Below are 57255 nucleotides of genomic sequence, written 5' to 3' on the forward strand. Positions count from 1 at the left end.
TGGCCCGGCACGGATTATCAGTGTTCGGACTGGGGCACGATCGAGCGGTTCGCCGCCATCCTGAATAAGGCCGGTTTCGCCAGCCCGATCCGCACGCCGCGTGGTCGCGACATCCTGGCCGCCTGTGGCCAGTTGAAGTCAGAAAGCGAAAAGGAGCGGGCGTCGGCGCTGCGCAAGGCGGAACAGGCGACGGTCGAGGCCGCCTGAACCCCTAGGTACGGGCTTCGGACGCAGGCTCCGGACACAGGGTGACATCTTTGTTGATGGACTGTGTCCCCGCAACGCTTGCGGAATGAGGCGAAAAGCGGGCAAGCGTCTGCAACTTCTGATCATCGGATCACCATGGACGCCTCGACCCTCCCTCCCGTGCTGGACAGCGCCGAGTTTCAGGCGTTCGCCTCCGGCTTTCCGACCATGATCGCGCATCTGGCGGTGACGCTGGGCCTCATGCTGGGCGGGGCGTTGGCCTATGTCTGGATGACGCCGTGGAAGGAGATCACCCTGATCCGCCAGGGCAATGCCGCCGCTGCTCTGGCCCTGGCCGGGGTGCTGGTCGGTCTGGCCATTCCCCTGGCGGTCAGCCTGAATGTTTCGACCTCGGTGCGTGATATTCTTATCTGGGGGGTGGCGACGGTGGCCTTGCAACTGCTGGCCTTCCGCCTGGTCGACATGCTGCTGACCGGCCTGCCCCAGCGTATCCAGCAGGGCGAGATATCCGCCGCCATCCTGCTGGTCGGGGCCAAGCTGTCGACCGCGCTGATCCTCGCGGCGGCGCTGACGGGTTGAGGCAGGACGATGCCGCGTCCTCCCGACTGGTTGATCTATCTGGGTGTCGCCGGAGCCTTGCTGCTGTTCTCGCTGAGCAAGCGGGAGAATGCGGATGCGCCGGTCTCGACAGCGCCGGAAGAGACCGAGGGCGCGCTTCTGGGCCCCGTCACGCCCTTTGATCCGGCCGTCACGGTCAATGCACCGGACATTCCCTTCCAGCCCTCCTCGGGCACGGCCTTCTCTGTTGCCCGCGCGGGACGCTGGATCACAGCCCGCCATGTGGTGGAAGGCTGCCGTCAGCCGGCCATTCTGGTCGGAGGTGGCCGTGCGGTGGCCGCCGACGTGCGCCTGGCCTCACGCGCCGATATCGCCGTCCTGATCACCGACGGCGGGACGGCGGCCATTCCGGTGACCACAGACCGCGATCTGAGGTCCGGCCAGCGCGGCTTTCATCCCGGCTATCCCCAGGCCCGGCCAGGCGAGGCGACATCGCGCCTGCTGGGGCGCGAGACCTTGCGCGTGCGCGGGCGGGGCCAGCGTGATGAGCCGGTCCTGGCCTGGGCCGAGGTTGGGCGCACCGACGGACTGGGCGGAACGCTGGCAGGCCTGTCGGGCGCACCCGTGCTGGATCGTCAGGGCCGGGCCGTAGGGGTCACCATCGCCGAGAGCCCGCGCCGGGGCCGCATCTATACCACCTCACCCGAGACGTTCGGTCCCGCGGTGCGCGGTATCCAGACCCCGACCGAACGCCTGCGCGGGCGGTCCATCGGCATCGACAACTACGGGGCCGTTGCCGACGACCTGCGCCGGGATCTGAAGGTGGCGCAGGTCGTCTGTCTGTCGGCCTGATCCCTACTTCAAGGCCGCTGCGTCGAGGTTCAGGTCTGTCAGCGGGATGACCTCGACATTGGGGTATTTCGCCCGCAGCGCCTCGATGAACTGGGCCGCGTCACCGACGATGACCAGGCTGGCCCGGTCGACAGGGAGATGCTCGGCGAAGGCCGCCTGCATGGCCGGTCCATCCACCGCCTCCACACTGGCGGCATAGGTGGCCAGTTCGCTCATGGGGATGTCGTAGAGCGCCAGGCCGGCAACGGCCCCGCCCAGACCATCGACCGTTTCCAGCGATTGGCCGAAGGCCCCGGTCAGGATGGCGCGGCGGGTGGTCAGTTCGCTCTCGGTCGGCTGGGTCGCGCCCAGACGGCGCACCTCTTCCAGGATCAGGTCCGCGACCTCGACAGCCGCATCGTTGCGCGTCTGGGCCGAGGCTGTGAACAGGCCATCGTCCCGGCGAACGCCGAGCGAAGATCGCGTGCCATAGCTCAGACCCCGCTTGATGCGGATTTCCTGGTTCAGCCTCGAGGTAAAGCTGCCGCCCAGCAGGGTGTTTCCAACCGTCAGCGGGAAATAGGCTTCGTCGGACCGGGGCACGCTGCGCAGGGCGACGGTGACGGCGGCCTGACCGGCTCCGGGCTGGTCGATGACCACGACGCGCGGGGCCAGCGGAGCCCCGGCCGGATCAACGGCGGGGCTGGCGGCCTGCGCCGGTTCGGCCCAGTCGCCGAAGGCCTGCTGGGCCAGGGCCCGGGCCGCATCGGGGGTGATGTCGCCCGAGAAGACCAGGGTCGCCTCTGACGGGCGATATCGGGCGGCATGGAAGGCGGCGATATCTGCGCGCGACAGGCCGGCGACGGTGGTCAGGGTGCCCCCGCCAGGTGCGCCATAGGCCGCATCGCCGTAGACGACCCGTCCTGCGGCCTGGCCGGCGACGGGACCGGGTGTGGACAGGGCGATCCTCAGCCCGTCCAGGGTCTGGGTGCGCTGGCGCTCCAGTTCCTCGTCGGCAAAGGTCGGATTGCGTACCAGATCGGCCATCAGGGCCACGGTCTGGGGGAAGACGTCCGAGGGGGCATTGGCAAAGACATTGGTGAAGTCGGGCCCGTCCCCGGCTCCGACCGATGCCCCCAGAGCTTCGATCTGGGTGGCGATCTCGGGAGCCGTGCGGCTGGCCGTGCCCTGGGTCAGCAAGGCGGCCGTCATGGACGCGAGCCCGGCCTTTCCAGCCTCATCATCCGCCGATCCGGCATCAAAGCTCAGACGCGCCGACACCAGCGGCAGGCCCGCTTTGGGGGCGACCAGCACGCGCAGGCCGTTATCCAGGCGGAAATCGGCGACCGTCGGCGTCGTCGGCGAGACCGCGGCGGTTACCTCAGGCATGGGGGCGCGCTCCGCCTCTGGCAGCAGGGTGAACAACCGGCCGACCGGGGCCAGATCCGCGACCTTGACCGGGGCGTCGACGTTCAGCGTCTGCTGGGAGGTCGGGTTGGCGTCATCTGCGGCCAGATAACGGATGGTGATCGACCGCTCCGGCGTCAGATAGCGGTTGGCGACCCTCTGGATGTCGGCGGCGGTCACGGCCTGGATGGCAGCGATCTCCCGGTCGGCGTAGGCGGCGTCATTGCCGTTGATCAGGGCGAAGCCCAGCACGACGGCACGGTCGTCGATGGTTTCGCGGCTGCGCAGGGCACTGGCGACCAGCTCGTTCTTGGCCTCGGCCAGTTCGGCGTCGGTGACCGGTGCGTCGCGGAAACGGGCGATCTCGGCGGTCAGGGCGGCAATGCCTTCGTCGGGCGTCTTGCCGCCGGCCAGGATGGAATAGGCGTACAGGGCCCCCGCCTGCTGCGAGAAGTCCGCGCTGGAGCCGATAGAGGCGGCGACCTGCTGATCGTAGACCAGTGACCGGTACAGGCGGCTGCTTTCGCCCGTCGACAGGATACCATCCAGCACCGTCAGCGCCGCCCGGTCCTCGCCGACATAGGGGATGGTCGGATAGGCCAGCACGACCGCAGGCAGAGGCACGTTCGGCGCATGGAAGGTCGCTTCGCGCGGGCCGGTCGGTTCCGGCTCCTTGACGTCATTGACCGGCAGCGGACGGTCCGGATTCTGGATCGGGGCCATGTACTGGTCGATCCAGCCGTTCAGCTGGCTCTCGTCGAAATTGCCCGCCACGATCAGGATGGCATTGTCGGGCCGGTAGTAGGTGGCGTGGAACCGGCGGACATCCTCGATCGTCGCCGCATCCAGGTCCTCGATCGAACCGATGGTGGTCCGGCGATAGGGATGCTCCTGATAGATGGTCTGCGGCAGGAAGACGCTGAACAGACGGCCATAGGGACTGGCCAGGACGCCCTGGCGGTACTCCTCCTTGACCACGTCGCGCTCGCTCTCGAACACGTCCTCGTTGACGACCAGCGAGCCAAGGCGGCTGGCCTCGGCGAAGATCAGCCGCTCCAGATGGTTGGCCGGAATGGTCTCGAAATAGGCGGTCACGTCGTCGCTGGTAAAGGCGTTGTTGTTGCCGCCGACGTCCTCGGTCAGGCGGTCAAACGTCTCGTCCGGGAAATCCTTGGTCGCCTTGAACATCAGATGTTCGAACAGGTGGGCAAAGCCGGAGCGGTTAGCCGGATCGTCCTTGGACCCGACCCGGTACCAGACCTGGACCGTGACGTTCGATGTCGAGGTGTCGCGCGCCGTATAGACCTCCATGCCGTTGGCCAGGGTCCGCTTGGCGAAGCCCAGCGGCGGCACGTTGATGCCTGCGGGGGCCGAGGCGGTGACCGCATCCTGCGCCATCGCTGGCGAGGCGGCGGGCAGGCCTATCAGCAGGGCGGCGGCGCAGGCGGTCAGGATCAGGCGGGACTTCATGGGGCGGCTCCGAGCGCCCGGACGGCGGGCGAGGCGGACCCTAACAGCGCCGGATGCGAGCGCACCTTACAGAGTTGTAATCTCAGTCCAGGGTGAGGGCCTCGGCCAGCAGCCGGGCCTCGGCGGCGCGGCTGGAGCCATGGCGCCAGGCGACCACGATTTCCCGCCTGGGGGCCTTGGCCGAAATCTGGCGCACGACCACGCCGGGCATGTCGGCCAGACCGGCCCGCACGGCCATTTCGGGCAGGAAGCTGACGCCCAGTCCCGAAGACACCATCTGCACCAGGGTGTGCAGGCTGGTGGCGGCAAAGACGTCGTCGCCCTTGGGCGGGTCGATGTCGAAGGCGGCCAGGGCCTGATCGCGCAGGCAGTGGCCATCCTCCAGCAGGATCAGGTCCTCGGCCTTGAGGGAGCCCGCTGGGATGGGACCCGTGCCGGCCAGGGCATGACCGACCGGCGCAGCGGCCAGGATCTCGTCATCGCCGATGCGGGCATGGTCGATGCCGGCTGCCGTATAAGGCAGGGCGATAACGGCGGCGTCCAGTTGGCCCGCCTTCAGCGCCGCGATCAGCCGGGGTGTGAGGTCTTCACGGATAAACAGACGCAGGGCCGGATAGGCGACTTTCAACCCCGGCAGCTTGGCGGGCAGCAGGAACGGCGCGACGGTCGGAATGACGCCCAGCCGGAACCGGCCAGACAGGGGCTTGCCCGCATTCTTCGCCGCCTCGACCAGATCTTCCGTGCGGGCTAGGACATCTTCGGCCCGGCGCACGGCCTCGACCCCGACGGCGGTCAGCTGGACATTGCCGCGTGTCCGCTCGACAACGGCGGCCCCCAGGATCTTCTCAAGCTCCTGCACCCCAGCCGACAGGGCCGGCTGGCTGACATGGGCCGCCTCCGCTGCCCGGCTGAACGAGGCGTGTTCGGCGAGGAGTTTCAGATACTGGAGCTGTCGCAGGGTCGGGAGCATGCGCGCGACATAGGCTGTCGCTATCGACATGGCAAAATCAATCGGAAGGGCTTGGCCCTCTTCGCTGCATAGCGAGGAGGGCCAGCATTACGGATCAGGCCGCGACCTTTTCCGCGTGGACCGCGCGCTTTCGGATGTCGTAGCGGTCGTTCTCCATGACCTGGACCCAGGCCTTGACGAAGTCGCGCACGAACTTCTCTCCCGCGTCGGCAGAAGCATAGACCTCGGCCAGCGCGCGCAGCTGGGAGTTGGCACCGAACACCAGATCGGTGCGGGTGGCGGTCCAGCGCTGCTCGCCCGTGTCGCGGTCCGTGCCGACGAAGGTTTCGTCGGAGTGGTCGTCGACCTGTTTCCAGGCCGTGCGCATGTCTAGCAGATTGACGAAGAAGTCGTTCGTCAGCTGGCCCGGACGATCGGTCAGGACGCCATTCTCGGATGCGCCATGGTTGGCCCCCAGGACCCGCAGACCCCCGACCAACACCAGCATCTGCGGTGCGGTCAGGCCCAGCAGTTGTGCCCGGTCGACCAGCAGTTCTTCCGTTGGAACGTTGAACTGCACCTGCAGATAGTTGCGGAAACCATCGGCGCGGGGCTCCAGCACCTTGAAGCTGTCGGCATCGGTCTGTTCGGCCGAGGCATCGGTGCGGCCCGGCGTGAAGGGCACGGCGATGTCGTGACCGGCAGCCTTGATCGCCTGTTCGACCCCGACGGAGCCGCCCAGAACGATCAGGTCGGCGATGGAGACGTTCAGGCCGGACGAGGCCTTGATGCCTTCATAGACCTGAAGAACCTTGGCCAGCTTGTGCGGCTCGTTGACATCCCAGCTGCGCTGCGGCTCCAGACGGATGCGCCCGCCATTGGCACCGCCGCGATGGTCGGAGCCGCGCCAGGTGGCGGCCGAGGCCCAGGCCGTGCGGACCAGATCGGCGATCGACAGGCCCGACGAGTCGATATGCCCCTTCAGCGTATCGATATCGGCGTCGGTCAGTTTCGGACCGGTGTGGGCCGGGATCGGATCCTGCCAGATCAGTTCCTCGGTCGGAACCTCGGGACCCTGATAGCGGATCTTCGGCCCCATGTCGCGGTGGCACAGCTTGAACCACGCGCGGGCGAACTGGTCGCCGAAATAGGCCGGGTCGGCGCGGAAGGCCTCCATGATCTTGCGGTATTCCGGATCGACCTTGAACGCCATGTCGGCCGTGGTCATCATCGTCGGCACCTTCTTGCCCGGCGTGTGGGCGGCAGGGGCGAGGGTCTCTTCCGGATTGCCGACCGGCTGCCACTGTTTGGCACCCGCAGGGCTGCGGACCAGCTCGTATTCATGGTCCAGCAGCATGTCGAAATAGGTCATATCCCAGGTGATCGGCGTGGGCGTCCAGGCCCCTTCGATGCCCGAGGTGATGGTGTGGTCGCCCATGCCGCTCTCGTGGCCGGAGACCCAGCCCAGACCCTGCTGGGCGATGTCGGCCCCCTCGGGGCTGATGCCGACCTTGGAGGCGTCGCCATTGCCGTGCGCCTTGCCGAAGGTGTGACCCCCGGCGGTCAGGGCCGCGGTCTCGACGTCGTTCATGCCCATGCGGGCAAAGGTCTCGCGGATGTCGCGGGCCGACTGCAGGGCTTCGGGCACACCGCCAGGACCTTCGGGGTTCACATAGATCAGGCCCATCTGGATAGCGGCCAGCGGGTCTTCCAGCGCCATTTCCTTGTCGGGCTGGATGCGGGTCTCATTGCCCTCTTCGCCGACCCATTTCTCTTCGGTACCCCAATAGACGTCCTTCTCGGGCTCCCAGACGTCAGCACGGCCACCGCCGAAGCCGAAGACTGGTCCGCCCATCGACTCGATGGCGACATTGCCGGCCAGGATGAACAGGTCGGCCCAGCTCAGCTTGGCCCCGTATTTCTGCTTGATCGGCCACAGCAGACGACGCGCCTTGTCCAGGTTGCCGTTGTCCGGCCAGGAGTTCAGCGGTGCGAAACGCTGCTGGCCCGCGCCCGCGCCGCCGCGCCCGTCGCCGGTCCGGTAGGTACCCGCCGAGTGCCAGGCCATGCGGATGAAGAAGGGACCATAGTGGCCATAGTCCGCCGGCCACCATGGCTGGCTGTCGGTCATCAGGGCCGTCAGGTCGCGCTTGACCGCGTCGTAATCCAGGGTGTTGAACGCCTCGGCATAGCTGAAGCCGTCGCCCATCGGGTCGCCGGTCTTGCCCTGCTGGTGCAGGATATCGACCGCCAGATGGTTGGGCCACCAGTCGCGGTTGGTGCGACCCAAAAGGCTGCGCATCGCGCCTTTTTCCTTCTTGGGGTCGCTCAGGGGCGAGGGTCCGCCAGCGTTTCCGTCCATGATTCAGCTCCCGTGGATTATGGTTGTAGAGCCAGCCTATGCCCACAATGACGACAGGCAAAATCAATAAGTTTTGAGTTTGGAAACAGCTGAAGTTATCAAGGTGCGGGGCAGGGATATTGACGGCGCATGATCTCGCGGATGCCGTCGGTAATGGTCATCCTGCGCCGCTGTGGTTCGGGGATGGCTTTCAGCCTGCGGAGCACATCTTCGGAGTCGAACGAGAAACCGTCCATCGGAATGCAGGTCTGGCTCGGTCGGTTCGCCTGCTGGGCGCGATACTGCTCGGTCAGGACGGCCGAAATGCCGGCCTCTCCTTCACGCTTCAACCGGCGATAGTCGGAACGCAGGAGTGCTGTGACGTTGCGTGGAATGCGGTCGGCCGTCGCGATGAATTCATTGAGCGGCATGGTCTGGGCGGACACGACCCCGGGCCACAATCCGAGCGCGATTGCCGCCATGCTCAGCATCAGAATGCGCCTCATCGACTCTCCGCCGGCCACAGTTCTTGAAAAGTCCCCGCCGAACTCTTGGATCAATCCACGCAGATTAATCCAGCCTCCAAACCTGATTCATGCCGCTTCCGCCATCCAGCGCATGCGGCAGGCCATGATGGCCGTTTCGCCCAGCCGCTCGACCAGCCGCCAGTTGACGACGGCCCCGATCGGCGCACCGACGACGGGGATCAGCTGGGCCATCTTGGCCAGGTCGATATGGTCGCGATACTCGATCTGGAAGGTGCGCCAGTCGTAGTCGGTGATGGCTTGGGGCTGCTCGACATCCGCGATCCAGCGCTCCAGATCGGCCAGAGCCTCGGGTCGCCGCCGGGCGCTGGCGAAGGCCAGGTGGAAGATGTGCAGCACGAACAGCCGCTCTCTCGGAGACCCGCCACCCCAGCCATAGGCGGCCACGATGTCAGCCAGCATCCGCACCTTGATCGCCATCAGGGCCGGAAAGTCCGCTGCGGCCAGGACGAAACCGCCCGCGCCCGCGACCCCGCCTTCGACACTGGCGGTGTTGCGATAGACCTTGATGGCGGCGCGGGCCTTCAGTTCGGACGCAGCCAGCGACTCGCGCGGACCGGGCTTGGCCTGCAGGACGTCGGAGCCGAACAATATGCCCTTGGTCATCGCCTCGACCCCGGCGGTGATGACCTGATGCACGCGCTCGGGGATGATGCGGTTGATCCGGTCCTGTGTGCCGCGCGTGGCCTTGTCCCACAGGCCGGGGCGTTTCAGGACGCGGGTCCGCCAGGCCGCGACCTCGGTCCGCACCGTGGTTTCGTCCACGACGGTGACCAGGCCGTCGGGGGTGTCCTCGGCGGCGATCATTTCCTGTCCAACGGTCATCAGGCTCTCCGGTAACGCGGGGTTACGGTTGCAGGCGAATGCGGCTGGGTCTAGACCGCCGCCCGACAGCGGTGCAGTCGCCGCCTCACCTTTTCCTCCCGGAGATACTCAATGGCTCGCGCGAAGATCGCCCTTATCGGCGCCGGAATGATCGGCGGAACCCTGGCTCACGTGGCCGCGCGCGAAGCGCTGGGCGACGTCATCCTGTTCGACATCGCCGAGGGTACGCCCCAGGGGAAGGCCCTGGATATCGCTGAGGCCACCGCCGTGATCGGCACCGACGTCGCCCTGAAGGGTGCCAATGACTATGCAGACATCGCCGGGGCCGACGTCTGCATCGTCACCGCCGGCGTGCCGCGCAAGCCGGGCATGAGCCGCGATGACCTGATCGGCATCAACCTGAAGGTCATGAAGGCCGTCGGCGAAGGCATCAAGGCCCACGCCCCCAACGCCTTCGTGATCTGCATCACCAACCCGCTTGATGCGATGGTCTGGGCCCTGCAGAAGTTCTCGGGCCTGCCCAAGGAGAAGGTCATCGGCATGGCCGGTGTGCTCGACTCGGCCCGCTTCGCCTATTTCCTGGCCGAGAAGACCGGCGTGTCGATCCAGGACATTCACGCCTGGACTCTGGGCGGTCACGGCGACGACATGGTGCCGATGGTGCGCCACTCGACTGTCGGCGGTCTGCCCCTGCCCGACGCCGTCGCGGCCGGCATGCTCAGCCAGGGCGACCTAGACGCCATCGTCGATCGCACCCGCAAGGGCGGCGGCGAGATCGTCGCCCTGCTCAAGACCGGCTCGGCCTTCTACGCCCCGGCCGAGAGCGCCATCGCCATGGCCCGCTCGTACCTGCTGGACCAGAAACGCGTCCTGCCCTGCGCCGTCTGGCTGTCGGGTGAATACGGCCTGTCCGACCTCTATGTCGGCGTGCCCGCCCTGATCGGTGCCGGCGGTGTCGAAAAGGTCATCGAGTTCAGCACGAACGACGACGAAAAGGCGATGTTCAAGAAGTCGGTCGAGTCGGTCCAGGGCCTGATCCAGGCCTGCAAGGACATCGATTCTTCGCTCTCCTAAGAGGCGAGCTGGGGCGCTATCGCTCACGACGCGGTCGCTCGCTGCTTGAGCGCGATCACAAGCGAATGCGCTCAAGAAGTGAGCCGCCGCGCGGCGAGCGGTAGCGCCACCACAATGAGGCTGCAGGTTCGCCTGCAGCCTTTTTTGCTGGCAACCAATGTTCACCCGGTAACCATCAGGCAAGGCTTTGCCAATCTCGCCTTAAACTTTTGGGTTCAGGGTCCGTAGGTGATCCCGAATCGTGCGCCCTCTCCGATCGACAAACTGGCGATCGCCGTCGTGCATCAGCCCGAGCGCGCGCAGCCTGCGCCCTCGGGTGCGCGCGAGGACGCCCTGCGTTTCCTGCTTCAGACCGCCGCCGATGCGAAGATCCAGAAGGTCGCCACCCGGCCCGAGGGCGACGGAGAGCGATGGCTGGGTCAGGCCTGGCCGTTTCCCTCGCCGTTTCAGGTCACCGTCCGCACCATGCCCATTTCCGACGGCGTGGACCGGATCGAGGCGCGGGCGCGTCGCTCGCTGGAGCGTCTGGGTCTGCCGCGCGGCGATGCCCTGCTGATTTCCAGCGCCGCCGACCTGGCCGGGGCCGAGGGTCGCGCCCTGTGGGATCGTCTAACGGCGCTCAAGGATCGCGGCCTGTTCAAGCGGATCGGCTTCTGCGCCACGGTCGAGGATGGCCCGGCCCTGCTGGCCCGGCGCTTCCAGCCCGACATCGTGCAACTGCCCGTGAACATGCTGGATCAGCGCGCGCACCGGACCGGCGTACTGAGCGAACTGGCTGCGCTGGGCATCGAGGTCCATGCCTCGTCCGTCTTCGCCGACGGCCTTCTGTTCATGAGCGGTGACGCCCTGCCGACCGATATGGCGCGGCACAGCCATGCCCTGTCGCGCATCCGCCGCCGCCTGGCCGAGGCGCGGGTCGATCCGATGCAGGCGACACTGGCCTATGCCTTGGGCCTGGAAGAGGTGTCTGCCGTGGTCGCCAGTGTGGCCTCGGCCGCCGAACTGCGCGCCACCATCGCCGCTGCCCATGCGCCCGCACCGGCCCTGGACTGGGAAGCCCTGCAGCTGGAGCCGGCGACCATCGCCACCGGCTCCGCCGCCCGGATCAGTAGCGCAGCCTGATCCCCACATAGCCGGAGCGCCCCGGCTCGCCATAACCCAGCACCTGCTGATACCGCACGTCCGCCAGGTTCTCGACCCGCGCGGTCAGGCTGACCGCATCCGTCAGGGCATAGGCCGCATTCAGATTGGCCGTGACGAAGCCCTCGCGGACGGCGGACGTGGCCGAGTTGGTGTCCGGCTCATCGTCCTCGGCCCGGATGGTCAAGGCACCCGACAGGCGATCACCGGTCCAGCCCAGCGTTACCGATCCAGCCTGCTCCGGCACCCGCGCCAGTGCGCGACCAGTGCTTTCGTCCGTCGCATGGGTCCAGGCATAGGCCAGGGTCAGGTCGAAGCCTCCGCCCAAGATCGCGCGACCCTCCAGCTCGACGCCGTCAGTCGCCGTTTCGGCAATGTTGACATAGTAGCTGTCGAAGGTGACCGGGTCGAAGATATAGGTGATCTGGTCCTCGACATTGAGACGATAGACGGTCGCGCGCCCCTCGATACGGCCATCCGCCGAGCGCCAGCCGATGGCGGCCTCATAGCCCTTTGCCGTCTCTGGGCGCAGCTCGGGGAAGGGCTGGGAAGAGAAGCAGAAGTCGCAGACGGCCTGGCTGACCGAAGGGGCCTTGAAGCCGGTGCCGTAGGCTCCCGACAGGGTGAAGCCGGGACCGACATCCCAGGCGGCCGAGACCCGCCCGGTGGTCTTGGAGCCGAAGTCGTCCGTGTCGTCGAACCGAAGTCCGCCGGTGATGCTGAGAGCGCCCGTGACCTGATAACGCGCGGTGCCGAAGACCGAGTTGATCCCCAGACTGACGCTGTCGCCGGTCGAAATGCTGCCGGTGCTTTCTTCGCGTTCGGCACCGAAGGCATAGGTCGCCGCGCCGGTCTCGCCATTGGCCTGCCAGCGATAGGCCTGACGGTCGGCCTCGAAGACTGACCCGAAGGCGCTGAAGGTCTCGCGCTCGATGTCCGAGCCGGAGACACTGAACTGGTGTTTCAGGCCCAGGGCGTCGACGGTGGCGCGGACGACACCGGACCATTGCTCAGACTCTGACCGGTCGGCGTTGTCGGAGACCGGGAAGCCTTTGTCCAGATCGGCTTCGCTCTGTGACCAGCGGGCCGAACCGTCCAGCTTCACGCTCGGCGAGACGAGGTAACGGCCACGAACGCCGACGGTGGTGTTCTCGAAGCCGTCGGCTTCGGGATTACCGTTTGCCTCGTCGGCGACCGAAATCCCGTCGGTGTCGAAGCGAGAGACATAGCCGCCCAGTGCCCAGGTCTCGTTGGCGGTGCCGACGGCGAGACGACCGCGCATCGTGTCAAAGCTGCCGACCTCGGCCTCGGCGCGGACGCCGTCGATCTCGCGGGTGGTAAAGGCGATGACGCCGCCGATGGCGTCGGAACCCCAAAGCGACGACTGCGGCCCCGACAGCGCCTCGATGCGCTCGATATCGCCCAGATCGAAGCCTGAGACGTCATAGGCACCGTTCGGCTCTGCCGCGTCATTGACCGGTGCGCCATCGACCAGCACCAGGGTCTTGCCGGGCGTGGCTCCTCGCATCCGAACCTGAGCCACGCCGCCGAACGCGCCCGACCGCGTCACGGACAGCCCCGGCACATCGGCCAGGATATCGGCGGCAAAGACCGCGCCGCGCTGTTCGATGGTGGCGCGGTCGATGACGCGGGCTCCGGGCGTCTCGGCGACGATGGCCGGGATGCGGGTGGCCGTGACGACCACCTCTTCGAGTTCGGGCACCTCCTGGGACCAGGCAGGCGCGGACAGGCCGACCGCCACCAGTGCGGTCGAGAGGAAGAGATAACGCTTCATGTGAGCGGCTCCGTATAGCCCCGGCGTCGCGCGCGACGGGACGATGAAAGCGACCAACCCGCACTGGACGCATCCAGCACGGCGCAGAGATCGGGTCGCTTCGACGGAACATCCCTGCTGATGTCAGCAGGGGGCAGGCCCCACGCCTCTGTCTGGTCCCGGACAGCGGACGAGCGACGGGGGCGGCCAGGTCTCCTGGCTTGCGGATCGAAGGCCAAACGCGGTGCGGGTCGAAGACCCGCGCTTAGCGCCCTTGGCCAGCAAAAATGCTGACTCCGCGTTCTCACCTTCCCAGTTGTCTTGACGACGCCCAGTGGTGCCGGGATTGCGCCCGGATCGAACGACGGACCTCCCCGCCTACAGTTGCGGGCACAGCCGCGGTGTCTGACCGCGTTCCCTTAACCGCCTGTCGTTGCGTATTGCAGGCGTTGTGACCTGCGGCAAGGCTTCAGAACACCTCGGCCTGGAGCTGTGCCGTCTGGGCTTCGGTCACAGCCATTACGATGCGGCGGAACAGCAGGGCTGCAGCGATGCCGGCGAGACTGGCAATCACGCCCAGCACCGACGAGGTCATCAAGGTGGAGGGATCGTTGCCGGAAAAGGCGATGCGGGCGCTGATGTTGCCGACGATGCCCGAGATCAACCAGGCTGCCCACCACGGACCGAGCGGTAGATCTGTACCCGACCGGCGATTGGCGCGAACCATTTCAGCCATGGCCTTGTAGGGCTTCCACAGATTGGCGAACGGAATGAAGAACCAGCCGACGGCCCAAGGAGGCGGCGTCTCGAGTTTGCGACGATTGGCGCAGGTATTGGCGTTGGCGCGATAAATCCAGCGCGCCGCGATGACGACTGTCGTGAGATAGAGTCCGATGTGCACAAACGCGATCAATCCCGTCAGGCTCCATGTGTCTAAGGTCCGTTGGGACAGGGTGTCGAGGTTGCTTAATACGAATATGTCGGCAGCAGACCAGGCCGCCATGATGCCCTCGCCGATCGCCACCAACACCAGCCACCGCGCGGTGGTTGCGCCCAACAGATTGATCGGGCGAAAACGATACTGTGCTGATGTCATGTGGTCCCCCTGCCGACAGCAACCACATGTCCTGCTCGCCACGCAAGACGCTTGAGGCGATCCGCACAATCCGCCACCCTGTGGCGCTCCCATGAACGCTCCGCTCATTCATCCGCCGAAAGCCGATCCCGCGCCCTCCGTCCCCAATGCGGGGGAAGGGACAACGCCAGTCATGGCGCAATTCTTGGCGGCCAAGGCCAGCCAGCCGGATGCCATCGTCTTCTTCCGCATGGGCGACTTCTACGAGCTGTTCTTCAAGGATGCGGAGATCGCCTCCGCGGCGCTGGGCATCACCCTGACCAAGCGGGGCAAGCATCAGGGCGAGGACATTCCCATGGCCGGGGTGCCGGTCCATGCGCTGGACGGCTATCTGGCGCGCCTGATCCGTCAGGGGTTCAAGGCGGCCATCTGCGAACAGATGGAGGCGCCGTCGGAGGCCCGCAAACGCGGCTCCAAGGCCGTGGTCCACCGCGACATCGTGCGGGTGGTGACGCCCGGCACCCTGACCGAGGACAGTCTGCTGGACGCACGCGGGGCCAACCGGCTGGCGGCCGTGGCGGTGCGCAAGGGCCGGGCGGCTGTGGCGGTGGTCGAGCTGTCGGCTGGCACAGTCGATGCCGTCGCCTGTGCGCTGGAGGATCTGGGCGCGACCCTGGCCTCGTTCCGGCCGTCCGAAGTGCTGGTGCCCGACCGCCTGTTTTCGGACGAAGCCACCAAGGATGCGTTGAACGGATCGGGCGGGGTGGTGCAGGCCCTGCCCCAGGCCCTGGCCGAGCCCGTCGGGGCGCGGGTGCGGATCGAGCGGCTGTACGGCGTCGCCTCGCTGGACGGGTTCGGCGCGTTTGAAGAGGCGGAGGTGTCTGCCCTGGGCCTGATCGCCGCCTATCTGGAGACGACCCAGGCGGGCCGGATTCCGGCCCTGACGCCGCCGCGCCGCTCGGGCGAAACCGGCTTTCTGGCCATCGACCCGGCCACCCGCCAGAGCCTGGAGATCGACAGGACCCAGCGCGGCGAGCGCGAGGGGTCGCTGCTGGCCTGTATCGACCGCACGGTAACATCCGGCGGCGCGCGTGCCCTGGCCGAGCGGATCGCCCGGCCGCTGCGCGATCCCGTGGCCATCAACCATGGCCTGGATGCGGTCGAATGGCTGCTGGAGCGGCGCGATCTGCGGCGCGATCTGCGGGACACCCTGCGCGCCTCCGCCGATGTGGCGCGGGCGACCTCGCGGCTGGTGCTGGGGCGGGGCGGGCCGCGCGATCTGGCTGCCGTGCGCACGGCGCTGTCCACCGCCGAACGGCTCGCGGGCCTGTTTCCGCCCGAGCGCAATGCCCTGACCGGCGCACCCGCCCGTATCGCCGCCTGTCTAGACCGGCTCAGCCTGTCGCCTGACCTGGCCCGGTTGCAGATCGATCTGGCGGAGGGTCTGGTCGCCGAGCCGCCGCACCTGGCCCGCGACGGCGGCTTCGTGGCGCCCGGCTATCGCCCGGAACTGGAGGCGGCCCGCACCCTGCGCGACGACAGCCGCCGCGTCGTCGCCGATCTGGAAGCCAAGGCCGTCGCCGACAGCGGCGTGCCCTTCAAGATCAAGCACAATGCCGTTCTGGGCTATTTTCTTGAGACCAGCGCCAAGGCGGCCGAACCGCTGCTGCGTCCCTCCGAAGCCAGCCCTTTCATCCATCGCCAGACCCTGGCCAATCAGGTGCGGTTCACCACCGTCGAACTGTCGGAACTTGATGCGAAGATCAGCCAGGCCGGCCACCGTGCCTTGGCCATCGAGGGCGAGACCTTCGAGGGCTGGCGGCGCACGGTGCAGGCGCTCGCCCTACCGCTTCAGGACGTCGCCGAGGCCCTGGCCGAGCTGGATGCCCATGCCGCCCTGTCCGAGTGGGCGGAAGAAGTGGGCGCGGTCCGGCCCACTGTGGACGACACCACCTGTTTCGAAGTCACCGCCGGTCGCCACCCGGTGGTCGAAGCGGCAGTCAAGAAGTCAGGAGAACCTTACACTCCCAACGATTGCCGACTGGATGGTTCGGGCAGTGCCTGCGCCCGTCTAAGCATCGTCACCGGGCCCAATATGGCGGGTAAATCGACTTTCCTGCGCCAGAATGCCCTGCTGGTCGTGCTGGCCCAGGCTGGGGCCTTCGTGCCCGCGCGCGCCATGCGTCTGGGTGTGGTCGATCGGCTGTTCAGCCGGGTCGGGGCGGGTGACGACCTGGCGCGGGGCCGTTCCACCTTCATGATGGAGATGGTCGAGACCGCCGCCATCCTGACCCAGGCGACGGAACGCAGCTTCGTGGTGCTGGACGAGATCGGGCGCGGCACCGCCACCTATGACGGCCTCGCCATCGCCTGGGCCGTCGCCGAAGCCCTACACGACCGCAACCAAGCCCGGACACTGTTCGCCACCCATTATCACGAGCTGGCCGGGCTGGAGACGCGGCTGGCCCATGTCTGCAACCTGTCCATGAAGGCACGGGAGTGGAACGGGGAACTGGTCTTCCTGCACGAGGCCGCGCCCGGGGCCGCCGACCGCTCATATGGCGTGCAGGTTGCTCGACTGGCCGGTGTGCCTAACGCCGTGGTCAGTCGTGCGCGTGAGGTGCTGGACCGGCTGGAGGGCGAAAAGGCGGCCGTCGGCAATCTGTCCGACCTGCCGCTGTTTGCCGTCGCCGAGCCGCCCGCCCCGCCGCCCCCCTCCATCGTCGAGGACGCGCTGAAGGGGATCGAGCCGGACGAGCTGTCGCCCCGCGAGGCACTGGAGGCCCTGTATCGGTTGAAGGGTCTGGCGGGCCGGTGACCGAGCCCCTCGACGCGCGACTGCTCGAGGCGGCCGCCGCTGCGGATGGGCCGACCGCTGTCGCCGCCGTCCTGCGCGAAACCTGGGAGGCCGCGCGTGCTCGCGCGGGACGCCGTCTGGAAGCGGGCGGCGAGGGGGTCGAGGTGGCCCGGCTGTATTGCAGCGCCGCCGACGAGCTGCTGATCGCGCTGTGGCGGGTGACGACCGAGACGCTCTATCCCGCGCACAATCCGACTGCGGCCGAGCGACTGAGCCTGATCGCGGTCGGCGGCTATGGGCGGGGCGTCCTGGCCCCGTATTCGGACCTCGACCTGCTGTTCCTGCGGCCGTGGAAATCCAGCCCGCGCACCGAACAGGTCATCGAGTTCATGCTCCATATCCTGTGGGATCTGGGCTTGAAGGTGGGTCAGTCGGCGCGGTCGATCGATGAGGGCCTGTCGCTGGCCAGGAGCGACATGACCATCCGCACCACCCTTCTGGAGGCGCGCTATCTGGCCGGTGATGCCGCCTTGGCGCAGGAGTTCGAGCAGAAATTCCAGGCCCTGGTCGCCAGGGCCGACCCCCGCGCCTTCATCGCCGCCAAGCTGGAGGAGCGCGACGTCCGCCACCAGAAGACCGGCGCCGTCCGCTATCGCGTCGAGCCCAACGTCAAGGACGGCAAGGGCGGCCTGCGCGACCTGAACACCCTGTTCTGGATTGCCCGCGCCCTGGCCCCCGAAAGCCCGCTGGGCGCGCGCGTGCTCGACGACCTGCTGACGGCACGGGAGAGACGCACCTTCGAGGAGGCGTTCGACTTCCTGTGGCGCACGCGGGCGCATCTGCACCGGGTCGCGGGCCGGGCCGAGGAGAAGCTGACCTTCGACCTTCAGCCCGAGGTCGCCCGGCGCATGGGCTGGCACGGGCGGGGCGACGAACCGGCGGTCGAGCGGTTCATGCGCCGCTATTTCCTGAATGCGCGCGATGTGGGGGCCCTGACCCGCGCCATGTCCGCCAAGCTGGAAGCCCGGCACCAGAAACGAACGATGAGCCTGTCGCGCCTGATCCCGGGGCGTCGCCGCAACCTCGGCGTCGAGGGCTTTGTGGAGGAGGCCGGGCGGCTGTCGGTCACGGGGGCGGATGTCTTTGCCCAGGCCCCGGAGAAGCTGCTCTATCTGTTCCGGGTGGCGGACCAGCACGATCTGGACCTGCACCCCGATGCCTTTTCGGCGGTGACGCGATCCCTCTCGCTGGTGACGCCGTCGCTGCGACGGGACCCGGAGGCGACGCGGGCCTTCCTCGACATCCTGGCGCAGGGGCAGAGGCCTTACCGCGTCCTGACCCTGATGAACGAGACGGGGCTGCTGGGCCGGTTCCTGCCGGAATGGGGCCGGATCGTCGGCCAGACCCAGTTCAACATGTACCATGCCTATACGGTCGACGAGCACACGCTTCAGGCCATCGGCATCATCAACGACATCTGGCGCGGCAAGCTGAAGGCGGACCACCCGACCGCGACCGAGATCGTCCACCGCATCGACGATTTTGAGGCCTTGATGCTGGCCATGCTGCTGCATGATGTGGGCAAGGGTGGCGACCGGGGTCAGCTGGAAGACGGAGCCATCGCCGCGCGCCGGGCCTGCGACCGTCTGGGCCTCGATCCGCGCCGGACCGAGTTCGTGGTCTGGCTGGTCCTCAACCATCTGGCGCTCAGCGACTATGCCCAGAAGCGCGACGTCTCGGACCCCGCGACGGTGCGGGCCTTTGCCGATCTGGTCGGCGATCCGGAGCGGTTGCGCACCCTGCTGGTGTTGACCGTGGCCGACATTCGCGCCGTCGGGCCCGGCGTCTGGAACGAGTGGAAGGGCCAGCTTATGCGTGCCTTGTTCAAGCGTGCCGAGGCCGTGTTCCGGGGAGAGGATCTCAGCCGTGTGGAGCCGCTGGACGACCACGCCGAACTGATCGCCCGCGCCGGTGCCAGGGGTGCCGCCGCCGAGGCCCTGATGACCGCACCCGCGGCCGAGACGGATCGGGCTGCGACGCGGGTTGCCATCGCCGCGACTGACCGCTCCGGCCTTTTCGCGGATCTGGCCCGGGCCCTGGCCGAGGCGGGGGCGGACGTCGTCGGCGCGCGCGTCGCCACCGCCCCCGACGGCACGGCCCTGGATGTATTCGAGCTTCAGGACGGGGCCGGAGCGCCCTATGGCCAGGCCGAGCCGCGTCGTCTGACCCGCCTGATTGCAGCGCTGGAAGCGGCGGCGCTTGGCAAGGGTGGTGCCACCAGCCTGCCGACGCCCGCGCCCAACCCGCGCCGCGCCGCCTTCGACGTGCGTCCGACCGTGATCATCGATCTGGAGGAGACGCCCGGCGCCGCGGTGGTGGAGGTCTCCGGGGCCGATCGCCCCGGCCTGCTGGCCGATCTGGCCCGCACCCTGGCCGACCATCGCCTGTCCATTCGCTCGGCCCATATCGCCGGCTTCGGCGAGCGGGCGGTGGACGCCTTCTACGTCACGGACGGCAAGGGGCAGACGCCGAAAGCGGGGCGCGCACTGGAGCGGTTGCGCCGCGATCTGGAGGCGGTGCTGGATCGCCGCGACGCAGGCTCGGGCCGTGCTGCCACCGCCGTGCGCGCCTCACTGCGTGACGTCTCCGATTTCGGACCGCGTCGTCGGCAAAGACCGGTATCGCCGCGCCCGGAAGCGGGCTAATCGGCAGGTCCGCGTTTTCGAGCCCCCGTCATGAGCCTAGCCCGCAACACCCTTGTCCAGGCCTCCCTGACCCTGGGCAGCCGCATCCTGGGCTTTGCGCGCGACCTGGCCCTGTCGGCCCGCTTTGGCCAGGGGCCGATGATGGACGCCTTCACCACGGCGCTGATGCTGCCGAACATGTTCCGGCGGCTGTTTGCCGAAGGGGCCTTCGCCCAGGCCTTCGTGCCGGTCTATGGCGGGGTGCGCGCCCGCGAGGGCGACGAAGCGGCGGCCGTGACGGCGTCCGAGGCCATGTCCTTCATGCTGGCCGTGGTCGCGGCCTTCTGCATCCTTTTGCAGGTCCTGATGCCGTGGATCATGCCCTGGCTGCTGTCTGCCTATCAGGGCGACGAGGCCGTGCTGCGCGTGGCCGTGACCGCGACCCAACTCGCCATGCCCTATCTGGCCTGCATGACCGTGGCCTCGCTCCTGTCGGGCGTGCTGAACACGGCGGGCCGGTTCGCCCTGTCGGCGGCTGTGCCGATCTTTCTCAACCTGTGCACCCTGGCCCCGCTTTTGCTGGCCTATGTCCTTCCGGCCAGCCAGCCGACCGTCCTGCTGTGGGTGACGGCGGCGGTGACGGTGTCCGGCCTGATCCAGGCGGGCCTGCTGTGGTGGGGCGTCCGGCGGCTGGGCGTGACGCTGCGCCTGTCCTGGCCGCGCCTGACCCCCAATGTAAAGCGGGCCCTGGCCCTGGCCGTGCCCGGCGCGCTGGCCGGTGGGGCCATGCAGGTCAACTCCCTGGTCAGCCAGGTTCTGGCCGGTTCGGACGAAGGCGCGCGCTCTGTGATCTACAATGCGGATCGTCTGTATCAGCTGCCTCTGGGCCTGATCGGCGTCGCCATCGGCCTGGCCCTGGTGCCGCGCCTGACCCGGGCCTTCGTCGCCGGAGATCATGAGGGCGGACGCAAGACGCTGGATGACGGCATCACCCTGGCCATGGCCTTCACCTTGCCGGCCGCCGTGGCCCTGTTCGTCATTCCCTTCTTCATCATCGACGCCACCGTGACGCGCGGGGCCTTCACCAGCGCCGATGCGGCCCGCACGGCCGATGTCCTGCGCCAGTTCGCCTGGGGTGTGCCTGCCTTCGTCCTGGCTAAGGTCCTGACCCCGCCCTTCTTCGCGCGCGAGGATACCCGTCGCCCCATGATCTATGCCGTCTCGGCCGTGATCTTCACCATCGTGGTCGGTTCGGGCCTGTTTTTCTGGCTGTCCAGCCAGGGGATCGACGGCGTCCTGGGACTGGCCATCGCCACCAGCCTGTCGGCCTGGATCAATGTCGCCCTGCTGGCGGGGACCCTGGTGCGCGAGAACGCCTGGCGACCGTCGCCCGCCTTCGTGTCGCGCATCGCCAGGGTGTTGCTGGCCAGCGCGGTCATGGCCGCCGCCCTGGTCGCCGCCGGCATCGGCTACGAGGCCCTGAGCCGGATATTCCTGGCCAAGGAGATCGCGGTTCTGGTGGTCTGCGGGGCCGGCATGGCTCTTTATGCCGTCTGCCTGTTCGTCTTCCGCGCGGTCACCCCGGCGGAGTTGAAGGCGGTGCTGCGCCGCGAACCGGGCGCGTCCGTCTCCTCCGGTCTGGACTGACCGGTGGCGAGGCGATAAGCGCGAGTCCATGACGATGCACGGACACCAGATGACCGACGGACGATGGCGCGGCTGAACGACGCCTGCGCCTGATCACACCCTGTTTGCCGCCTTTTCGTACCCGGACCACCGTCATGACCGATACCGTAACCCCGACCGCGCCTCAGTCCGCGCCCCAGAACGTGCCCGCCTTTGAAGGCCCGCGCCGCATCCTGTCCGGCATCCAGGCCTCCGGTGCCCTGCATCTGGGCAACTATCTGGGGGCTCTGAAGCGGTTCACCGAGCTCCAGGATCAGGGCGCGCCCTGCTTCCTGTTCGTGGCCGACATGCACGCCATCACCGTCTGGCAAGACCCCGCCAAGCTGGCGGACCAGACGCGGGAGATCGCCGCCGCCTATCTGGCCAGCGGCCTCGATCCCGCTCGCTCGATCATCTTCCCCCAGTCCGCCGTGCGTGCCCATGCCGACCTCGCCTGGGTGTTCAACTGCGTCGCCCGCCTGGGCTGGCTGGACCGGATGACGCAGTTCAAGGAGAAGTCAGGCAAGCACAAGGAGCGCTCCTCGGTCGGTCTCTACACCTACCCGGTGCTCCAGGCCGCCGACATCCTGCTGTACAAGGCTACAGAGGTGCCGACCGGCGAGGACCAGAAACAGCATCTGGAACTGACCCGCGACATCGCTGCCAAGTTCAACAATGACTTCGGCGTGCCCGGCTTCTTCCCCCTGCCCGAACCCCTGACGCAAGGACCCGCGCCGCGCGTGATGAGCCTGCGCGACGGCTCGGCCAAGATGAGCAAGTCCGACCCCTCGGACCAGTCGCGCATCAATCTGACCGACGACGCCGACACCATCGTGGCCAAGATCCGCAAGGCTCGCTCCGATGCCGACGTCCTGCCGGACTCGCTGGAGGGGCTGAACGAACGGCCCGAGGCGAAGAACCTGGTGACCATCTATGCGGCCCTGTCGGACCTGACCCGCGAGCAGGTGCTGGCCCGGTACGCCGGTCAGGGCTTCGGAGCCTTCAAGCCCGCCTTGGCCGAACGGGCCGTCGAGGCCATGGCTCCCGTCACCGCCGAAATGCGCCGCCTGATGGCCGACCCCGCCGAGATCGATCGGGTTCTGAAAGACGGAGCCGAACGCGCTTCGGCGATCGCTGATCCGGTGGTGGATGAGGTCAAGAAGATCGTTGGATTCTGGCGGGCGTAGCCGCTAGGCGATCCGCTCCAGCCGGGCGATGAAGAAACCGTCCAGCCCGCCCTTTTCCGCCCACATGGACGGCAGGACGCGCAGCCAGCCTTCGGGGGTCAGGGCTTCCTCTGGCGCGCCGATGTTGGCAGGCACGGCCGGCGTGGTGCGGAAGGCCGGGTTCCGGCGCAGGAAGGCGATGATCTGGGTCTCGCCCTCTTCGCGTTCCAGCGAACAGACGCAATAGACCAGACGTCCGCCCGGCTTGACCCGTTCGGCGGCGGCATCCAGCAGCCGATGCTGGACGTCGGCCAGCTTGGCGACGTCGGCGGGCTTGGTGGCGCGCAGGACCTCGGGATTGCGGCGGAAGGTGCCGGTGGCGGTGCAGGGTGCATCCAGCAGGACAGCGTCGAAGGTACGGTCGTCTTCCCAATCTTCGGCGGGCACCGCGACGACTTCGGCCTTCAGCTCCGTGCGGGCCAGGTTCTCATGCAGCCGCTTCAGCCGCTGGGCCGATCGGTCCAGGGCCACGACCGAGGCCCCACTGGCCGCGATCTGCAAGGTCTTGCCGCCGGGCGCGGCACAGAAGTCGACGACCTGTTCTCCGGCTTGGGGAGCCAGCAGGCGCACGGGCACGGCGGCGGCGGCATCCTGCACCCACCAGACGCCATCCTCGAAGCCGGGCCAGGTCGCCAGATCGCCGCGACGCCCGGTGCGGATCGTCCCGCCGGGAAGGATTTCCCCCTCCAGCGCCTCGGCCAGGGCCGCCTCGTCCAGGCCGGGCTTCAGGCTCAGATCCGTCGCCGGTTCCTCGCGCGCGGCCAGGGCCAGGCCGGCGACGGTCGCCTCGCCATAGGCGGCGCGCCAGCGGGCGATCAGCCATTCGGGCAGGTTGGATTCTGCCGTGGTCAGGCCGGGACCTTCGCGGTCGATGCCGCGCAGCACGGCATTGACCAGGTTCTTGTAGGGCCGGGTCTTGGTGTCCCGCTCGGCCAGTTTGACCGCGGTGGAAACGGCCGCAAACGCGGGGGTCTCCAGCACCAGGGTCTGGGCCAGGGCGACCCTCAGGATGGTGCGCACGGCCAGCGGCGGGCTCTTCTGCAGCTTGCGATCTAGGATCTGGTCGATCTCGCCCAGTCGCCGCAGCGCCGCCATGGCGACGGCGCGCGCGAAGGCGCGGTCGGGGGCGGGCAGGGACGACACCTCGCGGAACGCCTGGGCCGCATCCATGCCGGCGCGGCCTTCCAGCGCCGCGTTCAGCAGGATGCCGGCGGCGACGCGGGCTTCCACCCCGATGTCGGCGGCCTCATCGCGTTCTTCCACGCGCGGGGCACGGGGCGGGCGGCTACCGGCGCGGGCCTTGTCGGCCATGCGGCGGCCCCGCGCCGAGGAACTGCGTCCGGTAGTGTCGCTCATACGGAAACCTGTGCGCCCAGCTCGACCACGCGGCCCGGCGGGATGTGGAAGAAGTCGGTCGGATTGGCCGCGTTACGGGTCAGGAAGATGAACAGCTTGTCCTGCCACAGCGGCATGCCGCGCGTCGCCGTGGCAATGACCGAGCGTCGTCCCAAGAAGAAGCTGGTCGACATGATGTCGAATTTCAGCCCCTGCTTGCGGCACAGGCCCAGCGCCTTGGGCACATTGGGCCGCTCCATGAAGCCGTAGGAGATGGTCAGCTTCTTGAAGTCCTCGGAAATGGGCTCGATGCGGACGCGGTCGGCCTCGCTGACGCGCGGGCGGTCGGTGGTGCGTACTGTCAGGATGACGTTCTTCTCGTGCAGCACCTTGTTGTGCTTGAGATTGTGCATCAGGGCCACAGGCGCGACGTCCGGATCGCTGGTCAGGAAGATAGCCGTACCCGGTGCCCGATGCGGGGGACGCGCCTTCAGCATCTCGATCAGATCGACCAGTGGCAGGCTGTCCTTGCGCGTCTTGTTGGTCAGGATCTGCGTCCCGCGCACCCAGGTCCACATCAGCAGCAGAAGCCCGGCACCCAGCACCAGAGGGAACCACGCCCCTTGCGGGATCTTCAGCATGTTCGACGTCAGGAACACCAGGTCCAGCGCGACCAGCGGACTGATGACCAGCAGCGACAGCGGCAGGCTCCATTTCCACAGCTTGCGCACGATGAACCAGGCCAGAAGGCTGTCCACGAACATCGAGCCCGTCACCGCGATCCCATAGCCCGCAGCCAGGTTGGTCGAGGTCTGGAAAGTCACCAGCAGGGCCAGGACGCCGACCATCAGCATGGTGTTGATCGCCGGCACGAAGATCTGTCCTGCCTGGCTTTCGGAGGTGTTGCGGATGTCGATGCGGGGCAGCAGGCCCAGCTGGACCGCCTGCTGGGTCACCGAGAAGGCACCCGTGATCACGGCCTGGGAGGCGATGACGGTGGCGATCGTGGCCATGATCAGCACCGGCCAGTAGGCCACTTCCGGCACCATCATCCAGAACGGATTTTCCGCTGCCGCGCGATTGTCCAGCACCAGGGCGCCCTGGCCCAGATAGTTCAGCGTCAGACAGGGCAGAACCACCCACAGCCAGCCCAGGCGGATGGGCGATTTGCCGAAATGGCCCATGTCCGCATACAGGGCCTCGGCGCCGGTCACGGCCAGGAAGACGCTGCCTAGGATGACGAAGCCCAGAAAGCCGTTATCGAGCAGGAACAGCACACCATAGTGCGGCAGCAGGGCCCGGATGATCGAGGGGTCATCGAAGATGTGATAGACGCCCAGCCCCGCCAGGATCAGGAACCACAGGGCCGTCAGGGGCCCGAAATACCGCGCCACACTGGCCGTGCCGCGCGACTGGATCATGAACAGGGCGATCAGTATGCCTGCGGCGATGGGCACGACATAGGGGGCGAAGCCCGGGCCGATGCCCGGCGCGTCGCGCAACCCTTCGACCGCAGAGACGACCGAGATGGCCGGGGTGATCACGCCGTCGCCATAGAACAGCGCCGCGCCGCACACACCCAGGATGAAGATCAGGCCGGAGCGGCGGCCAATGGCGTGCTGGGCCAGGGCCATCAAGGCCAGGGTGCCGCCTTCGCCCTTGTTGTCCGCCCTCATGAGGAAGAACACATACTTAAGGGTCACGACAAGGATCAGGGCCCAGAAGACCAGGGAGACGACACCCAGGATGGCCAGCTCGGCCGTGCCACCACTCTTGGAGTGATGCAGCGCCTCGCGCATCGCATACAGCGGGCTGGTACCGATATCGCCGAACACGACGCCGATGGCCCCGATGATCAGGCCCATCTTGCCGGCCTTCACATGGCCGCCCTCGCCCGCCGCCGCAGGGTGCGGATGCGCAGGCAGGGGATGTTTGTCGGTGGGGGTGGCGGGCGGAATGGCGTCTTTCGGCGCGCTGTCGTCACCCACGGGAAGAAGTCCCGGCCATGAGTATCCTCCGGGACGCCGCAGGATGCGGTTCCCATTGCAAGAGCGGCGAGCCTTTAGGCCCTTTCCACCGGCCGTTCAATCGTGCTGCACCTGCGAAGGTTCCGGCCCGTTTGTGAAACCCGCCCGTCGTGACTATCTTGTGTTTCACGCCATGTCAGACAGTCAACGATTCCCGGTCGCCGCCCACACCCTGGCCTATCTCGCTCACAAGGGCGCGTATGGGCCGGGCGAAGCTGCGCCCAGTGCCGTGCTGGCTGCCTCGGTGCCGACCAATCCGGTTGTGGTGCGGCGTGTGACGGCCCTGCTGGCCAAGGCGGGTCTGATCGCGACGCGGCCCGGAGCGTCCGGCGGGGCCTGGCTGCTGCACCGACCTGAAGATATCTCGATGGATACCGTCCTGCGCGCCGTGAACGGCTGTGCCCACCTCGGTTCGCCGCCTGCCGGGGCCAAGGGCTGCCCGATCAGCGAGCATATCCCGCGCCAGGTCGCCAAGGCCCTGACCGCCGCCGACGAGGCTGCGGGCCACGCCCTGTCCAAGATCACCATCGCCGACCTGCTGGCCGAGAACCCGCCGTCACTGGCGGCCTATGCGCCGCATTCCTCCTGCCCCGTCGCGGCCTGACCGTTAGATGAGCCTGCCCTCCGCGCGACGCCCTGTGGTCCTGATCACCGGCGCGTCCGCCGGGATCGGCGCGGCCCTGGCACGGGTCTACGCCGAAAAGGGCTGGGACCTGATCCTGACGGCCCGGCGCGAGGGGCCACTGAATGAACTGGCCCAGGAACTGACCCGTTCGGGCGCGGCCTCGACCATTCTGGTGGAGGACCTGGCCGATGCCGAGGCACCCCGCCGACTGCTCGGCGCGGTCGCCGAGCGCGGATTGATCGTCGACGGCCTGATCAATAATGCCGGCTTCTCACGCACGGCGGGCTTTCTGAACACCGATCCTGCGGACCATGCCGCCATGATCCGCGTCATGCTGACCGCGCCTGTCGCCCTGGCCCGGCTGTTCGCGCCAGCCATGGTCGAGCGCGGCTATGGCCGTATCCTCAACGTCGCCTCCCTGGCCGGCCAGATGCCTGCGACCGGCGGCGACACCCTGTACGGTCCGATCAAGAGCTTCCTGATCAAGGCGTCGCAGGGCCTGCATCTGGAACTGGCCGGAACCGGCGTCCACGTCACAGCCCTGTGCCCCGGCTACACCTGGACGGAATTCCACGACGTCAACGGCACCCGGGCCGAGGTCTCCTCCGCCTATCCCGCCTGGATGTGGCAGACGGCAAAGCATGTGGCCGAGGTCGGCTATGCGGCCTGCGAGGCCAATCGGCCCAAGGTCACGCCGGGCGTCATGAACAACGTCATGGCGGAGCTGGCCAAACACCTGCCGGACGCCCTGGCGCTGAGCATGGTCGGCGGGCATGCCAAACGGCTGAAGCGTCTCTGAGGTCTTGCGCAGGGTTTCAATCCGTTGTGGTGTCCGCCCTGGATCAGGAGACCTGCTGAATGCGTGCACCGTTCGTCGCCATTCTTTGCTTCGTTCTGGCCGTGCCCCTAGTCGGCACCGCCTGTGCCGACCCGGTCAGCGATCGAATCTATCCTGCACCGCGCCAACCGCTCAGCCTGGAGGGTTCGCCTGAAGGCACTGGTCTGGTCTCCGTGACGACGCGTGACGGTTTGACCCTCAACGGTCTGGAGGTGGCAGCGCGAGACGGCATGCCGACCCTTCTGGTCCTGCACGGAAACGGATCGACGGCGACCGATACCATCCGCCGCTTTCGCAGCGCCATCGCAGTCGGATACGGCGTCGTGGCGGCGGATTATCGAGGCTACAGCACCAACCCCGGTCGTCCCAGCGAGGCCGGACTGGCGGCCGATGCCGACGCCTTCATGGCCCTGGCGCGGAACAGGGCCGGTCAGGGGCCGCTTTGGATCGTCGGTCACAGCCTGGGCGGCGGCGTCGGCTTGTCCCTGGCCCAGCGCAATGCGCCAGATGCGGTAATCACTATCGGCACGTTCACGCGACTGAGGGACATGACGTCAGGTCTGGTTCGCGCCATCGTGCCCAATGCCTACCGAAATCAGGACGCCGTCGGTCAGCTGACGGTGCCCTACTTTCTGATCCACGGCACGGCCGACGATGTTGTTCCGGTAGATCACGGCTACGCCCTGCACAGGCTTGCCGGTGCCGCGGGTCGGACGGGGGCCTCCTTCGTGATTGTGGGCGAGGGTCACGATCCCGACGGTGAAACCATCACGCGCATACTGGAGGTCATCAGGGCCGGAGGCGCGGAGCGGACAATGTCTCCCGAGGGCCTGCCCGAAGAGGTGAAGCTGATCCCGTTCGGACAGACGAAGTCGCTCAACCCCTGACGGCTCAGTGCCCGCCGGACGGATAGGGCGTGGTCACCAGCGAGCTGAACATCCCCGGCAGGGCCTCGCCCAGACCCATTAGGATGAACTGGATCGCCAGCGCACACAGGATCAGGCCCAGCACCCGTACGATGATGGCCAGTCCGACCTCGCCCAGCACACGGCTGATCGGTCCGGTCAGGCAGAAGCACAGGAAGGACACGCCCGCCGCCGCCGCAATGGCGATCAGCGAGGCGGCGGCCCCAGCCGGCCCGATCTTCTGGGCCTCGCCCGCCTGGATGATGATGGCCGAGATGGCCCCCGGCCCGATCATCAGCGGAATGGCGAAGGGCACCACCAGCCGCTGGAACCGGCGCTTGGCATAGCCGCGCACATCGGCCAGGTCGCTGGCTGCATCCTTGTCGACGAAGGACGCCAGAAAGTCGTCCCGCGCCATGTCCAGCCCCAGGAACAGCAACAGGATGCCGCCTGCGATCCGGAACGCCGCCAACGAGATGCCGAAGAACTGCAGCAGCCACAGGCCGGTAAAGAAGAAGAACCCGAGGAAGACCGCCGCAAAGATGCAGATCAGGCCCGAGACCGAGACCCGCTGGCGCAGCGATGCCCCCGCAGTCGCCGCCGCGAAGATCGGCAGATTGCCGATCGGGTCCAGAAGCGCGAACAGCGTCACGAACAGGTTGACGCCCAGATCGACCGCGTCCATGTGCTGGCCTCGCCCTAATACGTTGATCCCCTCGCCGGTCCCCGACCGACGCGCGCGCTTGCGCCCGTCAGCCATAGCCGGTCAACCGGAGCCCGTCGATGACCTCTCGCCTTCTGACAGACGACAGACTGATCGTCGGCCTGGATTTGCCCTCCATCGAGGCGGCGCGGGCCATGGTCCGGACCCTGGGCGGCACCATCAGCGCCTACAAGATCGGCCTGACCCTGCTGGCCCGTCCCGGCGGGGTGGCCCTTGCCCATGAACTGCGCGACCAGGGCAAGACGGTGTTTCAGGACTGGAAGCTGCACGACATCGGCGCCCAGGTCGAAGGCGCGGCCCGTGCGGTGGCCGAGGGTGGCTGCGACCTGCTGACCGTTCATGCCGAGCCCCAGGTCATGCGCGGCGCCGTCAAGGGCCGCGACGCGGGTGGGTCATCGACCAAGATTCTTGCCGTCACCGTCATGACCAGCCTGTCCGACGCCGACCTGACCGAGATCGGCTATGGTTTCGACGCGACCGCCCTGGTCGAGCGCCGCGTGCGTCAGGCGCTGGACTGCGGCGTCGACGGCGTGGTTTCCAGCCCGCTGGAGGCGGCCCGTGTGCGCGAGATCGCCATCGAGGCCGGAAGTCCCGACTTCCTGATCGTCACCCCCGGCGTGCGTCCCGTCGGAGCCGATAAGGGTGATCAGCAGCGCGTGGCCACCCCGGCCGAAGCGTTGACCGCGGGTGCCACTCATCTGGTCGTGGCCCGGCCCATCGTGGGCGCGGACAATCCCCTGCTGGCGGCGTCGGCCATCGTCGAATCTATTGACGGCCTGATGCGCTGATCCACGCATGAAAAAGGCCGGGATGCGCTGCACCCCGGCCTGTTCCTGATCGTCTGCGGTTCTAGCCGCGCTCGCCGGGCTCCTGGCGATAGTTGTGGCGCACCGGAGGCGGCGGGGGCGGAGGAGGGGGCGGCGGAGCCACCTCGCCCTGCAGACCATAATACTGGTTCGGCGTCAGCGGTGCCTCATACTGGTGGCGTTCGATATAGACGTCGGGCTGCTGGACCTGAACATCCGACTGGCGGACGTAGACATCGGGCTGCTGGATGCGAACCTCACGCTCCATATGGACGCGCGGGGCCTCCATATGGACCTGCGGCTGGGCCAGGTGGACCTGCGGCTGGGGCACATGCACCTCTGGCGCGGCCACATAGACGTCCGACGGCGCGACGTGGACCTGCGAAGGTTCGACGTAGACCTGCGATGGCTCCACATAGACCTGGGCGGGCTGGACATAGACCGGTGGGGCCTGGACGTGGACGGGTGGGCCCTGAACATAGACCGGCGGCGACTGCACATAGACCGGGGGCTGTTCGATATAGACCGGCGCGGGCTGGTAATGATGGCGATAGTCCTCGCGGTATTCCTCGCGGTAGCGGGGACGCTCGACATAGTGACTGCCGGACGAGCGCTCTTCATAGCGCTCCTCGTAACGGCTCTCGCTGTAGCCATAGCGGCCGCCGCGCTGCTCATAGCCGTATCCGCCCGAGCAGGTGGTCGAACCGGGCTGGGGCCGACGGCCGAAACCGCCCAGAACATAGCCATAGGGGCCGGTGCGGCAGGTCGAGCCGCGATAGGGCTCTTCGGCATAGACCGGCCCGCCGAAATAACCGCCGTAGCCGCCTTCGGAATAGCCGCCGCCGCCACCGATGCTGGTGCCGCCATAGTTGGTGCCGCCGCGCACGCTGCGCACGTCATAGCTGCGGGCGTTCAGATAGCCGCGCGCGCTGCTGAAGCTGTTGGAATTGGCATTCGCGTTCGCATTGGCGTTCGCATTGGCATTCACATTGACGTTGTAGTTGAAGTTGCCGGTCGGGCGACCGGGATGCCCGCCACCGCCGTAGTGCCCGCCGCCCGGATGGCCGCCGCCGCAGCTGTTGCAGCCGCCGCCACCACCGGGATGTCCACCGCCACCGCGCGGGCCACCGGCCAGAACGGGCGTCGCCGCCATCAGCATCAGGACAGCGGCACCGGCCGCCACAGTAAGGTTTCGCATCGCACAGGCTCCAACTCAGGAGCCTGTCCTAGACGGGGTCGCCAGACGATTCTCGCGCTTGCACCCGGCGGGGGAAGCTGGAGTTATGGTTTCCCCCAGAGGCGTTGAATTTAACCTTTCCCGTTCACAGGTCGCCTCAAAAGTCGATCGCCAGACCCTTCTTCTCCCAGTCGCCATAGCGGGTGGGCTCGGGTCCGGTCGGCCCACCGTGTTCCGTCGCCAGATGGCGTTCCGCATCGGCCGCGCGACGATCCGCCGCTTCCAGCAGGGCCTGCCGCGCAATCGCGCTCAGGGGGCGATCCGGTGCGGCGTGGGGCACATCGGCGTTGAAGACGGGGGCCGCCTGATCGTCGTTCGCGACCTCTTCCGGCAGCACAGGGGTGGGGTGATCGGTCACAGCGCGGGCTCTTGAGACAGGGCGTTCATGCTCGCACCTTAGCGGACTGCATCCGCAGTGCCCATGACGTGACCTTATGAACCATCTGAAGACCTTTATCCTGCTGGCCGTCCTGACCGCGCTTTTCGGCGGCCTCGGCTATCTGATCGGCGGCGCGACCGGCATGATCATCGCCTTGGTGTTTGCCGGCGGCATGAACCTGATCAGCTACTGGAACGCCGACAAGATCGTGCTGAAGATGTACCGCGCCCAGCCGGTGGACGAACAACACCCCAATGCCGTGGTCCGCACCTATGTCGCCGATGTGGTCCAGATGGCGCGGGATGCGGGCCTGCCCCGTCCGATGATCGCCATCATACCCAATGACCAGCCCAATGCCTTTGCCACCGGTCGCAATCCCGCCCACGCCGCCGTCTGCGCCACCACAGGCCTGCTGGACCGGCTGACCCGCGACGAGATTCGGGGCGTGATGGCGCACGAACTGGCTCATGTGAAGAACCGCGACACCCTGACCATGACGGTGACTGCGACCCTGGCGGGGGCCATTGCGGCCCTGGCGAATTTCGCGCTGTTCTTCGGCGGCGGGGACGACCGCGAGCGGCCCGGCGGCCTCATCGGCACCCTGGCCCTGATGATCCTGGCCCCCATGGCCGCCGGCCTGGTCCAGATGGCCATCAGCCGCTCGCGCGAATACGAGGCCGACCGCGTCGGGGCCGAGATCGCGGGCGACCCTCACGCCCTGGCCGATGCCTTGCAGAAGATCGACAACCACGCCCGCGGCATCGTCAATACGACCGCCGAACGCAATCCGGCCTCGGGCCAGCTGTTCATCATCAATCCCCTGGCGGGGCGCGGGGCCGACAATCTGTTCTCGACCCATCCGGCGACGGGCAACCGCGTCAAGGCCCTGATGGAACTGGTGGCGAAAAGCGGTCACCACGCCCGCCCGACGGCCAGGGTCATGCCCGCCAGCCGACCGCCCGTCCGAACATCCACCACCACCAGCGTGCCGACGACCTCGCAGGCCCGCCGTGGGCCGTGGGGCTGAAGATCAGAGGCTCAGAGAGTGCCGGTGCGCTCCACCTCGACCGGCCCGGTCATGAAGACGTGGTCCGAAGCTTCGTCCCAGTCGATGTTCAGCAGGCCGCCATCGACCTCGACCGCTGCATGCCTGCCGGTCAGCCGCCTCCGCGCTGTCGCCACCAGGGCCGCGCAGGCCCCCGTACCGCACGCTCTGGTCAGGCCCGCACCGCGCTCCCAGACTCTCAACCGGATGCGGTCCGGTGCGACCACATGGGCAAAGCCGACATTGACCCCTTCGGGGAACAGCGGGTGATGCTCGATCAGCGAGCCCGAGCCGCGCACAAAGCCGTCGTTCGGCGCATGGTCCATGAAGAAGACCACGTGCGGATTGCCCATCGAGACGGCACCCGGCGTATGCAGCACCGGATCGTCGATCGGCCCGATCTGCAGCTCGATATTGCGGGTGTCCATCGCCTCGGCCAGCGGCACCTGGGTCCAGTCCAGTCGCGGCGGGCCCATGTCGACGCGGATCTGGTTCTCACCCTCGGCCCGCCAGGCGGTGGTCGGGCCGCCCAGGGTGTCGATCATCACACTGTCCTGACCCGTCGACTGCATCATCAGCCAGCCGACACAGCGCAGCGCATTGCCGCAGGTCTCGACCTGACTGCCGTCGGCATTCCACACCCGCATGAAGACGTCGGCCGTATCGCTGGGCTCCAGCGCGATCAGCTGGTCGCAGCCTTCGCCCGTCTCCCGGTCGGCGATCGCGCGCACCTGCGCCTCCGTCGGGGCGAACGGTGTCTCCAGGGCATTGACGACGACAAAGTCGTTGCCGGCACCGTTCATCTTGACGAAGGGGATCGTGACCATGTGCTCATATAGGAGAAATCATGGCGTTCGTCAGCGACCGTGCATAGGTTGCTGGCCATGACGAGCCGCGCCTCTCCCGACACTGAAACGCCGAAGCCGGAAGGCTGGCGCCTGCGCGCCCGTTTGCGGGCCCTTTATCACGGCTCGTCCCGCACGGCTGTACGGTTCCGCTTCAGCGTGCTGATCGTCGATCTGCTGATCGTCGCCTTCTTCATCGCGGCCCCGTTGCTGAAGAGCGAGGGCAGGCTGGTCTTCTATGTCATCGACTATGTGATCGCCGCGATCCTCACGATCGATCTGGCGGCGCGCGCCTATGCCTATTCCAATATCCGCGACTGGCTGAAAAAGCCCATTGTCTGGATGGACCTGTTCATCCTGGCGACCCTGCTGTTCCCGGCCTGGCTTTTCAATCTTGGCTTCCTGCGGGTGCTGCGGCTGTGGACCCTGGTCAATTCGGAGTTCTTCTGGCGCACCGTCGGACGGCGCTATGACGACACGCGCATCGAGGATCAGGTCAAGGCCCTGACGGCTCTGGTGACCTTCGTCTTCGTGGCCACCGGCTTCGTCTACACCAGCTTCGTGGGCACCTATGAGGGCATGACCGGCTATATCGACGCCCTGTATTTCACCGTGACCAGCCTGACGACCACGGGCTATGGCGACATTCTTCTGCCCGGCAACTGGGGGCGGATCGTCTCCATCGTCATCATGCTGACGGGGGTGACCCTGTTCGTGCGTCTGGGCCAGACCCTGCTGCGTCCGCACAAGGTGCGCCATCCCTGCGATGTCTGCGGGCTTCAGGTCCATGACCCCGACGCCGTCCACTGCAAAGCCTGCGGCAACATCCTGTGCATTCCCGACGAGGGGCGCTGAGCGGCCTTCATGACAAAACGGTAACCTCCGCTTGCCGCGCCTTGCCGCGCGGGGGTCGGTCGTTAAGGTGCCGCCGCCGACTTATCGTGCCGACTTATCGTTCAGGGGACTGTCACATGATCCGCACTGCCGCGCTCGCCGCCCTTCTCGCTTCCACCGCTATTTCGAGCGCCGCCATGGCCCAAAGCTCCGACGTGACTGCCCCAGCACCCGCCGCACCGACCGCGACCGCCAGCGGCGGCTTCGCCACCTCCGACGCGACCGACCCCTATCTCTGGCTGGAAGAGGTCGAGGGCGACCGCGCCATGGACTGGGTGCGCGCCCACAATGAGGATTCGCTGGGCACGCTTCAGGGCGACCCCCGCTATCAGGCCCTGCACGATCAGGCGCTGGAGATCGTCCAGTCGCGCGACCGCATCCCGGCCCCCGGCTTCAACCACGACGGCACCGTCGACAACTTCTGGCAGGACGCCACCCATGTGCGCGGCATCTGGCGCACCACGACCCTGGACAGCTACCAGACCGCCGAGCCGCAGTGGGAAACCATCCTCGACATCGACGCCCTGGCCACAGCCGAGGGCAAGAACTGGGTATACAAGGGCTCATCCTGCCTGCCACCCGAAGAGACCCGCTGCCTCGTGAACCTGTCCGACGGCGGCAAGGACGCTGTCGTGGTCCGCGAGTTCGACCGCGCGACCCGCACCTTCGTGGACGGCGGCTTCAACCTGCCGGAATCCAAGGGCGGGGCCTCCTGGATCGATGCCGACACCCTTCTGGTCAGCCGTGATTTCGGCCCTGGCTCCCTGACCACCTCGGGCTATCCGATGATCGTCAAGGTGCTGAAGCGCGGCCAGACGATGGATCAGGCCACGACCGTCTTCACCGGCCAGCCGACGGACGTCTCCGTCTCGGGCTATGCCCTGCGCGATGCCGATGGCGTCATCCAGGCCACCCTGATCAATCGCGGCGTCAGCTTCTATGAGGGCGAGACCCACCGCCTGAACGCCGACGGCACGACGACCAGGCTGGAGCTGCCGGCCAAGTCCAGCATCAACGCCCTGGTGCAGGGCCAGCTGGTGGTCACCACCGATCAGGACTGGACCGCCCCCTCGGGTCAGGACTTCAAGACCGGCGACGTCATCGCCTGGGACCTGCAGCGCTGGCTGGCCGACCCGGCTACACCGGCCCAGCTGATCATCCGCCCGACCGAGCGCGAGGCCATCGAGGGCATCACCGCCACCCGCAACCGTCTGGTCGTGGCCCTGTACGAAAACGTGCGCGGCGGAGTCTATGTCTACGAGCCATCAGTACCAATCGATCACCTCGCCGATCAGATATGGAACCGTACCCGCCTGGACCTGCCCCAGAACGTCTCGGTCGGCGTCGGTTCGGCCTCGGAGCGTGATGACAAAATCTTCGTCAGCGTCACCGGCTATCTGAACCCGTCCAGCCTGTATCTGGCCGATGCAGCGACCGGCACGGCGGTGGTCAGCAAGTCCCTGCCGGCCAAGTTCGACGCCACCGGCATGACGGTGGACCAGTTCGAGGCGCGCAGCGCCGACGGCACGATGATCCCCTATTTCGTCGTCCATAAGGGCGACATGGCCATGGACGGCTCCAACCCCACGGTTCTGTACGGCTACGGCGGCTTCCAGTCGTCGCTGCTGCCCGGTTATTCGGCCACGGTCGGCAAGCTGTGGCTGGAGCGGGGCGGGGTCTATGTCATCGCCAACACCCGCGGCGGCGGCGAGTTCGGCCCCCGCTGGCACCAGGCGGCCCTGCAGCAAAACCGCCAGCGCGCGCACGAGGATTTCCAGGCCGTCGCCCAGGACCTGATCACCCGCAACATCACCTCCCAGCCACACCTCGGCATTATGGGCGGCTCGCAGGGCGGGCTGTTCATGGGGGCGATGCTCACCCAGCGCCCGGACCTGATCAACGCCGCCGTCATCCAGGTGCCCCTGTTCGACATGCTGCGCTTCCACAAGCTGCTGGCCGGGGCCAGCTGGATCGCGGAATATGGCAACCCGGACGTGCCCGCAGAGCGCGCCTGGATCGAGCAGTATTCGCCCTATCAGCGCCTCGCCGCCGGCCAGCCCTATCCGGAAGTCTTCATCCACACCTCGACCAAGGACGACCGCGTCCACCCCGGCCACGCGCGCAAGGCCGCGGCCCGTCTGGAGGAGCTGGGCTATCCGGTCCTGTTCTATGAAAACGTCGACGGCGGTCACGGCGCCGCGGCCAACCTGCGCGAGACGGCGCGGCGTCTCGCGCTGGAATACACCTATCTGTCCCGCCGCCTGATGGACACGCCGGCGGAAGAGTAGGTTCAAAACTGTCCGCTCATCCCGGCGAAAGCCGGGACCCAGTGCTTTCGTCCTGGCACTGGCGGGTGGGATCATTTTCAGCGGGCGATCGGTAACACCCGTCGTCCAAAGATCTGGGTCCCGGCTTTCGCCGGGATGAGCGGAGTAGAATATCGTGATCAGACACCTCATGACCGGCGTGGCCTTCGCCGTGATCGCCAGCGTTGCCCACGCGCAAACACCACCCCCGCACATGCCCGCCGACCTGTCCCCCGCCGGGGTCCGCGCCGCCGACGAGCATCTGGCGCTGGAACAGGTAGACGGCAGCGAAGCCATGGCCTTCGTCCGCGCGTCGAACGAACGGGCGCTCGCCACCCTGACCGGCGACCCCCGCTACGAGCCCTTCCGCCAGCAGGCCGAGGCCATCCTGACCGCCACCGACCGTATTCCGGCCCCGTCCTTCCTCGGCGACGGCATCGGCAACTACTGGCAGGACGCGACCAATCCCAAGGGCATCTGGCGGCGCACGACCCTGGACGGCTACCGCTCCGCAGACACCCCGTGGGAAACCCTGATCGACCTGGACGCCCTGTCCCGCGCCGAGGGCCGCGACTGGGTGTGGAAGGGCTCCAACTGTCTGGCCCCTGATGAGACCCGCTGCCTCATCAGCCTGTCCGACGGCGGCAAGGACGCCGTCTTGGTGCGCGAGTTCGACACCACCACCAAGGCCTTCGTCGACGGTGGTTTCATCCTCCCAGAGGGCAAACACCGCATCAGCTGGCTGGACCGGGACACGCTTCTGGTCGCCACCGACTTCGGCGACGGCACCCTGACCGAGTCAGGTTATCCTTACATCGTGAAGTCGCTCTCGCGCGGCCAGACCCTGGCCCAGGCTACCGAAGTCTACCGCGGCGAACAGTCGGACGGCGGCTATGGCGTCAGCCCCGCCGTCTATCGCAACAAGGATGGAGCGGTCGAAGCCGTCCTGTTCAGCCGCCCGCTCGACACCTTCCGGTCAGAGACATGGCGTTGGGTGAACGGTCGCGCAGTCCAGTTGAAACTACCCGAGCGAGTGACCATTCATGGGTCGATGGGGGACGATCTGGTTTTCACGATCGACGAAGACTGGCCGTCAAGGGAAGGCAAAGCTGGCACGCTATTCGCAGCGAATCTCTGGTCACTGGAGCGGGATGCTCCTCCCGGCCAGATTGTCATCAGCACTCCCTCGCATCTCGCTTATCAACCTGGCGACAGGCAGGCTGTGAATGACGTTCGGGTCCTCGATGGCGCGTTACTGGTGAGCTTGAACGACAATGTTGTGGGCCGACTGCTTCGTCTTGAAGCTGCTTCGACGGGAAGTCGCCGCGACTGGGTCGTCTCCGATTTCGCTGTGCCGGCCAACAGTGCCGTGGGCTTGGGCGACAGTTCCAAGTCGCGCAGCGAAGTATTCGTCTCGACCCAGGGCTTTCTGACGCCCCCAACGCTCAGCCTGGCCGACGTTCCCGCTGCCAGCCTGTCCCAACTGCGCGCCGCCCCCGCCAAGTTCGACGCCTCGACCCACATTACCGAACAGTTCGAGGCCACCTCGGCAGACGGCGTGAAGATCCCTTATTTCGTCACCCGCCCGCGCGACCAGTCCGGCCCGGCCCCGACGATCCTGTTCGGCTATGGTGGTTTCCAGGTCAGCTTCCCGCCCGCCTACAAACCCGAGATGGGCAAGCTGTGGCTCGAAAACGGCGGCGTCTTCGTCCAGGCCAATATCCGCGGCGGCGGCGAGTTCGGCCCGGCCTGGCACCAGGCGGCCCTGAACGAGAACCGCCAACGGTCGTTCGACGACTTCGCGGCCGTCGCCCGGGATCTGGAAACGCGTGGCATCACCACGGCGCGTCGCCTGGGCATCTATGGCCGCTCCAACGGCGGGGTCCTGACCTCGGTGACCCTGACCCAGCACCCCGAGCTGATCAATGCGGCGGTGATCGAAAGCCCTCTGGTCGACATGCTGCGCTATCACGAACTGCCTGCCGGGGCCTCCTGGATCGGCGAATATGGCGATCCGCGCATTCCGGAAGAGGCCGCCTGGATCGCCGCCTACTCCGGCTATCAGAACCTGCGCGAGGGGGCGAACTATCCGCGCGTCTACATCACCACCAACACCCGCGACGACCGCGTCCACCCCGGCCACGCCCGCAAGCTGGCCGCGCGTCTGGGCGACATGGGCTATGGCCACCTGTATTTCGAAGATACCGCAGGCGGCCACTCCAACGACGCCGACCCCGTCGCCAACGCCCGCCGCTGGGCCCGCCACTATGTCTATCTGGCCCAGCAGCTGATGGACTGACCGGACCGCCGCGCCCTCTCGAAACAGGGGCGCGGTCCTTCGGTTCGGCTTGACCGGGCAGGCGATCTCGCACAGCGTCGCAGCCGTGTCTGAGGGGGCCATCGCATGAAATCGAATATCGCGCTGATCGTCGTTGGCAGCCTTTTGCTGGCCGTGGTGGCTGTCATCGCCTGGCTGCTGGCGCGGTTCGAACTGGGCGGGATCTATCCCTGGGACCTGTTCCTGGGCAGCAGCATCGTCATGCAGCTCTGCATCATCCTGGCCGTCGGCGGCGGTCTGGGGGGCATCATCGGTGCCCTGACCCGTGTGGGACCGCTCCTCTGGATCGGTGCCGGTGCGGCCGTCCTGTTCGGCGTCCTGGGTGGGCTTTACGGAGAGATGACGACCCAGGCGGCGCTCGCCTATGTCGGAAGCCCTGTCGGCCTCGAGGTCACGGCCCCCAGCCGTATCGAAAGCCTGGCCAGCGTCGGCTGCGGTCTGGTGATGGCCTTCATCGCCTTGGCCATCCGTCGTCTGCGCCCGCGTTAGGCCCGCAAAAAGAGGTCATTGTGGAGACAGATACTGCCGCCCTTCTCGACCCCTGATGCGCCCTTCCGGACCTTTGCCGGCTCCGGCCTTCGCCAGTTTCCTCAGCATGCGCCGAGCCCGTGGTAAACTGCGTCATGCGCGGTCCCTGAAGGCCGCCCTGACAGGCTTTCCGGTCTTTGACAGTTTCAGCTCCGCTCCCGACCGCCCCCAGGTCGCACGCGATCATGCGCACAGGCGACAGGTTCAGGACGTCCGTGTCTCGCCTCGAAAACGCAATGGAGACACTGGACCCGGCGGGGACGGGTCAGGCGGCGAGGGCGGCCTTGGCCTTCTTGGCCTTGGCGGGCTTGTCCGCCTTGGCCGGCTTCTCGCCCTTGCGGGCCAGTTTCTCGGCCTTCCTGGCTTCGCGGGCGGCCTTCTTGGCGGCGCGGGCCTCGGCCTTGGCCTTGTCTGGGGCGGCGTCGGCCTCTCCGGCCAGCTCAGCCAGCAATTCCAGGAAGCCGTCGCGCTTGCCCTTGGGCAGCAGGGCCATGATGCGTTTGTCGGCGGCCTCGACGCGCGGGCGGGCAGCGTCCAGCGCCTCCTGCCCCTTGGGCGACAGGCGCACGGCCTTGGCGCGGGCGTCGATGCTGGACTTCTCGCGGTCCAGCAGGCCCTTCACCGTCATGCGCGACACCAGGTCCGCCAGGGTCGAGCGGTCGATGCCTGTGGCGCGAACCAGATCGGTCTGGGTCAGGCCCGACTTCTGCGACACGGCCTCCAGCACCGCGAACTGGCGCTGTGTCAGGCCGTCGGCACCGGCTTCCTCGGAATAGATGTCCAGCGCCAGTTGCAGCACACGGTGCATCAGATGACTGGGCGAGGCCGAGAGGCCACCGCGTTTGGACTTGTTGCCGGACTTAACCATGAAACCGTATCCCCTGCGGTTGCCGGAAGGCTTAGCAGCCGCGTTTTACGGTTTGACGACGGACGAAGATTCTTACGGTCCGGTGTCGGGTTCGGCCGGGGCCATCGGATCGACGGGTTTATCTGCCGCGGTCAGATTGCCCATGATCAGCGGGATCTGTGACAGGCCGAATACGGACGATGCGATCCACAGCACGCCCCGGAAACTGACCCAGACATCCGCCGGGTCCAGATGGCCCAGGCCGATGCGCGGCGCGACCATGGCGACCAGCGCCTCGCTGCGCACCGCCTCGTTGACGATCGCCACGGTCAGGAAATACAGGCCGTATCGCAGGGTCAGGGTCCGCCAGGCCCGATCGTTGATCGGAATGACGGTCCCCAGCAGCGCCTTCAGTGGCTGTTTGTGCAGCAGGTATCCTCCCAGCAGGGCCACGGCCAGGCCGCCGTTCAGCGCCGTGACCTTGATCTTGACCCACAGGCCGTCGCCGGTCAGCAGCGTCAGCAGGCCGAACACCAGGGCGAACCCGCCGACCAGCAGTGGCATCAGCGCCAGTCGCTTCTCGACCACCAGGCCGACCACCACCGCCACAGCCGAGCCCGCGACCAGCGCCCAGGTCGCATTGACCAGCGCCTCGTCCCCGCTCATCCCGCGCAGACGCAGCACCAGAAAGGCCAGCCCGAACGCCAGCAGGCCGCCGAAATCCACCGCCTGACGCAGGCCGGAGTTCTTCTCGCCCTGCGGCGGGGTCGGATCCAGTTCGGGCGCGGTGTCGGTCTCGGTCATGCGGCTCAATCTTCCAGTCCTACCAGCGACCTTGAAAAGGCCCGGGCGTCGAAGGGTTGCAGGTCGTCGACGCCCTCGCCGACGCCGATCAGCTTGATGGGCGCATCCGACGCCTGGGCCACGGGCACCAGGACGCCGCCGCGCGCCGTGCCGTCCAGCTTGGTCATGACCACGCCGGAGACATAGGCCGTCCGCCCGAAGATCTTCTCCTGCTCCAGCGCATTGCGCCCGACAGTGGCGTCCAGCACCAGCAGGGTCTCGTGCGGGGCCTCCGGATCGATCTTCTTGATCACCCGGACGATCTTCAGCAGCTCGTCCATCAGGGCCGACTTGTTCTGCAACCGCCCGGCGGTATCGATCAGGACCACGTCATACCCCTCGGCCTTGGCCCTGGCATAGGCGTCGAAGGCCAGCCCGGCGGGATCGGCCCCGTCGCGGCGGCTTTCGAAGGTCGCGCCCGCCCGTTCGGCCCAGACCTTCAGCTGTTCGCGCGCGGCGGCCCGGAAGGTGTCGCAGGCCACGATCATCACCTTGGCCCCCTGACCGGTCAGGTCCGAGGCGATCTTGCCCAGGGTCGTCGTCTTGCCCGACCCGTTGACCCCGACGAACAGGGTCACGAACGGCCTGGGCCCGCTCAGTGGTTCATAGCGCGCCTGGTGGTTGATCAGTTCGGCCGCCACAGCCTCGGCCAGGGCCTCCTTGACCTCGCGCTCGTCGGCTCCCTTGCCGAAGCGCAGCTCGCGGAACCGCTCGACGATCCGGTCGGTCGCGGCGGGACCCAGATCGCTCTCCAGCAGATGTTCTTCCAGCTGTTCCAGAGCGGTCTCGGACAGCGGCTCCTTCACGAAAGAGGCAACGACCTGATCGGTCATCTGTTTGGAGGAGCGGCTCAACCCTTCGCTCAGGCGAGAGAGCCAGCCCTTTTTCGGCGTATCGTTCATCCAGCGGGTTTAGCGGGGTGGGACCGGCGCGTCATCTGCTCAATCCGTCTGCGGTGCCTGATGCCAAGTCCGAGGATGACGGTGGCGGGACGGGGCGTTAGACTGAGGCACGTTCAGGATGCCGCCCTTGCCCCATGCCTTCCATTCCGTCCGCACCCACGGCTTCGTCCGCGTCGCCGCCGCCACGCCGGTGGTGCACACCGCCGATCCCGTGGCCAACGCCGAGGAACACGTCGCCCTGATCCAGCAGGCAGGCGAACAGGGCGTGGACCTGATCGTCTTTCCCGAACTGAGCCTCAGCGGCTATGCCATCGACGACCTGCTGATGCAGGACGCCCTGCTGGCCGAGGTCGAACGCCAGATCGCCGTCCTGGCCGAGGCGGCGGGCGAGGCCGGTTTGGTCGCCGTGATCGGAGCACCGGTGCGAAGTGGCGACGCCCTGTTCAACTGCGCCGTCGTGCTGGGCTCGGGCTCGGTACTGGGTGTCGTGCCCAAGACCTATCTGCCCAACTATCGGGAATACTACGAGAAACGCTGGTTCGCCCCGGCCGCCAGCCGATCCGAAGACACGGTCCTGCTGAACGGCGAAACGGTCGATTTCGCCCCCGGCCTGATCTTCGAGGCGGTCGACCGGCCCGGCTTCGTCTTCGCCGCCGAAATCTGCGAGGACTTCTGGGCCCCCCAGCCGCCCTCGACGCGGGCGGCGCTGGCCGGGGCACGCATCCTGCTGAACCTGTCGGCCTCCAACATTGTGATCGGCAAGGCGGACGAACGGGCTGTGCTGTGCGCCAGCCAGTCGATGCGGGCCCAATGCGCCTATGTCTTCACCGCCTCCGGCTGGGGCGAAAGCACGACCGACCTGGCCTGGGACGGGCAGGCGACGATCCATGAGCTGGGCGCGAAACTGGCCGAGGGTGAGCGGTTCGCGCTTGAGAACCATCTGACGACGGCCGACATCGACGTCGAGCGCATCGGCCTGGACCGCCTGCGTAACGGCACCTTCGCTGACTGCGCGCGACTGGAAGGCGAGCCCGCCACCGTCGTGCCATTCGCTAGTCCTCCCCCACCGGGGGAGGGGGACCGCCCGAAGGGTGGTGGAGGGGGCTCACCCCAGACACCGGCTTTGCAGTCAGCCCCCTCCACCGCGAAGACGCGGTCCCCCTCCCCCGATGGGGGAGGATTGATCCGCCCGCTGGACCGCTTCCCCTTCGTGCCCGACGACCCGGCGCGTCTGGATCAGGACTGTTTCGAGGCCTTCAACATCCAGGTCCAGGGCCTCATGCGCCGGCTGAAGGCGACAGGTTCGAAAACCCTGATCATCGGGGTGTCGGGCGGTCTGGACTCGACCCAGGCCCTGCTGGTCGCCTGCCGCGCCTTCGACCGGATGGGCCTGCCGCGCACGGGCATTCTGGGCTTCACCATGCCCGGCTTCGCGACGTCGGAGGGCACCAAGTCCAATGCCTGGGCGCTGATGAAGGCGCTGGGCATCACGGGTGCCGAAATCGATATCCGCCCCGCCGCCGAGCGGATGCTGAAGGACATCGGCCACCCCTATGCCGCGGGCCAGCCGGTCCACGACATCACCTTCGAGAATGTGCAGGCTGGTCTGCGCACCGACTATCTGTTCCGTCTGGCCAATCAGCACGGCGGACTGGTCTTGGGCACCGGCGACCTGTCGGAACTGGCCCTGGGCTGGGCCACTTATGGCGTCGGCGACCACATGAGCCACTACAACGTCAATGGCGGCGTGGCGAAGACGCTGATCCGGCACCTGATCCGCTGGGTCGCGGCACGTGAGCACGAGGGCGCAGCGGGCGAGGTGCTGCAGGCCATTCTGGACACCGAGATTTCGCCCGAACTGGTCCCGGCCAGGGACGGCCAGATCCAGTCGACGGAGGCGACCGTCGGCCCCTATGCTCTCAACGACTTCTTCCTATTCTACATCACCCGCTTCGGCCTGAAGCCGTCCAAGGTGGCCTATCTGGCGCATCAGGCCTGGAAGGATGCCGCGACCGGCCACTGGCCCGTGAATACGCCGGACGACGAGAAGGTCGAGTACGATCTGGCCACCATCAAGAGCTGGCTGCGCAAATTCCTGATCCGCTTCTTCCAGACCAGCCAGTTCAAACGGTCCGCCCTGCCCAACGGACCCAAGGTCGTTACCGGCGGCTCTCTGTCCCCGCGCGGCGACTGGCGGGCCCCGTCAGATGCCACGGCACGGGTCTGGCTCGACGAGCTGGACGCCAACGTCCCGGACTAGGTCAGGGGAGCTCGCTCAGGAACGGGAACAGCGCTTCTTTCACTGCCGGCTCATCCAGCATGGGTGCATGTCCCACGCCAGGGACTTCGACACAGTCCATCTTCGGTGCCCGCTTGCGCATTTTGGCGACGATTTCCGGGCTGAGCAGGTCGGAGGTTTCGCCCCGGATCAGCAGCACCTGCCGCCCGCGCGTCAGTCGTCCGAACATCGGCCACAGATTAGGGACCAGAGCCTTGGCTCCGGCCGCCCGGATCGGCACGGCAATGTCGGGGTCATAGTCGGGAACCGGCGTGCCTTCGGTGCCGATGCGGAAGGTGCGACGGGCGAAGGCCTCCCAGTCGGCATCAGTATAGTGGGGGAAGGCGACGTCGTTCAGCCGCCTGGCATGGGCGGCGGCATCCGCCCAGCTATGAATTTCGACCGCCTGCCCGGTATAGCTGGCGATGCGAGCCAGTCCCACCGGTGAGACCTCTGGTCCGATGTCGTTCAGGATCGCCCCGGCCACGACCTTGGAGCGGATCGCTGCAATGGCCATGGTGATCAGCCCGCCCATGGAGGTGCCGATGAAGACGGCGCGCTCGATCCCCAGCGCCGACATCAACGCCAGCACGTCCTGGGCATAGGTCGCCGGCTGATAAGTCATGGGATCGGTGGCGCGATCCGAACGCCCGCGACCGCGTACGTCGACGGCCAGGACGCGACGACCGGCCAACGCGATCTGGGGGGCAATGACCTCGAAGTCAGCCGCGTTGCGCGTCAGGCCGTGTATGGCGATGACCGGCAGCCTGGCCTGACCGGCCACGGCGGCATAGTCACGGGCCGACAGATCGAGGCCGTCGGCGCTTTTCCAGCGGCGTTCGACGAAGTTGGAAGGCATGGCAGGCTCCGTGTGCGTTAGGCACAGTAATTCATCGCGGGGAGAAATCCCATGCGTCCGTTCGGCGGCAGGAAGACGTGTTTCAGTCGCCCAGCAGATCGGCGATGAATCGGCTCAGATCGCCGCCATTGAAATGGAAGCCCAGCACGCCCCCACGCCGCGCCGCCTCCATGTCCGACGGCTGGTCGCCGATCATGAGCGAGCGGTCGGGGTCCAGCCCATGCTCGACCACGGCCCGCAGGATCATGCCGGGATTGGGCTTTCTGTCCGGATGATCGGGATGGATGAAGGCCTCGACCGATCCTTGCGAATGATAGGGGCAGGCATAGACGGCATCGATCCGCGCGCCGTCCTCGGCCAGGGTCTGCACAACAAGATCATTGAAGGCCTGCATCTGCTCCAGATCGAACAGGCCGCGCGCGACGCCCGACTGATTGGTCACGATGACGCAGACGAAGCCCGCCGCATTCAGCCGTCGCACGGCGGTCGCTGCGCCGGGCATCAGGCGCAGCTGGTCTGGCCGATGCGGATAGCCGACGTCCTCGATCAGCACGCCGTCACGGTCGAGAAAGGCGGCGGGGCGGCCTGGGGTCATGCGCCCGGATTACGAGATGCCGGGCCGGGCTGGCAAGCGGCGGCCTGTGGCTCGTTGCAAGCCGTCACCCGAAGTGACCAGCTGCGATTTGGCGGGACCGAACGCTTTTTGCTAGTGACCAGCCTCCCGACGCGCCGCAAGCTGGCGGCGTTACTCGCCGGCCTTTGCGTCCGGCCGCCTTCGGAGCTTATTCCGCATGACCATCCCCTTCATCGACCTTCAGGCCCAGCGCCTTCGCCTCGGCGGAAAGATCGAAGCCGCCATCCAGGAGGCGGTCCTCGGCGGAGCCTGGGTCATGGGCCCACAGGTGCGTCAGTTCGAGGCCGATCTGACTGCGTTCGGACAGGCGAAACACGCTCTGGGCTGCGCCAACGGGACCGACGCTCTGATCCTGCCGCTGATCGCTTGGGGCATCCGCACGGGCGACGCCGTCTTCTGTCCCAGCTTCACCTTCACCGCGACCGCCGAGGTCGTGCCCTGGCTGGGGGCGGCGCCGGTGTTCGTCGATGTGGATGCACAGACGTTCAACATGGACCCGGCCCATCTGGAGGCCATGATCGAGGCGACGCTGAAGGAAGGTCGCCTCCGGCCCCGGGTCGTGATCGCGGTCGACCTTTTCGGCCAGCCCGCTGACTACCCCGCCATCCGCGCCATCTGCGACAAATACGGCCTGAAGCTGATCTCGGATTCGGCGCAAGGCTTTGGCGGCACCCTGCATGGCGAGCATCCGATCAAATGGGCGGATGTGACGACCACCAGCTTCTTTCCGGCCAAGCCGCTGGGCTGTTACGGCGACGGCGGGGCGGTGCTGACCGACGACGAGGACCTGGCCCAGGAGATGGATTCCCTGCGCGTCCACGGCAAGGTCGTGGCCAAGGACATGAAGGCGGGTGCCGCCGAGTTCGCCCACGACCCCAAATACCTGGCCATGCGCATCGGCATGAACAGCCGCCTCGACACCATCCAGGCCGCCGTCCTGATCGAGAAGCTGAAGGTCTTCAGCCAAGAGATCGAATGGCGTAACGCCGCCGCCGACCGTTACAACACCGGCCTGGCCCCCCATGTCGCCAGCGTGCCGCAGGTCATCGATGGCGGTGTCTCCATCTGGGCCCAGTATACGATCGAGCATGAGAACCGCGACGGCCTGGCCGCGCATCTGAAGGATCAGGGCGTGCCCACCGCCGTCTATTATCCCGTCCCCATGCATCTGCAGCCCGCCTATGCGCGCTTCTCGGCGGGCGAGGGCAGCCTGCCGGTGACGGAACGGCTGAAGGATCGGGTCATCAGCCTGCCCATGCACTCGGACCTCGACGCGCCGACGCAAGGCCGCATCATCGACGCCGTCGCGTCCTTCAAGAGTTGATCGCATGAACCAGAACCAGACCCCCCTCAAGGTCGGCGTCGCCGGCGTCGGCGTCATGGGCCGCAACCATGCCCGCGTGCTGGGCGACATCCGCGACTTCGACCTCACGCACATCTTCGACGCCGATGAAGTGACCGCCCAGGGCGTCGCCGAACTGTACGGCGCGACGCCGGTCACGACGGTTCAGGCCTTTGTCGAGGCCGGGCTGGAGGCGGCGGTGGTCTCGACCCCCAACCGCACCCATGCCGATCTGGGCGTGGCCTTGCTGGAACGCGGCGTGCATGTGCTGGTCGAAAAGCCGATCGCCGCCACCGTGGCCGATGCCCAGCGGCTGATCGATGCGGCCAAGGCCAATGACCGCGTCCTGATGGTCGGTCAGGTCGAGCGGTTCAACCCGGCGGTCGATGCCGTCAAGCGCGCCATCGCGGACGAAAAGGTCATCTCCATCCAGATCACCCGCGTGGGCCCCTTCCCGCCGCGCATGGGCGAGGTCGGGGTGGTCATCGATCTGGCGGTGCACGACATCGACATCATCCGCCACCTGACCGACAGCGAGATCGTCGAGATCCAGCCGCAGCTGGCCCGCACCAAGGCGGACCGCGAGGACACGGCCCTGCTGCAGTTCCGGCTGGAGAATGGCGTGATCGCCCACATCACCACCAACTGGGTCACGCCCTACAAGACCCGCACCCTGCAGGTCGCCACCCAGAACAAATTCGTGGTCGCCGATCTGATGACCCGTCAGGTCACCGAATATTTCGGGCAGCAGCCCGACGGCAGCTATTCGACGCGCGGCGTCATGAGCTGGCCCAGCGAGCCGCTGAAGAAGGAACTGGAAGCCTTCGCCCATGCCATCCGCACCGGAGAGACGCCGGCGGTGACCGGCGAGGACGGCCTGCGCAACCTCGAAGTCGCCCTGCGGTGCCTCGGCGAGGCCTAGGGCCATGTCGCGACCGAACCGCCAGATCGGCCGCCGGATAGGCTTGGCGGCGACGTTTCTGGTCGTCGGACCGATCGCGGGCGGGCTGACCTTCCCGCTGGTCGTTGTCATTGATCACCTGATCTGGCCTGACAACCCCGCCCGATTCGCACTGGCAGGCATGCTTCTGGCGGGGACGGTGCTGACGATCCTGCCGTCGCTGATTGCCGGGATCGCCGGTGCTATCACATCGAGGCTCTGGAGGCGGCGAACAAGCTGGATAACTCAGGCAGTGGCAATCGGCACCGCGATGAGCGTGCTCGAGGGCGTCTTGCTCGCCATTCTGTCGGGGTCAAACTCTGTGATGTTTCAGACAACAGAGGCTATGACACGCTCAATAGTCCTGATCGTGATGCTTGGGTTCCCTGGAGCAATGGCGGGGCTGGCCGCCGCGGTGGCGACCCAGGCCTGGCGTCCTAAGAGCCTTTCCGGGCTCTACGCCGAAACCTTTGACTGAAGTTCAGAAGGCACGTGGCGTCTGGTCGCGGCAACGGGAGGGGGCGGGCGGCGTTTGGCTGTGACCCGTCACCTCGCCGATCGGACGCATCATGGCCTACCGCACCCTGAACCCCTACACCGAAATCGTCGTCAAGACGTACGATCCGCATACGGACGACCAGGTTGAGGCGGCTCTGTCCAAAGCGGACGACATCTTCAAATCCGACTGGTGCCAGGGCGATATCGCGTCGCGTCTGAAAGTCCTGTCGCGGATGGCGGAGCTGCTGACGGAGCGCAGCGACGACCTCGCCGCCAAGATGGCCGAGGAAATGGGCAAGCCGATTACCCAGGGCGCGCAGGAGATCGAACTGTGCGCCGGGATCGCGCAATACTATGCCGAGAACGCCACCGAGCTCCTGAAGCCCCAGGCCTATGAGAGCCAGTTGGGCGAAGCCTGGGTCCAGCATCATCCGGTCGGCGTGCTTCTGGCGGTCGAGCCCTGGAACTTCCCGATTTATCAGCTGATCCGCGTGATCGCTCCGGCCATCGCCGTGGGCAATCCGGTTCTGTTCAAGCACGCGGGGATCGTCCCGGGCTGTGCGGCCATGTTCGAGACGCTGGTGCGAGATGCGGGTGCGCCCGATGGCATGGTGGCAACGCTCTACATCTCGTCGGAACAGGTGTCCGACCTTATCGGTGACGACCGCATCCAGGGTGTCGCCCTGACCGGGTCGGAAGGCGCAGGCTCAAAGGTCGCAGCGCGGGCGTCGGAGATGCTCAAGAAATCCACACTGGAGTTGGGCGGCAGCGACGTCTTCGTGGTGCTGGACGACGCCGATGTTGCGGCCGCCGCCCAGGCCGGGGCCGAGGCGCGCCTGTCCAATGCCGGTCAGGTCTGCACGGGGGCCAAGCGGTTCATCGTCCAGAAGAAGGTCGCAGACGCCTTCACCGCCGCCTTCACCGAAGGCATGCAATCCGCCGTCATGGGCGACCCGATGGATCCGTCCACGACGCTGGGCCCACTGTCGTCCGAGGACGCGCTGGAGGGTCTGGCCAAACAGGTCGATGCCGCTGTGGAGCACGGTGCCGAGCCGTTGACCGGTGGCAAGAGGGCGGACCGCAAGGGCTTCTTCTTTGAACCCACCATCCTGACCGGGATCACCTCTGGCAATCCTGCCTTCCATCAGGAGTTCTTCGGACCCGTAGCCCAGCTCTACATCGTCGAAGACGACGATGCCGTCGTCGCCCTGGCCAACGATTCCCCCTACGGCCTGGGCGGCTCGATCTTCTCGGGCGACACCGACCGGGCGCGCAAGCTCGCCTCGCGGATCGAGACCGGCATGGTCTTCATCAACACCCCGACCACCTCCATGCCTGAACTGCCGTTCGGCGGCGTCAAACGGTCCGGCTACGGCCGCGAACTGGGCGATCTGGGCATCAAGGAGTTCGTCAACCGCAAGCTGGTTGTCGTCGCGGGCTGAGCTCGGCTCAAGCATGGGATGATGCCGGACCGGGTTTGGGCTATCACGGTGCCATGACGTCCGAACCCGCTACCGAGCCCCGCTTGACTTCCCTCGCTCACGGCGGGGGGTGCGGATGCAAGATGTCACCGGAGCGGTTGCGGTCCATCCTGTCGCAGATGCCCGCCGCCTCGGCCTTTCCGTCGCTGCTGGTCGGGACCGAAACCTCCGACGACGCGGCGGTCTGGAAGATCAGCGAGGATCAGGCGGTGGTCGCCACCACCGACTTCTTCATGCCCATGGTCGACGACCCCTTCGTCTTCGGCCAGATCGCGGCGACCAACGCCCTGTCCGACGTCTATGCCATGGGGGCCAGGCCGATCATGGCCCTGGCCATTCTGGGCATGCCGATCAACGTCCTGTCCGATGCGACCATCGGTCAGATACTGGCTGGCGGGGCCGAGGTCTGTGCGCGGGCCGGCATACCGGTTGCGGGTGGGCATTCGATCGATTCCGTCGAACCCATCTATGGGCTGGTGGCCATGGGTCTGGTCGATCCGCGCCGTGTCCTGACCAATCGAGGGGCCCGGCCGGGAGACCGGCTGATCCTGACCAAGGGTCTGGGCGTGGGTGTGCTCAGCGCTGCATTCAGGCGCGATCAGCTTTCAGCGACCGGCTATCAGGCGCTGGTCGCCTCGACGACGCAGCTCAATACCGTCGGCGCTCGGCTGCCCGATATCGACGGTGTGCATGCGGTGACGGACGTTACCGGCTTTGGCCTGCTGGGCCATGCCCTGGAGATGGCGCGGGGCGGGGGCGTCGATCTGGAGATCGAAACCGGACGGCTGCCGGTGCTGGACGCCGTGCATGATCTGATCCGTGCCGGGTGTGTCACCGGTGCCTCGGGCCGAAACTGGACCAGTTATCAGCAGGATGTCCGCCTTCCCGCCGATGCGGTGGCAGACTGGCGCGACCTGCTGACAGACCCCCAGACCAGCGGCGGCCTGCTGATCGCCGTGGCCGAGGCGGATGCCGGGCGGGTTCTCGACATTGCGGTGCAGGACGGGTTCACGACGGCGGCCGAGATCGGACGCGTGGTACCTGCGGCCAGCCGGCCCTCCGTCATCGTCAGGGCCTGACCGCATGGCGGGGTCGACGACCGATCTGAGCCCCGAGGCCCGCGCGACCTATGACGCGATCATCGACGTGCGTAGCCCCGCCGAGTTCGCGGAAGATCACCTGCCCGGCGCGATCAACCTGCCGGTTCTCGACGATGCCCAGCGGGCCGAGATCGGCACGATCTACGTCCAGACCTCCAAATTCCTGGCGCGACGGCAGGGTGCCGCCATGGTCGCACGCAATATCGCGGCCCATCTGGAAGGTCCGCTGGCCGAACGGACGGGTGGGTTCAGGCCCCTTGTCTATTGCTGGCGTGGCGGACAACGGTCGGGGGCCATGGCCACGGTGATGAGCCAGGTCGGCTGGCCCGTGACGCGGCTTGAGGGTGGTTACCAGACCTGGCGGCGACGGGTTCTGTCTCGCCTCTACGATCCAGCACCACACGGTCCGGATTTCCGCTGTATCCTGCTGGATGGTCCGACCGGCAGCGGAAAGACCGCTGTCCTGGGCCTGCTGGCCGAGCGCGGCATACAGGTTCTGGATTTGGAAGGTCTGGCCCATCACCGTGGGTCCCTGTTCGGCGCTTCCGACCAGCCCCAACCGCGCCAGCGCCTGTTCGAAAGCCATTTGCTGGAAGCCCTGGAGCGGCTCGATCCCGCTCGCCCGATCGTGGTCGAGTCCGAATCCAGCCGGATTGGTGCCCTGACCCTGCCGCCGCGTCTGTGGGCCGCGATGAAGATTGCGCCGCGCATCGAACTGGTCGCCTCGCGGGAGGCTCGCGCCCGATTCAGCCTGGACAGCTACGCCAGCGTCGCCGCCGATCCTGCGGCCCTGGACCAGACCCTGTCACGCCTGCCCTGGCGTCATGGACGGGCCCAAATCGCCGCGTGGCGCACCCTGGCCAGCGCGGGCGACCTTCTGTCCTTGGTCGATGGTCTGCTGGAGATACACTACGACCCGGCCTACCGTCGGGCCGCGTCCCGGTTCACACCGGCCGTCGCCGCAGTGCCCTCGCCTGTTTTCGGGGACCCGTCGGAGCGTGACGCAGCCCTGGATCGAATCGAGGCCACCATCAGCGCGCTGGGCTGAGCTTCAGCCGCCGACCATCTGCATGCCCAACCATTCGGCGATCAGGGCGGGCTTGTCTCCGCCCTCGATCTCGACCGTCAGCTCGTGCTTGATCAGCCAGCGCCCGCCACCCTTGTCCTCGGCGGACAGCAGTTTGAAACGGCCGCGCACCTTCGAATTGACCGGCACGGGTGCCAGAAAACGCAGCTTGTCGAAGCCGTAGTTGACGCCCATGACCACGCCTTCCAGCGGGGCGACGGCCTCATAGGACATGCCGGACGCCAGGCTGAGCGTCAGGAACCCATGCGCAATGGTAGTTCCGAACGGGGTCTGTCTGGCCAGTTCGGGGTTCACATGGATGAACTGATGATCGTTGGTGACCTCGGCGAAGGCGTCGATGCGGGCCTGGTCGATCTCGATCCAGCTGGAGACGCCGACTTCGGTGCCGATCAGGGACTGCAGTTCGCTGGGCTTGGGCATGGTGGTCCTCACGTGGGTTTCGAGAGCAGACTGACCGGGAAGCGCGGCGCAATCAATGGGCGACGAACCGGCCCTCGATGATGTCGGAGAACAGGCCCGGATCGACATTGCCGCCTGACAGAACGAGAACCGTGGTTCGCCCCGCTGCTTCGACATGACCCGACAACAGGGCGGCAAGGGACACCGCGCCACCCGGTTCGACCACTTGCTTCAGGGTTCGGAATGCGTAGGCCACGGCCTCGGCCACCTCGGCGTCCGAAACAGTGACGACCCGCTGCAGTCGCCGGTTGATCGGAAACGTCAGCTCGCCCGGCCGATCGGTCATCAGGGCATCGCAGATGGAGGGGTGCGACACCGGCGCATGGGTCAGCCGCTCGCCTGCGGCGAGCGATAGCAGGGTGTCGTTATAGGCCTGCGGTTCTACCCCGATCACCGGCGTGTCCGGCGCCAAAGCCGCCATCGACAGATTGATCCCGGCGATCAGTCCGCCGCCCGACGCCCCGCACAGCAGCTGATCGATCCGCTCGACCCCCTGCTCACGCGACTGCTCGACGATCTCCAGTCCCGTCGTGCCCTGGCCCTCGATGATGAAGGGGTCGTCGAAGGGGCGGACCAGGACGCTGCCCTTCGTGGCCGCGATCTCCTCGCCGATGGCCTCCCGGCTCTCGGTATAGCGGTCGTACATCCGCACCTCGCCACCGAAGGCGATGACGCCCTCGACCTTCACCCTGGGGCTGTCGGCGGGCATGACGATGATCGCGTGGGTGCCCATGCGACGGGCGGCGGCAGCCACGGCCTGGGCATGATTGCCGGACGAATAGGCGACGACACCGCGTGCCAGTTCTTCAGACGTCAGCCGGCTGATCCGGTTCCACGCCCCCCGGAACTTGAAGGCCCCCGCCACCTGAAGGTTTTCCGCCTTCATTAGCACACGCCCGCCCAGACGTTCGTTCAGCGCGGGGCTTTCGATCAGGGGCGTGCGGACGGCGTGTCCGGCGATCTGACGGGCGGCGTCGCGGACGCCCTCGAAGGAGGCGGTGTGCATGGGCCCTCTTACCTTGCCTGCACGGGTTTGCGTAAGGTGTGACTATGAGAAGTCTGATCCTCGCCATTGACCAGGGCACGACCTCGTCGCGCGCCATCGCCTTCGAAGTGGCAACAGGAGGCGGGCTTCGACCGGTAGCGGTCAGCCAGATCGAACTGCAGCAGCATTTCCCCAAGTCCGGATGGGTCGAGCATGACGCGGCCGAGATCTGGTCGGCCACGCTGCAGACCTGCCGCGAGGTGATCGGCAAGGCGGGCGGCGTCGCGCGCTTCGCCGCCATCGGGATCACCAACCAGCGTGAGACGGCGGTTCTGTGGGATGCCCGAACATCAGTGCCTCTGCACCGCGCCATCGTCTGGCAAGACCGGCGCACCGCCGATGTCACCGCGCGTCTGGCCGCGGCCGGGCATGAGTCCATGGTTCAGGACGCGACCGGCCTGATCCTCGATCCCTATTTCTCCGCGCCCAAATTCGCCTGGCTGCTGGATGCGGTGCCTGGCGCGCGCGAGCGGGCGCAGCGCGGCGAGGTGAAGCTGGGCACGATCGAGAGCTGGCTGATCTGGAAGCTGACCGGAGGCAACAGCCACGTCACCGACGCGACCAATGCCAGCCGCACCTCACTGATGGACCTGAGAACCCGCCAATGGCGGCCTGATCTGGCCAAGCTGTTCCATGTGCCCCTTTCGGCCCTGCCGGAGATACGCGGCTGTACGGATCATCTGGGGGACTGCGAACCGTCGTTGTTCGGGACTGCCCTGCCCATTCACGGCGCGGCGGGCGATCAGCAGGCGGCGCTGGTGGCGCATGGGGCGCTGAAGGCGGGCGATGCCAAGATCACCTATGGCACCGGGGCCTTTCTGGTCGCCAATGTCGGCACAGAACCCGTCGCCTCGACCAGCCGCCTGCTGGGTACGCTGGGATACGAGGCGAAGGGCCAGGTCGCCTATGCGCTTGAGGGTTCGATCTTCTCCGCCGGGTCGGCTATCCAGTGGCTGCGCGACGGGCTGAAGGTGATCTCCGCATCGCGCCAGTCCGAGGCCATGGCGCAGAGCCTGGCCGACAATGGCGGCGTCTATCTGGTACCGGGCTTCACCGGCTTGGGCGCGCCGTGGTGGGAGCCGGACGCGCGGGGCACCATCGTCGGCCTGACCCGCGATTCCGGGCCGGCCCATATGGTGCGGGCCGCGCTGGAGAGTCTGGCCTATCAGACGCGCGACCTGCTGGACGCCCTGGCCCGCGACGGGGCACCCGGGCTGAAAGTTCTGAAGGTCGATGGCGGGGTCACCGCCAATGCTTTTGCCATGCAGTTCGTCGCCGACATCTGCGACATCGCCGTCGAGCGCCCGGCCTTTCAGGAGATGACCGCCCTGGGGGCGGCCAAGCTGGCAGCGCTGGGCGTCGGTCTGATCGACGACCTGGAGGACCATCCCGTGGAGGCTCCGGCGGTCTGGACGCCGCGCATGGATCAGTCCAGACGTGAAAGTCTACTGAGGGGCTGGCGCGGGGCGGTGCGTGCGGCCATCATCGCCGCAAATCCGGATGACGCATGACCCAGATCGACACTGACCCGGCCGATAACGGCGACATCAACACCGACGCGCAAGCCGCCTTCTCCGGCACGCGCGAGGTCGATCCGCGCTATCGTCTGGACGAACCGGCGCTCGAGCGCTGGCTGACCCAGAATGTGGAGGGCTATGCCGGGCCGCTGACGGTGCGTCAGTTCAAGGGTGGCCAGTCCAATCCGACCTATGAGCTGACCACACCTGGCCACACCTATGTGCTGCGCCGCAAGCCGCCGGGCACGCTGCTGCCCTCGGCCCATGCCGTGGACCGTGAGTTCACGGTCATCTCGGCCCTGCACGCGCAGGGCTACCCCGTTGCCCGGCCATATGCTCTGTGTACGGATGATGGCGTCATCGGCTCTATGTTCTACGTGATGGACAAGGTCGAGGGCCGCGTCCTTTGGGACCTCAAACTGCCCGGCATGACCCCGGCGGATCGCCGGGCCATCTACGACACCCAGATCGACGCCCTGGCGGCCCTGCATGCCTTCGACCCCACCGCCATCGGCCTGGGCGACTACGGCCGTCCCGGAAACTATTTCGAGCGGCAGGTCGGGCGCTGGACCAAACAGTATCGTGCGTCCGAGATCGAACCGAACGCGGCGATGGACCGGCTGATCGAATTCCTGCCCGCAACCCTGCCGCCCCAGGGGCCGACACGGATCGTGCACGGCGACTTCCGTCTCGATAATCTGATCATGGCCCCCGATGCGCCCCGGGTGCGGGCCGTGCTGGACTGGGAACTGTCCACGCTAGGCGACCCGATGGCCGACTTCTCCTATCTGCTGATCGCCTGGGTCATTCCGGCGGATCAGAAAAACGGGCTAGCCGGGACGGACATCGAGGCTCTGGGCATCCCCACCGTGGCCCAAACCGTCGAGCGCTATGCGTGCCAGACGGGGGGAGAGGTCCCCGCCAATCTGGACTGGCTGTTTGCCTACAACCTGTTCCGTCTGGCCGCCATATGTCAGGGCATCGCCGGTCGGGTTCGTGACGGTACGGCGGCCTCTTCGCATGCCAGGGCCATGGCCGCCCAGGTCCCGATGCTCGCAGGCGGTGCGCTTGCGTTTGCGAAGAAAGCCGGAGCCTAGTTGCTCAGGATCTGGACCTTGGTCCAGACGTCACCGCGATTGACGATGTCGATCCTCAGGCGGGCCGCCGTCGCCGGCGACAGGGTGCAACTGGGATAGTGATCGTCCAGACCGTCGGCGCAGAGGACCTGTCCCCGGTCATCCCGCACGACCAGGTCGATGTTGGTGTCACCGTCGCCTATGGCCGCAACCCTGAGAAGCTGGGCTCCGCGCGCGTCGATGCTGAAGCTCCAGCGCTCGCGCGAGTTCAGTCGCTTGACGGTCGAGATGGGCCCCACGCCGAAAGGCGAGGTCATGACGCCCACCATGGGGGCGGGTGGTGCCGCCGGCATCGGTACTGCGGGAGCGGGGGCCACAGCGGGCGGCGGAGGAGGCGGTGGTCTCGGCGCTGGCGGCGGTGCTGCCGTCTCGGCGCTGGCGGGCGGCGGACGTCTGACGCGCGAACCGGTCACCACGACATCTTCGACAACGGTCTGGCTCTGACCCAAGGCGGCTGCCTCCTGACGCAGGCCTTGAGGCGTCAGGACGGGTGTAAGGCCCACGTCACCGTCGAGCCCGGTCCGCATCGGCACCTCATCCAGCATGCGAGCCGCCGTCAGCAGCGCACCGGAATCCCTGTTCGCGCGGGCCCAGTCGACCAGATGGGCCACGATCAGCGTCCTTGAGACGGCGCGCGATTCCGGCGTCTCGTTCGCTACGGGAGGATCTTGGGCGTAGGGTTGCGGCAGAGAGATGGCCTGCGCAGACGGCACCGCCATTATGGCGAGCAAAGCCATTGCTGAAATATAGACCGTCGATCTCATCACGTCGCCTTTGCCTCTTCGGGCTCTCAGCTGCCGAGCTTTCATGGTCGATGAAGGTGCTCGGTCTGCGCCACTGACGAAAGCTGATAATTCAGACTGGACGTCAGCGCGGGGCCAAGACAG

General features: G+C 67.1%; 49 protein-coding genes and 1 riboswitch (2 of these 50 running past the window's edge). Of the genes, 27 read left to right on the forward strand and 22 right to left on the reverse strand.

Annotated elements, in window-relative coordinates:
* From rlmN to AC4PRM_RS05805, 3 genes are all read left to right on the forward strand, one after another.
* Window positions 1-207, forward strand: partial view of a dual-specificity RNA methyltransferase RlmN gene (rlmN, locus tag AC4PRM_RS05795; RefSeq protein ID WP_492039120.1) — the 3' portion only. 957 nt of this gene lie to the left of the window's left edge; 207 of the gene's 1164 nt are visible here — the last part of the coding sequence; the start codon falls outside the window, past its left edge; its stop codon occupies window positions 205-207.
* Window positions 208-342: 135 nt separating this feature from the next.
* Entirely contained in the window at window positions 343-786 is a 444-nt protein-coding gene (locus AC4PRM_RS05800) for a DUF350 domain-containing protein (RefSeq protein WP_487921352.1), read from the forward strand.
* A 9-nt stretch (window positions 787-795) separates the two neighbouring features.
* Window positions 796-1617 (forward strand): S1 family peptidase, encoded by an 822-nt coding sequence (locus tag AC4PRM_RS05805; protein ID WP_492039121.1) that lies wholly within the window; start codon window positions 796-798, stop codon window positions 1615-1617.
* Between the two features lie 3 nt (window positions 1618-1620).
* Here AC4PRM_RS05805 and AC4PRM_RS05810 read toward each other — a convergent pair whose 3' ends face one another.
* The 5 genes from AC4PRM_RS05810 to AC4PRM_RS05830 all read right to left on the reverse strand — a co-directional run bounded on the left by AC4PRM_RS05810 (window position 1621) and on the right by AC4PRM_RS05830 (window position 9133).
* Window positions 1621-4473: a M16 family metallopeptidase gene (locus AC4PRM_RS05810; RefSeq protein WP_492039122.1), complete on the reverse strand. Its 2853-nt coding sequence runs from the start codon at window positions 4471-4473 to the stop codon at window positions 1621-1623.
* Window positions 4474-4555: 82 nt separating this feature from the next.
* A complete protein-coding gene (locus AC4PRM_RS05815; RefSeq protein ID WP_373256804.1) occupies window positions 4556-5443 on the reverse strand; it encodes a hydrogen peroxide-inducible genes activator in 888 nt (295 codons plus the stop codon).
* A 94-nt stretch (window positions 5444-5537) separates the two neighbouring features.
* Window positions 5538-7724 (reverse strand): catalase/peroxidase HPI, encoded by a 2187-nt coding sequence (gene katG / locus AC4PRM_RS05820; RefSeq protein ID WP_492039198.1) that lies wholly within the window; start codon window positions 7722-7724, stop codon window positions 5538-5540.
* 158 nt (window positions 7725-7882) lie between these two features.
* Window positions 7883-8269, reverse strand: coding sequence for a hypothetical protein (locus tag AC4PRM_RS05825; protein WP_373256555.1), 387 nt, complete (start codon window positions 8267-8269; stop codon window positions 7883-7885).
* 87 nt (window positions 8270-8356) lie between these two features.
* A complete protein-coding gene (locus AC4PRM_RS05830; RefSeq protein WP_492039123.1) occupies window positions 8357-9133 on the reverse strand; it encodes an EcsC family protein in 777 nt (258 codons plus the stop codon).
* A 111-nt stretch (window positions 9134-9244) separates the two neighbouring features.
* On the opposite strand from AC4PRM_RS05830, the gene mdh reads away from it, so the two are divergent.
* A complete protein-coding gene (gene mdh / locus AC4PRM_RS05835) occupies window positions 9245-10207 on the forward strand; it encodes a malate dehydrogenase (protein WP_487921357.1) in 963 nt (320 codons plus the stop codon).
* Between the two features lie 228 nt (window positions 10208-10435).
* The gene (locus AC4PRM_RS05840) at window positions 10436-11329 is read left to right on the forward strand and encodes an aldo/keto reductase (RefSeq protein WP_492039124.1); all 894 of its coding nucleotides are present in this window, start codon (window positions 10436-10438) and stop codon (window positions 11327-11329) included.
* On the opposite strand, the gene AC4PRM_RS05845 is transcribed toward AC4PRM_RS05840, so the two are convergent.
* Together AC4PRM_RS05845 and AC4PRM_RS05850 are read right to left on the reverse strand one after the other, a co-directional pair.
* Entirely contained in the window at window positions 11313-13142 is a 1830-nt protein-coding gene (locus AC4PRM_RS05845; RefSeq protein ID WP_492039125.1) for a TonB-dependent receptor plug domain-containing protein, read from the reverse strand. The genes AC4PRM_RS05840 and AC4PRM_RS05845 overlap by 17 nt on opposite strands.
* Before the next feature lie 167 nt (window positions 13143-13309).
* A riboswitch (cobalamin riboswitch) is annotated at window positions 13310-13562 on the reverse strand.
* A gap of 28 nt (window positions 13563-13590) precedes the next feature.
* Entirely contained in the window at window positions 13591-14217 is a 627-nt protein-coding gene (locus tag AC4PRM_RS05850) for a DUF4328 domain-containing protein (protein WP_492039126.1), read from the reverse strand.
* A gap of 91 nt (window positions 14218-14308) precedes the next feature.
* On the opposite strand from AC4PRM_RS05850, the gene mutS reads away from it, so the two are divergent.
* The 4 genes from mutS (at window position 14309) to trpS (ending at window position 22529) form a co-directional block, all read left to right on the forward strand.
* A complete protein-coding gene (gene mutS, locus AC4PRM_RS05855; protein ID WP_492039127.1) occupies window positions 14309-17014 on the forward strand; it encodes a DNA mismatch repair protein MutS in 2706 nt (901 codons plus the stop codon).
* A complete protein-coding gene (gene glnD / locus AC4PRM_RS05860; RefSeq protein WP_492039128.1) occupies window positions 17011-19698 on the forward strand; it encodes a [protein-PII] uridylyltransferase in 2688 nt (895 codons plus the stop codon). Before mutS ends, glnD begins: the two co-directional genes overlap by 4 nt.
* A 30-nt stretch (window positions 19699-19728) precedes the next feature.
* Window positions 19729-21324 (forward strand): murein biosynthesis integral membrane protein MurJ, encoded by a 1596-nt coding sequence (murJ, locus tag AC4PRM_RS05865; protein WP_492039129.1) that lies wholly within the window; start codon window positions 19729-19731, stop codon window positions 21322-21324.
* A gap of 134 nt (window positions 21325-21458) precedes the next feature.
* Window positions 21459-22529, forward strand: coding sequence for a tryptophan--tRNA ligase (gene trpS / locus AC4PRM_RS05870; protein ID WP_492039130.1), 1071 nt, complete (start codon window positions 21459-21461; stop codon window positions 22527-22529).
* Between the two features lie 3 nt (window positions 22530-22532).
* On the opposite strand, the gene AC4PRM_RS05875 is transcribed toward trpS, so the two are convergent.
* Complete coding sequence (locus AC4PRM_RS05875) at window positions 22533-23924, reverse strand: RsmB/NOP family class I SAM-dependent RNA methyltransferase (protein ID WP_492039131.1); 1392 nt, start codon at window positions 23922-23924, stop codon at window positions 22533-22535.
* The gene (locus AC4PRM_RS05880) at window positions 23921-25891 is read right to left on the reverse strand and encodes a potassium transporter Kup (protein WP_492039132.1); all 1971 of its coding nucleotides are present in this window, start codon (window positions 25889-25891) and stop codon (window positions 23921-23923) included. The genes AC4PRM_RS05875 and AC4PRM_RS05880 overlap by 4 nt, the downstream gene beginning before the upstream one ends.
* Before the next feature lie 172 nt (window positions 25892-26063).
* On the opposite strand from AC4PRM_RS05880, the gene AC4PRM_RS05885 reads away from it, so the two are divergent.
* From AC4PRM_RS05885 to AC4PRM_RS05895, 3 genes are read left to right on the forward strand one after another with little or no spacing between them, the layout of a single operon-like run.
* On the forward strand, window positions 26064-26534 hold the full coding sequence (locus AC4PRM_RS05885) for an Rrf2 family transcriptional regulator (RefSeq protein ID WP_292175454.1): 471 nt from the start codon (window positions 26064-26066) through the stop codon (window positions 26532-26534).
* A 7-nt stretch (window positions 26535-26541) separates the two neighbouring features.
* Entirely contained in the window at window positions 26542-27354 is an 813-nt protein-coding gene (locus AC4PRM_RS05890; protein ID WP_492039133.1) for an SDR family NAD(P)-dependent oxidoreductase, read from the forward strand.
* Between the two features lie 59 nt (window positions 27355-27413).
* Window positions 27414-28280 (forward strand): alpha/beta hydrolase, encoded by an 867-nt coding sequence (locus tag AC4PRM_RS05895; protein WP_492039134.1) that lies wholly within the window; start codon window positions 27414-27416, stop codon window positions 28278-28280.
* Window positions 28281-28284: 4 nt separating this feature from the next.
* Here AC4PRM_RS05895 and AC4PRM_RS05900 read toward each other — a convergent pair whose 3' ends face one another.
* Window positions 28285-28983, reverse strand: a complete 699-nt coding sequence (locus AC4PRM_RS05900; RefSeq protein ID WP_492039135.1) for a MarC family protein — start codon at window positions 28981-28983, stop codon at window positions 28285-28287.
* Between the two features lie 98 nt (window positions 28984-29081).
* Between AC4PRM_RS05900 and pyrF the strand changes: the two genes are divergently transcribed.
* On the forward strand, window positions 29082-29810 hold the full coding sequence (gene pyrF / locus AC4PRM_RS05905) for an orotidine-5'-phosphate decarboxylase (protein WP_492039136.1): 729 nt from the start codon (window positions 29082-29084) through the stop codon (window positions 29808-29810).
* A gap of 61 nt (window positions 29811-29871) precedes the next feature.
* Here pyrF and AC4PRM_RS05910 read toward each other — a convergent pair whose 3' ends face one another.
* Complete coding sequence (locus tag AC4PRM_RS05910) at window positions 29872-31026, reverse strand: hypothetical protein (protein WP_492039137.1); 1155 nt, start codon at window positions 31024-31026, stop codon at window positions 29872-29874.
* 136 nt (window positions 31027-31162) lie between these two features.
* A complete protein-coding gene (locus AC4PRM_RS05915) occupies window positions 31163-31423 on the reverse strand; it encodes a DUF1674 domain-containing protein (protein WP_492039138.1) in 261 nt (86 codons plus the stop codon).
* Between the two features lie 76 nt (window positions 31424-31499).
* On the opposite strand from AC4PRM_RS05915, the gene htpX reads away from it, so the two are divergent.
* Window positions 31500-32471, forward strand: a complete 972-nt coding sequence (htpX, locus tag AC4PRM_RS05920) for a zinc metalloprotease HtpX (RefSeq protein ID WP_492039139.1) — start codon at window positions 31500-31502, stop codon at window positions 32469-32471.
* A gap of 11 nt (window positions 32472-32482) precedes the next feature.
* Here htpX and dapF read toward each other — a convergent pair whose 3' ends face one another.
* Complete coding sequence (gene dapF, locus AC4PRM_RS05925) at window positions 32483-33316, reverse strand: diaminopimelate epimerase (RefSeq protein ID WP_492039140.1); 834 nt, start codon at window positions 33314-33316, stop codon at window positions 32483-32485.
* 57 nt (window positions 33317-33373) lie between these two features.
* On the opposite strand from dapF, the gene AC4PRM_RS05930 reads away from it, so the two are divergent.
* The 4 genes from AC4PRM_RS05930 (at window position 33374) to AC4PRM_RS05945 (ending at window position 39361) form a co-directional block, all read left to right on the forward strand.
* Window positions 33374-34189, forward strand: coding sequence for a potassium channel family protein (locus AC4PRM_RS05930; RefSeq protein WP_373256528.1), 816 nt, complete (start codon window positions 33374-33376; stop codon window positions 34187-34189).
* A gap of 116 nt (window positions 34190-34305) precedes the next feature.
* The gene (locus AC4PRM_RS05935; RefSeq protein WP_492039141.1) at window positions 34306-36516 is read left to right on the forward strand and encodes a prolyl oligopeptidase family serine peptidase; all 2211 of its coding nucleotides are present in this window, start codon (window positions 34306-34308) and stop codon (window positions 36514-36516) included.
* Window positions 36517-36685: 169 nt separating this feature from the next.
* Window positions 36686-38833 carry a prolyl oligopeptidase family serine peptidase gene (locus AC4PRM_RS05940; RefSeq protein WP_492039199.1) on the forward strand — a complete coding sequence of 716 codons (2148 nt, stop codon included), beginning with the start codon at window positions 36686-36688 and terminating at the stop codon, window positions 38831-38833.
* Between the two features lie 105 nt (window positions 38834-38938).
* Window positions 38939-39361 carry a hypothetical protein gene (locus tag AC4PRM_RS05945; RefSeq protein WP_487921373.1) on the forward strand — a complete coding sequence of 141 codons (423 nt, stop codon included), beginning with the start codon at window positions 38939-38941 and terminating at the stop codon, window positions 39359-39361.
* Between the two features lie 304 nt (window positions 39362-39665).
* On the opposite strand, the gene AC4PRM_RS05950 is transcribed toward AC4PRM_RS05945, so the two are convergent.
* From AC4PRM_RS05950 to ftsY, 3 genes are all read right to left on the reverse strand, one after another.
* Window positions 39666-40268, reverse strand: a complete 603-nt coding sequence (locus AC4PRM_RS05950) for a MarR family winged helix-turn-helix transcriptional regulator (RefSeq protein WP_487921374.1) — start codon at window positions 40266-40268, stop codon at window positions 39666-39668.
* Window positions 40269-40340: 72 nt separating this feature from the next.
* The gene (locus tag AC4PRM_RS05955; RefSeq protein WP_492039142.1) at window positions 40341-41051 is read right to left on the reverse strand and encodes a septation protein IspZ; all 711 of its coding nucleotides are present in this window, start codon (window positions 41049-41051) and stop codon (window positions 40341-40343) included.
* 5 nt (window positions 41052-41056) lie between these two features.
* Window positions 41057-41992 (reverse strand): signal recognition particle-docking protein FtsY, encoded by a 936-nt coding sequence (ftsY, locus tag AC4PRM_RS05960; RefSeq protein ID WP_492039143.1) that lies wholly within the window; start codon window positions 41990-41992, stop codon window positions 41057-41059.
* A gap of 118 nt (window positions 41993-42110) precedes the next feature.
* On the opposite strand from ftsY, the gene AC4PRM_RS05965 reads away from it, so the two are divergent.
* A complete protein-coding gene (locus AC4PRM_RS05965) occupies window positions 42111-44252 on the forward strand; it encodes an NAD(+) synthase (RefSeq protein WP_492039144.1) in 2142 nt (713 codons plus the stop codon).
* Between the two features lies 1 nt (window position 44253).
* Here the strand turns inward: AC4PRM_RS05965 and AC4PRM_RS05970 are convergent, their stop codons facing one another.
* Together AC4PRM_RS05970 and AC4PRM_RS05975 are read right to left on the reverse strand one after the other, a co-directional pair.
* Entirely contained in the window at window positions 44254-45129 is an 876-nt protein-coding gene (locus tag AC4PRM_RS05970; RefSeq protein ID WP_492039145.1) for an alpha/beta fold hydrolase, read from the reverse strand.
* Window positions 45130-45211: 82 nt separating this feature from the next.
* Complete coding sequence (locus AC4PRM_RS05975) at window positions 45212-45724, reverse strand: D-glycero-alpha-D-manno-heptose-1,7-bisphosphate 7-phosphatase (RefSeq protein WP_492039146.1); 513 nt, start codon at window positions 45722-45724, stop codon at window positions 45212-45214.
* A 196-nt stretch (window positions 45725-45920) separates the two neighbouring features.
* Here AC4PRM_RS05975 and AC4PRM_RS05980 point away from each other — a divergent pair, with 196 nt between their 5' ends.
* The 6 genes from AC4PRM_RS05980 (at window position 45921) to mnmH (ending at window position 52172) form a co-directional block, all read left to right on the forward strand.
* Window positions 45921-47087 carry a DegT/DnrJ/EryC1/StrS family aminotransferase gene (locus AC4PRM_RS05980; RefSeq protein ID WP_373256518.1) on the forward strand — a complete coding sequence of 389 codons (1167 nt, stop codon included), beginning with the start codon at window positions 45921-45923 and terminating at the stop codon, window positions 47085-47087.
* Between the two features lie 4 nt (window positions 47088-47091).
* A complete protein-coding gene (locus AC4PRM_RS05985) occupies window positions 47092-48027 on the forward strand; it encodes a Gfo/Idh/MocA family protein (protein WP_373256517.1) in 936 nt (311 codons plus the stop codon).
* Window positions 48028-48031: 4 nt separating this feature from the next.
* Window positions 48032-48523 (forward strand): hypothetical protein, encoded by a 492-nt coding sequence (locus AC4PRM_RS05990; protein WP_492039147.1) that lies wholly within the window; start codon window positions 48032-48034, stop codon window positions 48521-48523.
* A 91-nt stretch (window positions 48524-48614) separates the two neighbouring features.
* Window positions 48615-49985, forward strand: coding sequence for an NAD-dependent succinate-semialdehyde dehydrogenase (locus AC4PRM_RS05995; protein WP_492039148.1), 1371 nt, complete (start codon window positions 48615-48617; stop codon window positions 49983-49985).
* Between the two features lie 53 nt (window positions 49986-50038).
* Window positions 50039-51103: a selenide, water dikinase SelD gene (gene selD / locus AC4PRM_RS06000; RefSeq protein WP_492039149.1), complete on the forward strand. Its 1065-nt coding sequence runs from the start codon at window positions 50039-50041 to the stop codon at window positions 51101-51103.
* 4 nt (window positions 51104-51107) lie between these two features.
* Complete coding sequence (gene mnmH / locus AC4PRM_RS06005) at window positions 51108-52172, forward strand: tRNA 2-selenouridine(34) synthase MnmH (RefSeq protein ID WP_492039150.1); 1065 nt, start codon at window positions 51108-51110, stop codon at window positions 52170-52172.
* Between the two features lie 3 nt (window positions 52173-52175).
* On the opposite strand, the gene AC4PRM_RS06010 is transcribed toward mnmH, so the two are convergent.
* Together AC4PRM_RS06010 and AC4PRM_RS06015 are read right to left on the reverse strand one after the other, a co-directional pair.
* On the reverse strand, window positions 52176-52631 hold the full coding sequence (locus tag AC4PRM_RS06010; protein ID WP_492039151.1) for a MaoC family dehydratase: 456 nt from the start codon (window positions 52629-52631) through the stop codon (window positions 52176-52178).
* Window positions 52632-52683: 52 nt separating this feature from the next.
* Window positions 52684-53676, reverse strand: coding sequence for a threonine ammonia-lyase (locus AC4PRM_RS06015; protein ID WP_492039152.1), 993 nt, complete (start codon window positions 53674-53676; stop codon window positions 52684-52686).
* 44 nt (window positions 53677-53720) lie between these two features.
* On the opposite strand from AC4PRM_RS06015, the gene glpK reads away from it, so the two are divergent.
* A complete protein-coding gene (gene glpK / locus AC4PRM_RS06020; protein ID WP_492039153.1) occupies window positions 53721-55226 on the forward strand; it encodes a glycerol kinase GlpK in 1506 nt (501 codons plus the stop codon).
* Window positions 55223-56329 carry a phosphotransferase family protein gene (locus tag AC4PRM_RS06025; RefSeq protein ID WP_492039154.1) on the forward strand — a complete coding sequence of 369 codons (1107 nt, stop codon included), beginning with the start codon at window positions 55223-55225 and terminating at the stop codon, window positions 56327-56329. Before glpK ends, AC4PRM_RS06025 begins: the two co-directional genes overlap by 4 nt.
* Here the strand turns inward: AC4PRM_RS06025 and AC4PRM_RS06030 are convergent.
* Window positions 56326-57132, reverse strand: a complete 807-nt coding sequence (locus AC4PRM_RS06030) for a hypothetical protein (RefSeq protein WP_492039155.1) — start codon at window positions 57130-57132, stop codon at window positions 56326-56328. The two genes, AC4PRM_RS06025 and AC4PRM_RS06030, sit on opposite strands and share 4 nt — an antisense overlap.
* A 103-nt stretch (window positions 57133-57235) precedes the next feature.
* On the reverse strand, window positions 57236-57255 hold the 3' end of the coding sequence (locus AC4PRM_RS06035; RefSeq protein ID WP_492039156.1) for a DUF1223 domain-containing protein. It continues 739 nt past the right edge of the window; the window shows 20 of its 759 coding nt (coding positions 740-759); its start codon lies beyond the right edge, outside the window; it ends in the stop codon at window positions 57236-57238.

The sequence above is a fragment of the Brevundimonas sp. DW-iso22 genome (genome assembly GCF_058725425.1).

Coding starts and splice junctions, on each gene's coding strand:
- AC4PRM_RS05800 (WP_487921352.1), top strand. CDS start 343: ATGGACGCCTCGACCCTCCCTCCCGTGCTGGACAGCGCCGAGTTTCAG.
- AC4PRM_RS05805 (WP_492039121.1), top strand. CDS start 796: ATGCCGCGTCCTCCCGACTGGTTGATCTATCTGGGTGTCGCCGGAGCC.
- AC4PRM_RS05810 (WP_492039122.1), bottom strand. CDS start 4,473: ATGAAGTCCCGCCTGATCCTGACCGCCTGCGCCGCCGCCCTGCTGATA.
- AC4PRM_RS05815 (WP_373256804.1), bottom strand. CDS start 5,443: ATGCTCCCGACCCTGCGACAGCTCCAGTATCTGAAACTCCTCGCCGAA.
- katG (WP_492039198.1), bottom strand. CDS start 7,724: ATGCGCAGCCTTTTGGGTCGCACCAACCGCGACTGGTGGCCCAACCAT.
- AC4PRM_RS05825 (WP_373256555.1), bottom strand. CDS start 8,269: ATGAGGCGCATTCTGATGCTGAGCATGGCGGCAATCGCGCTCGGATTG.
- AC4PRM_RS05830 (WP_492039123.1), bottom strand. CDS start 9,133: ATGACCGTTGGACAGGAAATGATCGCCGCCGAGGACACCCCCGACGGC.
- mdh (WP_487921357.1), top strand. CDS start 9,245: ATGGCTCGCGCGAAGATCGCCCTTATCGGCGCCGGAATGATCGGCGGA.
- AC4PRM_RS05845 (WP_492039125.1), bottom strand. CDS start 13,142: ATGAAGCGTTATCTCTTCCTCTCGACCGCACTGGTGGCGGTCGGCCTG.
- AC4PRM_RS05850 (WP_492039126.1), bottom strand. CDS start 14,217: ATGACATCAGCACAGTATCGTTTTCGCCCGATCAATCTGTTGGGCGCA.
- mutS (WP_492039127.1), top strand. CDS start 14,309: ATGAACGCTCCGCTCATTCATCCGCCGAAAGCCGATCCCGCGCCCTCC.
- murJ (WP_492039129.1), top strand. CDS start 19,729: ATGAGCCTAGCCCGCAACACCCTTGTCCAGGCCTCCCTGACCCTGGGC.
- trpS (WP_492039130.1), top strand. CDS start 21,459: ATGACCGATACCGTAACCCCGACCGCGCCTCAGTCCGCGCCCCAGAAC.
- AC4PRM_RS05875 (WP_492039131.1), bottom strand. CDS start 23,924: ATGAGCGACACTACCGGACGCAGTTCCTCGGCGCGGGGCCGCCGCATG.
- AC4PRM_RS05885 (WP_292175454.1), top strand. CDS start 26,064: ATGTCAGACAGTCAACGATTCCCGGTCGCCGCCCACACCCTGGCCTAT.
- AC4PRM_RS05890 (WP_492039133.1), top strand. CDS start 26,542: ATGAGCCTGCCCTCCGCGCGACGCCCTGTGGTCCTGATCACCGGCGCG.
- AC4PRM_RS05895 (WP_492039134.1), top strand. CDS start 27,414: ATGCGTGCACCGTTCGTCGCCATTCTTTGCTTCGTTCTGGCCGTGCCC.
- AC4PRM_RS05900 (WP_492039135.1), bottom strand. CDS start 28,983: ATGGACGCGGTCGATCTGGGCGTCAACCTGTTCGTGACGCTGTTCGCG.
- pyrF (WP_492039136.1), top strand. CDS start 29,082: ATGACCTCTCGCCTTCTGACAGACGACAGACTGATCGTCGGCCTGGAT.
- AC4PRM_RS05910 (WP_492039137.1), bottom strand. CDS start 31,026: ATGCGAAACCTTACTGTGGCGGCCGGTGCCGCTGTCCTGATGCTGATG.
- htpX (WP_492039139.1), top strand. CDS start 31,500: ATGAACCATCTGAAGACCTTTATCCTGCTGGCCGTCCTGACCGCGCTT.
- dapF (WP_492039140.1), bottom strand. CDS start 33,316: ATGGTCACGATCCCCTTCGTCAAGATGAACGGTGCCGGCAACGACTTT.
- AC4PRM_RS05930 (WP_373256528.1), top strand. CDS start 33,374: ATGACGAGCCGCGCCTCTCCCGACACTGAAACGCCGAAGCCGGAAGGC.
- AC4PRM_RS05935 (WP_492039141.1), top strand. CDS start 34,306: ATGATCCGCACTGCCGCGCTCGCCGCCCTTCTCGCTTCCACCGCTATT.
- AC4PRM_RS05940 (WP_492039199.1), top strand. CDS start 36,686: ATGACCGGCGTGGCCTTCGCCGTGATCGCCAGCGTTGCCCACGCGCAA.
- AC4PRM_RS05945 (WP_487921373.1), top strand. CDS start 38,939: ATGAAATCGAATATCGCGCTGATCGTCGTTGGCAGCCTTTTGCTGGCC.
- AC4PRM_RS05950 (WP_487921374.1), bottom strand. CDS start 40,268: ATGGTTAAGTCCGGCAACAAGTCCAAACGCGGTGGCCTCTCGGCCTCG.
- AC4PRM_RS05955 (WP_492039142.1), bottom strand. CDS start 41,051: ATGACCGAGACCGACACCGCGCCCGAACTGGATCCGACCCCGCCGCAG.
- ftsY (WP_492039143.1), bottom strand. CDS start 41,992: ATGAACGATACGCCGAAAAAGGGCTGGCTCTCTCGCCTGAGCGAAGGG.
- AC4PRM_RS05965 (WP_492039144.1), top strand. CDS start 42,111: ATGCCGCCCTTGCCCCATGCCTTCCATTCCGTCCGCACCCACGGCTTC.
- AC4PRM_RS05970 (WP_492039145.1), bottom strand. CDS start 45,129: ATGCCTTCCAACTTCGTCGAACGCCGCTGGAAAAGCGCCGACGGCCTC.
- AC4PRM_RS05975 (WP_492039146.1), bottom strand. CDS start 45,724: ATGACCCCAGGCCGCCCCGCCGCCTTTCTCGACCGTGACGGCGTGCTG.
- AC4PRM_RS05980 (WP_373256518.1), top strand. CDS start 45,921: ATGACCATCCCCTTCATCGACCTTCAGGCCCAGCGCCTTCGCCTCGGC.
- AC4PRM_RS05985 (WP_373256517.1), top strand. CDS start 47,092: ATGAACCAGAACCAGACCCCCCTCAAGGTCGGCGTCGCCGGCGTCGGC.
- AC4PRM_RS05990 (WP_492039147.1), top strand. CDS start 48,032: ATGTCGCGACCGAACCGCCAGATCGGCCGCCGGATAGGCTTGGCGGCG.
- AC4PRM_RS05995 (WP_492039148.1), top strand. CDS start 48,615: ATGGCCTACCGCACCCTGAACCCCTACACCGAAATCGTCGTCAAGACG.
- selD (WP_492039149.1), top strand. CDS start 50,039: ATGACGTCCGAACCCGCTACCGAGCCCCGCTTGACTTCCCTCGCTCAC.
- mnmH (WP_492039150.1), top strand. CDS start 51,108: ATGGCGGGGTCGACGACCGATCTGAGCCCCGAGGCCCGCGCGACCTAT.
- AC4PRM_RS06010 (WP_492039151.1), bottom strand. CDS start 52,631: ATGCCCAAGCCCAGCGAACTGCAGTCCCTGATCGGCACCGAAGTCGGC.
- AC4PRM_RS06015 (WP_492039152.1), bottom strand. CDS start 53,676: ATGCACACCGCCTCCTTCGAGGGCGTCCGCGACGCCGCCCGTCAGATC.
- glpK (WP_492039153.1), top strand. CDS start 53,721: ATGAGAAGTCTGATCCTCGCCATTGACCAGGGCACGACCTCGTCGCGC.
- AC4PRM_RS06025 (WP_492039154.1), top strand. CDS start 55,223: ATGACCCAGATCGACACTGACCCGGCCGATAACGGCGACATCAACACC.
- AC4PRM_RS06030 (WP_492039155.1), bottom strand. CDS start 57,132: ATGAGATCGACGGTCTATATTTCAGCAATGGCTTTGCTCGCCATAATG.